The following is a 57,671-nucleotide window of genomic DNA, read 5'->3' as shown; positions in this document are numbered from 1 at the left end:
GAGTTGATACCACCAAACTGGTTCTTACACCACGTGCCGAACGAAGGCCACTCGTCGTTGATGAATATGCCTCGGTATTTCACTTTAGGTTCACCATCTGTATAGATGCCGCTTTTTGCAAAGAGCTGATCATGTTTCTGGATGGGTGCATCAGCCATCCAGTACCAGGGGGAGACTCCAATCTGTCTTGACAGTTCATAGATGCCATAGATGGTGCCACGCTTGTCAGACCCCAAAATGACGAGCTTGCCCTTGTCCGTAAAAATCAAATACTGCTCCCATTTGCCCTGCAGTTCTTTTGACTGCTGTTTGTACTTCTTGGCCAGTTTGCTTTTTCCTATGGTGCCCACTACAACAGGTGCATTTGCACTGCCGGTGACGGCTTTGAGGTCGTGACGCAGATTCTCTACAGCCATTCTTACCCCCTTCCAGTCGAGAGGGTCGTATGTGATGGTGTCTGATGTTCTTGTTAGCTCAATATCGGATTGTGAGCTCCGTTTAAAGGTTATAAAATCTGTGGCATATGCTATATTTGTGCATGCTGCCATTAAAAGTAAGATGATTATTTTTTTAGTCATATTGTTGTTGAATTATAATCTAAGTTGTCTGCGATATTCCTGAGGAGTGATTCCGGCTATCTTGCGGAAGAGACGGATGAAATAACTATGGTCGCTAAATCCAAGTTTGTAGGCAACCTCTTTCACCGAACAATCAGAGGTGAAGAGCAGCAATTGGGCGCGTTCCACCTTTTTACGGTCGATGTACTGAACAGGTGTTTGGGCAAATTCCTGCTTGAAAAGCCGGATGAAGTAGGCCTTGGTGACGGTTGCCACACTGGCCAGCTCTGTCACGTCTATCTTATCGGCAATATGTTCATGAATATGCTTCAGTACGCGTTTCATGCGCTCATCGGATGTCCAGATGCGGGGCTTCGCCGCCGGTGATGGACGTGGTGCCTCGCACACGCATCGAGCTGAGCTGTGCCATACGGTTCTCGCCCGATGTGATGTTCACACCGGCAGCCTGCCCCGTGAGGGCATTGAGCGGATTGGTGACCAAACCTTTGTTCATGTGGTTTTCGGTCACCACATCGACAGATCCCAGCGACGTGCCGTTGACGGTGAGGCTGTCTATGGGTATTTGCAGTTTAACCGGTCGCTTGCCGTGATGGCGGGTCTGTGCCACCAACGTGCTGGCGGGGAGACAGAGAAACAGCAGGGTCAGAAAAACAGGAGTGCGCATGACGGGCAGTTCTTTAATATGATTTTGTAATTGCAAAGGTAAGTGAAATATTAGATAGAAGCAAGTGTGGCGGCAAAAAAGTATCGATTTATAGTTTATCTTATAGTGCAATAATCACACGTTTTTATTTCTCAGAAGTCTTTAACGGAGTTGATGATCAGCAGCAATTCTAACTTGCAACCTACAAGAGAAGCGTTTGATAACATAAAAAAAGCGAGTAACGAAGTTGAAGGACTTCGTTATTCGCTTTCTCTTGAGGTTTTCTTCATTTACTTTCCTTGCAGATAGCGCTCGGCTTCCAGTGCGGCTTTGCAGCCTGATCCGGCGGCAACGACAGCCTGACGGTAGGTGGGATCGGCGCAGTCACCGGCGGCATAGACACCCTCGATGTTGGTGCGCGGCGTGTCGCCTTGTGTCTTGATATATCCTACCTCGTCCATGTCGAGCTTGCCACGGAAAATGTCGGTATTGGGCTTATGACCGATGGCGAGGAAGAAGCCGTCGATGGGCAGATCGTATTTCTTTTCGTCGGCCTCACCCTTGCGATAAACCACATGAGCTCCCTCCACACCATTGTCACCATAGAGTCCGAGTGTGTTGGTCTCGTAGAGAATCTCTATCTTTGGATTGTCCTCCACACGCTTTTTCATGATCTCGGAGGCGCGCAGGTAAGGCTTGCGCACGATCATATACACCTTGCTGCAGAGATTGGCCAGATAGGTGGCCTCCTCGCAGGCTGTGTCACCGCCGCCGACGACAGCGACGACCTTCTTGCGATAGAAGAAGCCGTCACAGGTGGCACAGGCAGAGACGCCCTGCCCACGATATTTCTCCTCATCGGGAAGACCGAGGTACTTGGCAGAAGCACCCGTAGCCACGATGATCGTGTCGGCCTCGATCTTCTCACCACGGTCGGTGGTAGCCACGTAAGGCTTTTGGCTGAAGTCCACATCGGTGATCACACCGTCGCGGATGTCAGCATCGAAGCGCGCTGCCTGCTTGCGGAAGTTCTCCATCATCTCGTTGGCATCGATGCCGTCGGGGAATCCGGGGAAGTTCTCGATGTCGGTGGTCTGTGTGAGCTGACCGCCCATCTGCAGACCCGTGTAGAGCGTCGGATTGAGATTGGCGCGTCCGGCGTAGATGGCGGCTGTGTAGCCAGCGGGTCCGCTGCCGATGATTAAGCACTTTGTCTTCATGTTGTTCTCCTTTTCTTTAAGGGTTGGGGATTATAACAGCGCCTCGATGTCCTTGGCGATGTTGTCAATCTTCTCAGTGGGCTCATAGCGCTTCACCACCTGTCCCTTTTTGTTGACCAGGAACTTGGTGAAGTTCCACTTGATGTCGGGGCTCTCCTTATAGTTAGGATCAGCCTCGGAGAGCATCTTGTCGAGGATGGGGTAGATAGGATGTGTCTCGTCCCAACCGGCGAAGCCCTTCTGTGTCTTGAGGAACTTATAGAGCGGGTCAGCGTCGTCGCCGTTGACCTTGATCTTCTTGAATTGTGGGAACTCGGTGCCGTAGGTGAGCTTGCAGAAAGAGTGGATGCTCTCGTCGGTGCCCGGTGCCTGCTGGCCAAACTGGTTGCAGGGGAAGTCGAGGATCTCGAAGCCCTGGGCATGGTATTTCTCATAGAGCTTCTCCAGTTCCTCATACTGAGGGGTGAAACCACACTTGGTGGCTGTGTTGACGATGAGCAGTACCTCGTTGGCATATTCGCGCAGGGACACTTCGTTACCCTTTCTGTCTTTCACACTGAATTCGTAAACGGTTCTCATTGTTTTCTATTCTTGGCTTTATCTTTGTTATGTTTTACAATCTTATGTTTTTGCATCCTCCCTTTCTGAGACAATGCAAGGCAAAAGTACAAAAAAGAATGGAGATAGCCCATCTTTTACCGGTTATTTTTGATTAATTAATAGCGGATTCCTCTTCACACTGTAGGGAAATCCCTCTCATAAATATCCGATTTCCCGTTGCCGTTTAATAGAAATGCGTTAACTTTGCGGCATCAATAACACAAAAATGAAAAGACAATGAAAAAGTTAATGTCTATAATCTCTATGCTGCTCCTCGCGCTGACCGCTACCACGCTGGTCTCCTGCGACGACGACAGCGATATCGCAGCCACACTCGAAGGGACGTGGAAAGGTAACATGGAAGTGAGCACTGAATACCAAGGTCAGTACTATCAGGCAGTATATTCTGAGATTTGCTTTGTGCAAGATCCTTATACTTATTCTTCGGGTACGGGCTATTGGATCGACTATTATCAGAACTCGCCGTGGCGCAACAATCAAGTAGCCAATCATATTCAGTGGACAGTGTCCAACGGTGTCATCAATGTGTACTTCGTAGAAGAGGGTACATCAGTACAGATTCGCGACTATCGACTGTATCGCGGTCGCTTTGAAGGCACTATCTATTATGGTAACCAGACCGTAGACTTTAGTCTTGTCCAGGTGTCTTCACCCAACTGGAATAGCTACACTGATTGGGGGTATGACTACTACGACGATTACTATGGTGGTTATGCCAAGAAGAATGTTGTCGGAACTCGGGCTCAGACTGATAGCACAGAAAAGCCGGTGAGACATTTCGGAAAGGTAGAGTAAGATTGATCAAGCAAGGTGGGTAAAACATTCAGAGATATGAAAGCGTTTAAGATAATGATGGCAGTGGCAGTGATAGCTGCCATGCCAATGCTCTTCACAAGTTGTGATGATGATCCGGATTACTGGTACGAAGATGAGTTTCGGGGCGATGACTATAACAACCAATCAGACGACGATAGTCAAGATCCCCTTTTGCTTATGGCGCAGACACTCAATGGAAAGTGGCGGGGTGACATGAGAGCTTATAAAGTCAATGAGCAGGGAGTGGCTGTTGACAGTATCGACTACTCGACCGACATTGAGTTTGTGCAATACAACAATACGGCTATCTCGGGTACGGGTACGCAGTATGATTACAAGCCACAGACGGACTACCTGGAGAAACAGCGTGACTTCACCTGGTACATTGATCCGAAGAAGGGCGACATCTATATCACCTATAAGAACGTGCACGAAGGTGGCTCTACGACAGACTATGTCATGCGCATTGCCTATAACGATTTGAATCTCAACGATCGTAGGTTCACCGGCTATCTGTGGTCTTCGGATGGTGATGAGGTCGATGACTTCTGGTTCGACCGCTATACCGGTAATGCCAAGGCAGCCACGCGTGGCTCCGACAAGGGCAAGACACACTGGAAGGTGGTGATGACTGCAAAGAAATGATCAGTCCACAATAAAGATGTTTTGAGTTCATCCGTTAAATAGGTACACGATAATCGTTTAGACTTTTAACACTCCATCTTCGATGGAATAACAAATATTGCCGAATATATAGAAGATGTTCTTGATATTCGTTGATATTCTTCATTCCGCATAGCGGAGCGTTAAAACTCCAAACAATGAAAGTGCCTATTTAATGGATGGTCTTGTTTTTATTTCAGTCCCCACAGAGCGTCATTGGGTTGGGCGGCTTCGATGACACGTTCGCGGTCGTCGGGCAGGTTGCAGAAAAAGTCGATGCCCGTGCGTTTCTCCAATTCGTCGATGCTGCAAGCATAAGCTTTCAGGCTGGTGCTGTGGTCGTTTTTGTGTTCAAACCACAGACCGAGAGCATTGTACTGTCCATTCTTGATGCGCAGGATGGCGGCGAAGAAATATTTCGGGATGACCAGACCTGTGTTGGAGCGGGAGCGGGTGTAGTTGTCGTTGTCGATCGTGCCACCCTTACATATATATAAGGTGTCGCGGAAGGCATCGCGGTTCCAACCTATGATACCATCAAAGCTGTTGCCATGGATCTTATTCTCCATATAGAGCCACACACCGGTGTTGAAGCCATTGAGCTGTGGTTGGATGTTGCCGAGCAGATAAGTCTGCCGGTTGGCCTCCTTGGAGTTGAGCCGGTCGGCAGACGGACAGATATGTCCACGGTCGTAGTGAGGGGTCATCTGCCTGTAGTCTGTTAATGTCGTGCGGTAAGCGGCAGGTATCGAGTCGTCTTCGGCAAAGGGATCCCTTCCGTGCCACCAGCCATTACGACTGCCGGTTCTAATGCTGTTCTTCGGGTCGAGACGATAGCATGTCCAGCGTTGCGCACGCAGTCCGTCGTCCCATTCTACGATATAGTTCACGCCGAATGCGTTGGTCCGGTGTATGATGATGCGGCTGCCGTCTTTTATGCGTGGCATCTCCATACGAGCATATTCTGGGAAGACTTGAGCGTTATTGGCATTGGTGTTGACCGTCTCCTCTTGTTCACCATTACCGTCTTCAGAGCATGAAACGATGACAGGGATAGTAAGGATAAGGACAAAGGTCACGATCCACGTCCAAATGGCGTAAGGCTTATTGCTGTTTCTGATCTTCATAATCATGTTTCCCAATTTCTTCTACTAAAAAAGCGCGATCAAACGTATATGCAACTACGTATGATCGCGCTTCTATTCTGTTGGCTTTGGTATTTACTTCTTCAGTTTGCCGTAGCGGCTCATGAAGCGGTCCACACGACCAGCCGAGTCGACGAGCTTGCTCTTGCCCGTGTAGAACGGATGCGAAGAGCTGGAGATTTCTACCTTTACCACTGGGTAAGTCTCGCCCTCAAACTCTACAGTGTCGTTGGTCTTGCATGTAGACTGTGTGAGGAACATATCGCCGTTGGACATGTCCTTGAACACGACGGGGCGATAGTTTTCTGGATGAATACCTTTTTTCATTTCTTTAATTATTCGTTTTGTTATAGAATTCTATGATCACGTTGCGGGTCTTTCACGACCCTTGGAGCGTAATTGCCTGCAAAGTTACTACTTTTCTTGCGCTCCACCAAATTTCTCGTTGATTTTGTTTCTGCTATCTTACATATCTTGCAATGAAAGGCCTCTGAATTCGAACTGATAGTGTGCGAACTGCCGATCGTAGAATTTCATGTCACTCGTCTTTAAATGTAAACCGTGGTTTATATAAACCGCCGTTTACATTTGCAAAGATGGCATATTATTCCAATAAAGCAAAACGAATGATGGAAAAATGTTGTAACATGGGAAAGAAAAGAACTGTAGAAAGTTTGCAGTTATCAACGAAAAGTCCTATCTTTGTAACAAAAAACATTACGCCATGATACACACGGGAGAACGATACATCAATCCACTGACCGACTTCGGTTTCAAGCGCATCTTTGGCACACCCTTCAACAAGGATTTGCTGATGAGTTTCCTCAATGCGCTGTTCAATGGCGACCCTGTCGTTTCCGACATCACCTATAAGAACAGCGAGAAGTTCGGCACGAACGAAGAGGCTCGTCGTGCTGTCTTTGACGTATACTGCACGACGGACACCGGTGCGCGCATTATCGTGGAGATGCAGAATGTATACCAGGACTTTTACAAGGACCGCTCCATCTATTATTCCACTTTCCCTATCGCCGAGCAGGCCCAACGGGGCAACTGGAACTATGAACTCCACGACGTGTACACCATCGGCATACTGAACTTCACGTTTCCCGAGGACAAGCACAGCGACAGCAGTATCTTCCGCGAGGTGAAGCTCATGGATACGGATTCGCACGAAATCTTCTACGACAAGCTGACCTATATCTATGTGGAGCTTGCCAATTTCCACAAGACCTTGGATGAATGCAATAGCCTCTTGGAGAAATGGATCTATTGCTTAAGGAATCTCCAAAATCTGATGAGCCGTCCGATGGCCTTGCAAGGTCGTGTCTTCGAAAAGCTTTTCAAGACTGCTGAGATTGCCAAGATGACTACAGAAGACCGCCGTGCCTACGAGCTGAGTGCCAATGCCTACCGTGACATCAAAAACGGCATGGATGCTGCCAAGCGCGAAGGAATGGAGAAAGGTATCGCAATCGGAACCGAGAAGGGTGCACAGGCAAAAGCATTGGAAGTGGCACGAAAGATGAAGGCAAGAGGACTGGAAGATGGGTTGATTTCTGAAATGACGGGACTGCCAATGGTAGAAATCAGAAAGCTATGATTGCTCTCGCTAATGACCTGCAAACGCTTGCCCAACCATGTCGGAATAGAAATCTTGTCGGTTGCAGACCTGTTTTCGTCGCTTTTTGAGTATGTTCTGTACCTATCTAATAATCAATATTAGTGTACATCAATATGGGTGTCCTAAATCCCAATATATTATGGAAAATAGCCAGGGGCAGGCTTCCGTTCTCAATAGAGCTCTGAGTCTCAGCCTACAGGTTAAAGCCTGCCCATGATTTTCTTCTCTTCTATTGTGGGTACTGTTACTCTTTGACAATATATTCAAAGTGGGTATCCCTATGACGAAAATAGGTAAGCATAGCGAAAAGGCTCAATCTGTCTTTCTTGTCTTATAAAGCATCACAATATCTGTCTTTTATGTCTTTTTGTCTTAGAAAGAGGCACAGCATCTGTATTTTTTTGTCTTTCTGTCTTAGAATGACCCAATATCTGTTCCTTTTGTCTTTTTTCCTCTTTCTGTCCTCAAAACACTTTTCCGAAGACGATGTTGATAAAGGTCTTTACGAGGATCTTTGCATCGAACCACCACGAGCGGTGCTCGAGATAGTAGAGGTCGAGATCCAGTCGCTTGAGCATCTTCTCCATCGTGTCGGTATAACCATTATATAAGGTGGCGTATGAAGTCACTCCCGGTCGTATCTGATAGAGGTATACATATCGTGGGTCGTGCTGGATGATCTGCTCGATATAGTATTTCCGTTCCGGGCGCGGGCCAATAAACGCCATATCGCCTTTGAAGACATTCCATAGCTGAGGGAGCTCGTCGAGGTGATGGCGACGTAATATCCTTCCGACTTTGGTAAGTCTTGGATCGTTTGGCTTCTCCAAAAGTTTTGGAATGCCCCCTTCTTCTGCATCCATCCGCATCGTGCGAAACTTGTATATTAGGAAAGGCTTGCCATGGAGACCTATTCTCTCCTGTCTATAGATGACTGGTAGTCCGTCTTCGCGCTTAATAGCGACAGCACAAAAAAACATGAGCGGGGAGAAGAGCACCAGGCAGATGACAGCTAATATGAAGTCTAAGGCTCGTTTCATTTTGTAATGTGCTGAGCCTCGCTTACGATTGTGCTTTTCTGATTGGATACCAGATTGGCAACGAGATTAAAGATAATATACATGGCAACGTCCGCGCAGAGTATCACAGAAGAGCATACGATATCTGCCAATGCTATGTTGGCTGTAATGATCAACAGCTGCAAGATAACAATCGTGACCAAAGCCTGATGCTGACTGAGTCCGCAAGCCATGAGCTTATGATGAATGTGATTTTTGTCAGGCTGGAATGGTGAGCGTCCGTGAATGATGCGGAAGAAAAACACTCTCACGACATCGAAGCAAGGTACTGTAAGCACCGACCAGGCCCATACGATTCTATGGGGATCGTAATCCATGCGCGGTGTGTCCATGCACAATTTCACGGAAAGGAAGCCAAGAATGAAACCGAGGCTCAGACTACCCGAGTCCCCCATGAATATTTTGTTTCGTTTCTCTGTACTTCCAAAAAGGTTATAATAGAGATAGGGAATAAGCACGCCTATTAGTGCTGCGATCATGATGCAGTAATAGTAGAGATCTTCCTTAAAGAAACAGAGGAAAAAACCTATTAAGGCGATAATGGTGAGGGAGGCGGACAATCCATCAATACCATCAATAAGGTTGATGGCATTGCAGGTGAATACTAAAACGAGAATTGTCAGCGGAGCACCTATCCAAAAAGGAATGGTGTAAATGCCGAACAGCCCATAAAGGTTGTTGATATAAAGATTGGCAGCCGGTATGATGCAAGTTGCAGCGATCTCGACGCTGAACTTCATCGTAGCGTTAAGTCCCACGAGGTCGTCAATGATCCCTGTGGCATAGATAATGAGGAGGCTTATAATGAAGTAGACGCTCCACAGGCTCACCTGTATCTCTCTCTGGCTTCCCGTACTGATAAGGAAGAGTACGGCAACAGAGGCAAGAAGGATACCAGGTACAAAGGAGATGCCACCAAGCCGAGGTATAGGCTGGTGGTGAATTTTCCTGCCATTGGGCTGGTCATAGACTTTATATTTGAGACAGAACTTAGTGATTGTAGGAATGACGGCAAATCCGCATCCCATGCTAATCAGTGCAGCTCCGAGATATAGTAGATAGTTCTGCATCTAATTTTCATTCATTATTTTACAGTTAACGCATAGTCCATCGTTATATTGTATCGAAAAGAAAAGAGAATAAAAAACAATTAAAAAAGTTAGCCAGATTTTATTCTGTCGTGAATGGAAAAAACATGAATTTTGGTTGTCAATCTAAAAAAAACTCAGTAAATTTGCAGAAAAGTAGATACGTATGAAATATCCTATAGGAATACAGAACTTCACCAAGGTTAGGCAAGAAAGGTATGTCTATGTGGACAAAACGGCTTTCATCTATAAGTTGGCTTCAGAGGGTAGCTATTATTTCCTCAGCCGTCCGCGCCGTTTTGGTAAATCACTGCTCATCTCCACCATGGATGCCTATTTCCGTGGACAGAAAGAACTGTTTCGGGGACTGGTACTCGAGGCCTTGGAGAAGGACTGGACGGTCTACCCCGTCGTTCATATCGACCTCAATACGGGTAAGTACGATTCCGAGGATGCGTTGTTTCATGTGCTCAACGACTATTTGTGCAAATTAGAGGATGTGTATGGCAAATACCCTTCCGAGGTGACACCGGAGCTTCGCTTCAAAGGTATCATCGAGCGTATCGCCAAGAAACACAACCAGCGTGTCGTCATCCTTGTAGATGAATACGACAAGCCGATGCTGCAGGCTATCGATAATCCGGAACTGCAGGAGCACTTCCGCAACACGCTGAAAGCATTCTACTCCGTGTTGAAGACCCAGGACCAGTATATCAAGTTCGCGTTCCTAACGGGGGTGACGAAGTTTGGAAAGGTCAGCGTCTTCAGTGACCTCAACAACCTTGTCGATATCTCCATGGATGCAAGATATCAAGGTATCTGTGGTATCACAGAGGATGAACTGATGACCTATTTCAAGTCATCTGTTCAAGATTTCGCTGATGCTTATGGCATTAGTTTTGATGAGGCTGCCGCCAAACTGAAGAAGCGGTATGACGGTTACCATTTCCGTCAGCGAGGCATTGACATCTACAATCCTTTCAGTCTGTTGAACACGTTTGCAACCGGTGAGCTTGGCAGCTACTGGTTTGAGACGGGTACCCCTTCGTTTCTTGTTCAGTTGCTCAAACGAGACAACTATTACCTTCCGAACCTCACGGAAGAAGAGGTGTCAGGCGACTTTCTCAACTCCGTCGACTCGGTCGACGTATCGCCCGTGCCGATCCTTTATCAGAGCGGGTACTTGACAATCAAGGGTTATGATCAACGTTTTCAGACCTATTCATTGGGATTTCCCAACGAAGAGGTATCAGAAGGATTTACGGAGTATTTGCTGCCGTACTACACGAACATGGAGAAGAATGCGTCACCAATGTTTGTCGGACAGTTCGTCCATGATATGGAGAAAGGCAATCCGGAAGCGTTCATGAAACGCATGGCGGTACTATTCGCTGATACCGATTATAAGATCGTGGGTGATGCGGAGCTCTATTTCCAGAATGCGTTCTATCTCATCACGAAACTCTTGGGCTTTTACACAGAGGTGGAGCATACAATCAGTGATGGACGCATAGACATGATTGCCAAGACCAAGGATTATATCTATATCTTCGAGTTCAAATACGACCAGAGTGCCGATGCCGCCCTCCGTCAGATTGACGAGAAGGGCTATGCCGCACCTTTTGCTTCCGATCCCCGCAAACTCTATAAGGTTGGCGTGAACTTCAATCGCGAGAAGCGGTGCATTGATGAGTGGAAAGTGAATTAAAATCTGTATTCAAGAAATTTGTAAAGGTATTTTAGCGCAATGAGAAACTGATTCGTTCTGATTCCATTTTCACGACATGCTCTGACATCTTCTTTCAAGAGTATTCGTCTGCTATTGATGTCTCGGGTGCTGACACCTCCTGTTCTCATCGTTACGAAATCGTATGGGAGGTAATGGTATGTTATACGATGCCTATAGAACATTCTGACCATCATTTCGAAATCTGCCCCAATTTTATAATCAGTCTTATACAGTCCCACCTTACTAAATACATCTCGCCTTACATAGAAGGAAGGATGGGCAGGCATGAAACCAAATCGAAGCCAGAAAGGACAGAAAAGTCTGGAAGAGTAATATCTAATGCTTTTTTTTAGGTTTGAGCCTTTTACAAAGTGAACATCTCCATAGATAGCATCGACCTTCTTCTCATTAAAGGCATCTGCAATCTTTTCAATCACATGATTGTCGGTGAAAAAGTCATCGGAATTTAATATGCCGACAATATTTCCAGTGGCCATCTCGATCCCTTTGTTCATGCCGTCATAGATGCCTTTGTCTTTCGCAGACACCCATTTCATTCTACCATGAAACATAGGTTCATATTCTTTGATTACGTCGATGGTCTTGTCTGTTGATCCTCCGTCTTTCACTATATACTCTATGTCTTGATATGTTTGTCGAAGCACCGAATCAATGGTCATTGCCAGCGTGTCGACACTGTTGAATGTCACGGTAATGATAGAAACCTTCATGGTTCTTAATAAAGTAATATTTTTAATAAATATTTATCGGCTTTCAAGTTTAAAGCCTCCTCTGAACGAAAAGATAGTACCCTGTGGTACGAAGAGCCCTTCTCTTTTGTCTATTATCCAGAAGTAGGACTTGTTTGCTGACTCAATGGAAGCATTATAGTCGTTTCCATTATATATTCCAGTTCCAATGCCAAAGGATGGATTTATGAAAATGTCAAAAAAACAGTTCTCGCTAATTTGTCGTATCGTATCCACCCTGGCATCTTGATATCTGAAGACGTGATCTTTGGGATATAATTTAGACTTGTTATCGGAACTTATAAATTGAATGGAGTCAAAGTCATTGAAGGCGCATAAACCATTTACTTGGTAGAATCTTATATTCTCCAAAGGGGTGAGGTTTACCTGTATATTGAATGTTTTATTAGGCAAACATTTAAGTATGATTTCCTGTAGGAGAATGTTACGCCCAGAACCGTCTTTCTTTTCTGTATTTGAACCTTGGACAAAATTTCTGACTATTATTTTTAAACTATCATAGTAGCCAGACTCGCCTGCTTTCATGATACTTCCATTTGCAAAGACTTCTTTGTTTAGTTCATACATAGTAGGTGTATAATTTCCACTTGTTTGACTGTCATAACCGTGGTACCCACCTGTAAATTTGTCGGTAAAATCAGGGAAATCACCATCGCTATTACTTTCGGAACAAATTCTCATGGCAACAATATAGTCAGTGTCATGCCCCGCAAGATAGTGATACGATGTATCGTTTGGAGATTGAGATGTATTTGGAAGTTCTCCGATTCTTTTTATCAAGAAGAGATTTTGAAAATCAAAGTTTTTGTTGATAGTATGTTCTTTGTTTCCAAATATTGCTCCAAAGTCTGTTGAGTCGTTGAAATGCTGGTTGATGGCAATCAAAGCGCAACTATTACCATTGGGTAGCTTTGTTTTTGATTCTTGGTATGTAACAAAGATTTTGTTGCTATTTGATTGCTGAATAATTTGTATGTCTTCTTTTGAACAAGCAGATAATAATATAAGGAAGAAAATTAAAGGAAAATCGTATTTTAGTAAATTATTTCTATTCTTTATCCACAAATGCTTTCTACAAGATCGAGGTATATAGGTCATAATATTCTTTGTATTGCTGTTCTGAATTATATTTATTAAGCACTTGACTTCTGCATTCTTCTATATATTGTATTTTAGAATGTTCACAGATTTCTTTGATTCTTTCATGCGCTTCTTTGATATTTCCTTGTCGCACAACATAGCCTGTCGTTGGACTTACGGCCTCTGCACAACCACCAGTATCATATACGACAATAGGCGTTCCACAGGCTAATGCCTCAATGTTGGTTGTAGGAAAGTTATCTACCCATGTAGGGTTGAAATATACATCGGATGACGAATATAAGGATCTGAGTTCTGCCTGAGATTCAGTTCTTTTAATGCCTATAATATTCTTTGGCAGATTGGATAGCTCTTTGTCATTGAGTCCCACGAGAACGATAACATAATTTTCATCCACTAAGTGGCTTAATCTGATGAAGTCGCCTAATCCTTTTTGGTACCAATTGGAAGCAACACCCAAAATTATTTTTTTGCTAGTTGGAATATAGTATTTCTTTAGGATCTCCTTTTTTTTCTTTTCCGGATAGTATATGGACGTGTCTATGCCATTGTATATTTGATGTATGTCACAATCTTGGAAAAAAGATTTTCGAAGATCTTTTTCCAACCATTTACTGACGGGTACGATGGTGAGTTTCTTAACGGATAAGAAGAGCCTCCGCTTGTCCTCAAAGTTCTTGTATGAACGATCGATTAACCAACTAGCAGGATATGCATGCTTTAGAGGACAGTCTTGACAATGGGTCATCCATTTCTTGCAATTGACAGACATGTAATGTGCACAATGACCGGTAAATGCCCAACAGTCGTGCAGGGTCCATACTACAGGGGTGTTGGAAGAAGAAAGATAGTTAAACAATAGAGGATAATTTAGATAGTACCCATGGATATTGTGCAGATGGATGATATCTGGCTGAATAGATGTTATGTATTTTACAAGTTGCTTCGTAACATGATGAGACAGCAATCCCTGATTGTCAAGCAACCGAGACCCAAGTCCATGAATATATTCATCTATAGGGTTTCCTATATGATAAAGTTGAGACTTGCTTTTGTTATACCATCTACCATACGCGATATAGCTTTGCCAGCCTGCTTTAATGACTGTCTGCCCAAGCATCTCAGCAATTTTGCCGTGAGAACCCCAGTTCGCAGTAATGTTTATTTGTAGCAATCGAGGCATGAGTCTAGTATCGTTTCTTATAGCTCAAGAAGTAGTTGATATGTTTGATGGGCCAAAACACCTCAAACTGGCGTCGGTTAATTACCCTTCCATTAAAACTATAATATCGCTTCCATTCTGATTGTGCGAAAACATGACTATATGTAGATAGTGCTAAATCAATGGACATCTCATTGGCTTCTGAAATTTTACCGTATGGAAAGGCAAAATACTCGCATGGTTTATCGATGTGCTGTTCAATAGCACTTTTACAATTTACGATTTCATACATTAACTTTTCCTTGTCTGTGCTGTTAATCATAAAGTGATCCATGGTGTGCGCACCTATCAAGAATCCTTTGTTACTAAGCTCTTTTAAATGTTGCCATCGCATGGGGCGTTTATTATGAGTCAGCACAATATTTTCGTTGAAGTCCATAATATATGCTTCGTCTCCGTCTACATAATTGGGATTGACAAAGAACATTGCATTTGTGCCGAACTCCTCAAGTACTGGCGCAAACACCTCATAACACTCCATAAATCCGTCATCGAAAGAGAATGCCACCAAAGGATCTTTTGGATTCTCGTGCCTTTCTATCATTTCAACAGCATCTTCAAACCTGATGAACTTCACCTCCTTGGAAAGTTCGGAAAGTAATGATCTGAATGTTTCCGGTTCTGCTTCGTTCTCAATACGATGGCCATTCAGTATATGAATACCAGATACGGGCTTTGAGTACATTCCAAGTAAATTAAGGATCTGAGCACGAAAAAATGATCTTACTTTAAAGTATGTGGTATCTGTGTTAGTTGGCATTGATCACCTCCTTAATTGTTTTTATTTGATAATGTGTATTCCATTTACTGTCTATTTCTTTATAGGCAGCTTGTTGAATAATGCTTTTGTTATTTTCTGACTTTTCTATCCATTTTAATATCACGCGAGCTAAATCTTTGATATCATTTTGCTTGAAGAAATCTCCTGTTACATTGGGTTGGATCGCTTCAAACTCTGGCATTTGATATGGAAAATTATCGTGAGTAACCACGGGACAACCAAATGTCAGTGCATGGATAGCTGTTAGACCAACATTGCCCGGAGAGACACAGACAGTAGCATTATAAAACAATTCTCCCAACTTATAGTCATCATAGCATGGACCATACATCCATATCTGCTCCTCTAACTTAAGTCTTTTTATATCATTCGTCAAAGAAGCCCCGTCTACATCTTTGCCTACGATAACCAGATTAACGATGTGTCCCTGTCTTTTAAGGATTTCCATGCTCTCAAATATTTGCTCTATTTTCTTTCTTTTTTGTATCCTTCCGCAATATATGATAGTAGGGTAGGCGTTTTCAAAGTGCGAATGATATATTTTGGAAGGGCGTAATTGCTTGCGTATAGACAATTCTTTATCAGAATCTAAAGAATTAGCAATGCAAGTTAATTTTCCCTTGTCAAGACCTTCTTTTTCCATTAGGTCAATTGCATACTCGTTGTAAAGCATCAGTTTGCTAAATAGAGAGTAGAAGGTCTTTTTTATGTATCTTTTAACGCCTCTTTCTCGTCCGTACCAACCATGCGTCCAAGCTATGGTTTGCTTTCTAAGCATCTTTGCAAACAGCAATAAGACCCACGTAGAAAGGCAGAATGGCTCCCCATCAAAGATATAGTATTTATATGGCTTAAATATTAATTTTACAGTGCCTCTTTGCCAATAAAAGTGATGCAGGAATATGTTGTGGACAGTCTTTTTAAATCCGACTAAAATATGATAGTCGAATATTTTGAGCTCTGTTTCGATGTGGTCACCAATATAGAAATCGCATCCGATCTCTTTGTCTATTTCTTCAAAGATAGCCCGACGATAGTGGGGTGCAATATTTGTAATGAGGCAGAGTTTATTCATTGACATAAATAGTTGCTTGTTTCTGTTGATCCGTTGTGTCTGTACATGCAATCAGGATAATCAGGAAAAGCAATCCGTTGGAAAGAAGTGTTGTGAAAAAAGAGACGTTTAAAAGATATGATACCGTGGGCAGAAAAAGAACGAGTAAATCTTCTAACTGATAATTATAAGAAATTGAATTTGATAATTCTAAAAAGAAGTAAAAGATAAAGCCTATGATAACTATGCCTGCTATACCCCATGCGGCATACCCATCAGTGAGAAGAAAGGTTGCATTTGCATTTTGAGTGTGATAAGAGACCGCAATCCCCAAGGGTACATCGTATGGATAGCTGTTGGTCAGAAGATTGACGATATTTATGTGGGAATAGTGTGTGAAAGGGTTGCCATTATTGAAAAAGATGAAGTATATTTGTGTTAACCATCCTGTGACACAAATGGTTCTTAATATCAAAATAGCTGCAATTGTAAAAACAACCTTGTTGTCTTGTAGAGACATTAGAGCTAAAGACATGAGGATGAGAAAACCTATAATAAAAGAATGCAGTCTGTTGCAAATCGTGTGTATATTTATTTTGATTAGGAAATAAAGAGCTGTTAGAGCGAATGGCATGAAGAAGGTAAGTTTTTGCATGTCAACCATAAACAGTATTATATATCCAATAAGTATACAGATAGAATACAGCCATTTCTTGTTTTTCAGATAGTGAACCAGCAAAAAAGGATAAAAAGCTCCGAAAAGCCATCCCCTTAAATAAGCAAAAATATTTCCTTCCCCAAGCTCCTCGGAGTTTTGTGCTCTCAGGTCATATAAGACGTCTTGTTGCGTGAAGATATTGACGAAATGCATTCTGCTAATATTTGCCGCAACATAGACGGCGGATAATGCAACAGTTAGAATTTCTATGTATTTGAAAGGAATTTTTGGAGTGATATTGATGTTCTTCAATAATTTTATTCTTCCGCCAATATTCATGTATAAAATAAATAGCGCGCAGACTACTAAAGATACTATTCCTTTCTGAATAAAAGACAAATCGGGTATTACATATATGGCATGGATGAAAGGAATATAAACAAACAAGTATAGAAAAAAGGTGATGTATGACGAGACATTCACGACACCATTGTAAAAAGACACAGGTGTGATGGATAGTATTATCCATATGGTCATTGTCTCTATGCTCATGGGCTGATAAACGATACCCATATATTCGAATTGCTCGAATATGAAGTCATGAAAGAGATAATCATAGACAAAGAGATAGATGACGGTAAGGATCATCTTGCTCCAAAATTTGTCTGCATCAAAGAGAAGGTGAAGGATTTTTTTCATGTCAGCATTAATCGTGCTACTAATCCTGCAATCGCAGTCGACCAGATGGGTATGTATTTAGCAATAAGTCTTTTTTTTACTTTTCCTATTAAGAAGAGTTGGATGAAGAGTAACATCTTTACCAGGAAGCAAGAAATAGAGAAAACAATTAGGACAGAGATGAGACTGAGTCTTAACTGGCAGCAGACATAGATGCTTCCCACGCCGAATATGAAATATAATATATCATATAGGAGCATGATGTCCTGCTTGCCGGAATATCTAAACAAAGGCAATAACGGCTGAGTGAGGATAGTAGGAAAAGACCATAATGCAAGACTCAGTGCCACGATGCCGGCATCTTGCCATTTACTGCCAAGAAACCATACAAGTATATGATCACCGCCGCATACAAGAAAGAGAAGGGGAAGTATAGAAATAAATCCTAATGTTTTTACCATTCTCCTGGTAGCTTGTTGTGTGAACGTCACGGAGCTTTCTTTGCATATTTCTTGATAGAAAACTCTGCCCATTGCAGATCCGACAAGACTCATCGGAATGAGCAATAGTTGTAGTACCATAGAGAAGCAGCCTATGTCCTTTTTCCCAAAGTAATATGCAAGAATTAAGGTCGGTAGATTAAAAGCTGCAAATGACAATATGGATGAGGGAGCATCGTAAAGCGCAAATTTTTTGTATTTAGCGACCAGCCCTCTGATCTTTGAAAAACGACATTCTTCATGGACAATGAAAGATGTGCCTTTAATACTAAAAAATAAGAAGACAGAAACATTCAGCAATGCCATTGTCGTTCCGAGTATCAGTCCGTTGAAGATGAGTATGCCTGATATTCCAAAAAATATGCGAAATAGCGCTTGAGAACTGCCTTGCACTATATTTGCTATTGAAAGAACGTTGTATTTCTCTTGCCTGTTACATAGATTATAGCCAATGGTGTAAAACACATATATAAACAGATATGCGACAAGTAGAGGCTTGTTGGGAAAAGATGTAAAGAAACTAAGATTCAGCTTGGTGCCAATATAGAAGACAATAGTAATACCCAGAGAGAATACGACGCCCAAGATGGTACAGATAATAGTCATCAAACCTGTTTCTTCCTTTTCGCATTTGACCAAAGTGTTGTCAAATCCTGCAAATTGGGCCAAACATATAATAGAAATCAAAGAAGAGAAGATCCCCCATTCGCCATATTGGACAGGAGTGTATAATCTTGAGAGGATAGGTGTGACAACAAGGGGAAGCAAATACATCACTATGTTGCTTGCCGAAATTTTCATAGTATTTCTGACAAGCGGCATGTTTAAAATGTTTTTGAGTCTACTCATTGAAAGAGAATCCTTTTGTTGAAGGTACGTAATACATAGTGATGCCTTTCCGCCCTAAATTGATCATTTTGTCTAAGCAAGGTTTGGTCTTGTATCTTTGAATGAGCAAATTAGAGATCTTCTTCTTTTGATACTCCTCGCTACTAAAATATTTAATGAGCCGTCTCTCTCTCGTTCTCCTTTCAATGTCACCTTCTATGCAACAGTAGCTTTGAACATTTCTATTGCTGTCATAGTAATGATAGGTCCATTTCTTATTGAAGAATTGTGCCCAGTAGGGATAGTCTTTGTAGAGAACCGCTTCTACGCAGTGGTCAAAAGTACCAATATAATGAGAGGATAAGCCTAACGTAAAATTCAATGCGTTAAGGCTTGTCATTCTGAACCATGGCGAATTCTCGTCCCAGCAATTCTTGCAATACTGATGATCTTTGGTGAGCCATTGAGCATACTTTCCCCACGCACATACAGAATGCTGCACATTGATGCTTCTGATCACTCCTGGATATTTTCGAAAGGCTTCGGCCAGTGCGCCAGCCTTCGTGGGCTCATTCTTTGGATCAAAGACATATTCTTTGTCATGTACATGAGTTTGGTCAGGAAAGGCTGGCATCATGATTGTGCCTTCAGAGGTGATCACATCGATGATTTTGCCTATCAGTTCTTTCGCTGTGCTCCTATAGTTATAGAACTCTTTCATAGATGCATGGATGCAGACGACAGATCCCTGCTTCATTCCCATGCCGATCATGATTTTTATGATGTCGTCCGCATCATATTTCTGATGGTAAATCAGTTTCCCTACATTTTTTTTGAGATTCTTTCTTAATAGAGATATATCTTTAATTCCTAATAATCTTTTAACAACCAGGCCGCATCTTGTGTAAATGCTGTATTCCATTTGCTTACTTATGTGACTTATGCAAAGACTTTGAAGATGTCTTTTCTCAAGATGATGACAGACAGAATAAATGCGGCCAGGATTGTCATGACAAGCGCGAAAATCATTCGCTTGGGGCCTGCAGGCTTGATGGGTACTTCTGCACCTTTTATAAGCGTAAAGACTGGTGTCTTTTCCTGAATTTTGGCGGCAGCTTGTTGCAGTTGGGTATTCATTGTCGTGTACTCATTGTATTTGAGTTGCATGTCATTCTCTAATTCTTCTTGTTGCAGTTGGTAGCTTTGTAATTGTATATCTTGATTGGCATCACCAAATTGCCCATATTTTCTTCGAGCTTGTTCATATTTTGCTTTAGCCTTCTCTGTAAGATTATAGTAATAAGCGTAATCGGCTTTTGCTTTGTCAGTTCTGTATTTGGTAATATATCCTTTGAGAATTGTCCTTAGAGAATCGGTTACCGTTTTGCAAACAAGGGGGTCTTGATCGCTTGTCGTAATCGTTATGACACCATTCTTTGAGTTTACACTAATTTTAATATTTGATCTTATCTCTTGTACGATTCTGTCTTGCCCTTTTGTCAGTCTGTATGGGTTGGGTGTGATTTCGCTTGCTATCTCGTCTTTCTTGGATCGACTCCACCAAGGCTTCTTCTGATATTTCGACAAGTAGGTGAAGTAGTCACATTTGGTTTTGTTATCAATCGTGATGATTTTTATATTGAAAAGATTAGTGATAAACTTATTATCCTCCATCAATTCTGGATAAAGTAAAGGGGTGATGGCATCTGTTGACTGTATGTTTGAAATGTCGATTCCCAGACTGGAAGCTATGGAGCTCATTGCGCCGCCGGAACCTTTTGGTGATTCTATTTCTGGCGCGAGTTTTGTTGAGGTCGTGTAGTATCTGGGTACGGAACAAATCAATAAATAAGAAAAGATTAAAATGAAGGGTAATATGCTTACAAACCAAACCCAATGATCAAACAACTTCTTGTTTATGTATCTCATGTCGATATTAGCAACACTGTTGTCAGAGGATGAGTGGTTATCAATAGCCGAAGTTCGAGCTTGTATATTTTCCATTTTTTTTATTTTCAATACTGTTTCAAATTGATTTTTGAGCAAAGCCCACGATTCTTTCATTAATTATTTATGATCCTTTCGTGTTCATTAATGGATATTCATGTGAAAGGAAAGTTCAAAAATAATGTTGTTGGGCGGAACCTTAGCGGTCTTTGACCCTTTGCAAGATGAGACGGTCTTCTAAACGATCTTGATGTAACATGATAATGTATATTGAATAATGGATGATGCGTTGGCGGTACTTCTTCTCCTCCCCTCATCATTGTGGTGAGGGGGACTGCCGCCGGAGGCGGAGCGAAGGAGAAGAGTCCGCATAAGACCTTGATGAGGTCGCAGAGTCGTCTACTTGGCTGGGCACGTGCCCGGTGTTTGATTGCGACTTTATTTCGACATGTTGGCGATGGTGGCGATCATGGCGGCGATGCTCGAAAGGCTGGATCCGAGACTCATGTATTCAGCAGCGGTCATCTTTCGGGTGAGCTTCGAGGGCACGACGATCTCACAGCCTGGCTCTACCTTGGCGCCACGGCTGACTTTACCGACCATGCCATTCATATATATAATGTATACACCACTCTTGCGGGCATTCTGCGCGAAGCCACCGGCAGCGTCGAGATAGTGGCGGACGCTTTCCCCACGCTCATAGCTGACTGTATTGGGATACATCACGGCACCGTTGATCTTCACCGTCGCTGTGTACGACGGTATGAGCAGACGGTCGCCGGCACGCAGCACGATGTTGGCATCGCTCTTCGGATCTTTCAGAGCTTTGTCCAGTTCGATGCCGACAGGATAGGTGTTGGGCACCTGGAACTTCTCGAGTTGCTTTTGCAGTGTCTCGTCTGAGTTTTGCAGCATGCTGTTGTTGTTGCTGTTGACGGCCAGTTGCATGAGTTGCTGGCGCAACTGCTCTTGTTGCATCTTGAAGGCAGCCTCCATACGTGTGCGCTCTGCCTCATTGGGCACGCGCATGATGCGGGCGCCCTTGATATAAGCGTCGGGAGCTACGCCGCCTGCCATCTTCACCAGGTCGGTCAACCGCATGTCGCGGTAGGCCATGGCATAGGTTCCGGGGAACATCACTTTGCCGTCGACCGTGACGTTCTGTTGTTCGCTGTAGGCGGGGCTGCGGCGCACATACACCTCATCGTAAGGTTGGAGCACAAAGCCCGGTTGTCCGTCGACGACGAATCCGTCCTTCAGCGCAAAGCTGTAGGTCTTGGCGATGATGCTGTCGGTGGTCAGCGCTTTGGGGTCAGAGACACGGCGGGCTACGTCGACCTTCACCGTTGAGGCCGTCTCTTTGAGTCCGCCGGCCTGCAGCACGAAGTCCTCAAGTGTCTCGTTGTCGGCATATTTATAGATGCCCGGGTAGTGGACCTCACCGTTGATGGTGATGGTGCGCTCGGTCATGGCTTCTTCTTTGGTGGGGATGAAGAGCACGTCGTTTTCTTTCAGTGGGATGTCGGCCACGCGTCCGCTCATGATGCCTTCGATGTCAGCGGCGATGACACGCAGCGTGCGGTCAGCGTTCATGCGGTGTATGACGGCACGGGCTGTGAAGGCTTGCTCAGTGAGGCCCTCAGCATGCTGGATAAGTGTGCGCACGCTGTTGATGCCGGCACCGAGCTGGTACATGCCAGGGCGGAAGACAGCTCCTTTGACTTCTACCGTGTTCTGGTAGCGGGGCAGGATCGAGTCCACGCTGACGCTGTCGCCGTCGGCCACGCGGAACGAGCTCATGTCAAACTCCTCAACATTGTACACGGCGTATTCGCGGCCCGTCTTGCGGTTGACGCGCACTGCTTTTTTATAGGCATCGCCCGTGAAACCGCCGGCATAGCGCAGCAGGGTCTCGATGCTCTCGTTGCGCTTCATCTCGTAGTACATCGGCCGTTTGACCTTTCCGGTGATGTTGACCAGACAGTCGTAGGGACCCACGATGATGACATCGCCGTCGTTGAGGCGCACGTTGCCTGTCATCTTGCCATTGAGGATATAATCATAGATGTCGCAGACGCTGATGAGGCGGTTGTGGCGATAGATCTTGATGTTGCGCAGAGTGCCGAGGTCGTTGGTGCCGCCCGCCATGTAGAGGGCGTTGAAGACACTGGCGAAGGCTGAGAGTGTATAGGTGCCCGGCGTGACGACCTCGCCCATGACGTTGACGGTGACGGTGCGCGTCTGTCCGAGTGATAGTTTGATGCGACTGCTCTGGTAGCGGGCTCCGAGCTGGGAACGGATGCGGGCAGTGGCCTGGGCCACAGAGAGTCCGCCAACATGGATGGGGCCGAAGTTCTCGATGACGATGTCACCGTCAGGGCTTACAGTGGCAGTGATACTTCGCTGTGAGGCACCATAGATGTCGATATTCACCGCGTCGCCCGGTCCGAGCCGGTAGCTTTGTGGCGTGGCGATGTTCATGATGGGTTCGAAGCTGAGATTCTTGTTGGAGAAGATGTCGCGTCCAAAGACCTTGTGCTTGTCTTTGCGCTGTTGGTCGAGCAACTGTTTGAGCAGTTTGGCCGTGTCGACGGGCATGATATTGCTGACCTCCTGCTGCATCTGCAAGAAGTCCTGGTCGTCTTCGTCGTATTGCTCTTGCCATTTTGGGGTACCCTGAATACGTCCTGTGGTGGCGGCATTGCGCTGCTTGTCGTATTTCTCGGTTTGCGTTTTTGTCTTCGACGATTTAGCTTTTCCGTTGTTTTGTCTTAGTCTGTTTTCCGCTGTTGCGGTTTCGGTAGTGTTTCCGAGTCCTTTGCCTTTGGTTTTTTGCTCATAGATGCGTCTCACCCTTCTGATTTGCGAGATGTCGACGCCGCTTTGCATCAGATGAGTGACGATTTGCGCCTGCGAAGATCCGCGGGTAGATTCGCGTTGTACATATTCCGCGACTTGAGAATCAGTCATAGACGATTGCGCGCAGACAGAGAGGGGAACAGCCAGTAGCAGGACCAGTCCCAATAGTATTTTTTTCATGTTATGTATTCTTTATGTCTATAAACTCTCTTTTTGCAAGATTATTGCTTGACAAAAAAGAAAGTTTTACCATGCTTAGGTATTTTCCGAATGCAAAGGTACAACAAAAAGTCTATAGCGACAATTATTTGGGAAGGAAACGAAATATAAGTTCTGACTCACTCCGAGACATTGCATGAGTTGTTTTCGCTAAATTGCTACTGATGTTTGCGAAAGCTATAAATATAGTTAATAACATTTGGCGGTATGGAAATAAGTTCTTATCTTTGCAACCAATATCATCTGGGGTTGACTGGATTTGACAGCAGGCTGAGATGGTACGTAAGCACGCAGAGCCTCGTTGGCTAGCTCTTTAATCTGAGTGAACAAAAATTTAATTGGCGAAAACAATTACGCTCTCGCTGCCTAATCGAAGTACAGTAGATTACTGGCTTAATCCCGTCATCAGATGATGGGACGAGACATCGCTCCAAGGATGTTGTTCCGAATCTGAGGATCAAGCGGTGCAGATAAATCGGAAATAGTCTTGCCGGGCCTCGACAGCAGGATGAAATTTTAGAGGCTAAGGCGCCGGTTGGTGGTCCAGGTCTTGCCGTCGCACGAAAACCAAAGGCTGGAATAAACGTGTAGAAAGCGTATGGTTTCCCTGTTTGGACGTGGGTTCGAATCCCACCAGCTCCACATCTCTTTGTGCGATAATGGCTTTGAGTCGGTACAGGCTTCTGCCGTTATCGTGTTTTCCTTTGCTTATAATGTAATTCTTTGTAAAAATGTGCTGATATTCTTGTCAACCAGTGCCTTGTTTGGTTGAAAAGTTGTATCTTTGCAGCCCCATATTTGCTTGAGGGTATCACTTAAGAGGGTAGAAAGATGAATATAGGACGGACTTTTAGGTATCTGTTGTTGGGAGCTGCACTTGTGCTTCCTCTCGCCGGCCGTGGTCAGAGTGTCTCTGATCAGGGCGACAGCCTGCGTCCGTCTGTTGCGCTTAAGACCAATCTCTTGTACGATGCTTTGCTGACTCCCAATTTTGAGATTGAGAAAGATCTTGGGCCACGTCTGAGTCTGGCGGCAGAGACCGCTTTCCCCTGGTATACCTGGCACAACAACCTCCGGTGCTACGAAGTCTTTGAGGCCGGGGGAGAGCTGCGCTGGTGGACAGGGCACTTTGCCAAGACACCTTATCGTCGTCTTACCGGCTATTTTGTGGGGGTGTACGGAGCCGGTGGCTACTACGATCTTGAATGGGACGGTACCGGTCATCGGGGCGGCTACTGGTCTGCTGGCTTTTCCTTGGGTTGCTCGCGGCGTATCGGGCGTCGCCTCAACTTGGAGTTCCAGGTCTCTTGCGGCTATGTCGGCGGATCCTATACAAGCTACGAGGCCGACGCGGACTATCATCCCTTGGAGAGACACCAAGGCTCGCTCGGATATGTAGGTCCCACCAAGGTCAAGCTCTCCCTCGTCTGGCTCATTGGCAGCAGAAAACGCCATAAGAAAATCGGTGGGCAAGGCAGTGGGGCAGAGACCACAAAAGAAAGGAGGGAGCTATGAGCCGTTGGATGATAGTGTCTCTTCTTATTGCCGTCGTGACGATGTTGGGTTCCTGCGGTGAGGACAGTTTCCTTGACCGCCGGGAGTTTGTGGATCCACGCGATGAGGTCACCGAGCTGATGCTCCATGTCGACTGGCACAAGTATGCCGAGGCCAAGCCCACCGGCATGTCGGTCTATGTCTATGCCGACGATGGGCAAGTGCGGCGGTATATCACCAACGACGTGGACTCCATCCGTCTGGATCTCCCGCTCGGTCATTATCGGTTGATGGTCTTCAATCTCTCCACTGACGAGTTCGGCTCGTTGAGCTTCTCCCACATGGATAATTTCGACTCGGCCCGTGTGACGCTGACACCCGACGCTCAGGTTCCGGCCCAGTCCTGGGATGGCGGCGCCACCTATCAGCGCGATCCTGAACTGCTCTATGTGGCCCGCGACACGGTCGACTACTCGTCAGCCTCTGCCGTCACCCGCGCTTCAGGCCTCGCCGACACGCTTCGCTATGCGGTGACGGTGGCACCGCGTCCGGTCGTCTCGCGGTTGATCATTCGTGTCAGGGTAGAGGACATCCGTGGGCTGAGGTCGGTAGTCGGCAACATCAGCGGCTTTTCTTCGGGATATTATATAGGAGGAAATAGCGGCACAGACTCCACTGGCACGCAGTTGCTCGACAACTGGAAGGTCACGGTCGACTCCGTCGGTGCCTCAAACGGATATGTCACGACCTCCATCACCACCTTTGGCCTGCCGCCCGCCGATTCACAGAAGGCTGCCGCCAATGTGTTGAAGCTAGCCTTCAAGATGGCCGACAACACCATTCGTGTCTATACGGCTAAAGTCGGCGATAAGTTCGAGGTTGTGACCGATGACGGAAAAGAGGATGACAGCACCAAAGTGAACTATCAGGTGACACTGTTGGGGAAGGTCTCAGACATCAAACTCCCGGACGTGAAGCCCGTCGATAGTGGTGGCTTCAGTGCCGAAGTCGACGACTGGGACAATGGCGGCGACTACGACATCACATTCTGAGTCTGTCGCACGGCTTGGCAGGTGTCTGGTCTTTAGCAGAATTGCGGCACTAAGGGGCAAGATCTTTTTTTATGTTAAATTTATACGGTTGTTATTGCTGTTTCAAAAAGATTACGTAACTTTGCAGCGTTTAAAGGGATAACCCGATAATCGATAGGATAAGAAGAAAGAAAGGAGATCTTTTCCATGAAAATGGAGATGTGTTTTCCTTAAGTTTGATCAATAGATATTAAGTAGAAAATTAGTTCTTACAACAATGAAAGACATGTTAAAGACAGTGGTTGCGGCCGCTGTGGTTGTGTCAATGGTAAGTTGCTCTTCAGAAGCAGATTTTGACAACACAAACACGACAGAATCCAACAAACAAGAGTCGGTGGAGACACCGATTAACTTCGGTTCGTACCTTGCACAGAGTAAGTCCAATCTTTCTCGTGCAGGAGAGACTACGCCTGCATCCTCTGTGATGACGAATACAGAGTTGCAGGCCAAGGGCTTTGGAGTTGTAGTGTTCTATACGGGTACATCACAGTATCAAGCTGGCCAGTCAAACTTGGAGCCGAATTTCCTGTATAATACGAAGGTTAGTACAAAGGACTGGACTTATTCGCCTGTTCGTTATTGGCCTAATGGTGGTCAGTCCGAGGGATCCACTCCTGTGGAGAGTACTCAATACTTGAGTTTCTTCGCTTACGCTCCGTATAAGGATCTTACGACTTCTACGACTAACGGCATTACTGGTCTGTCAAGTAATGACCATGCTGGTGATCCAACCGTTTCTTATGTTCTTGGTGCTACCGGTGCTGATGCTGACCTCCTCTGGGGTACAGCAGGTGATAATGGTACCACAACAAGCGGCGCAAAAGCTCAGGCTGGAACAACTTTCAACGGTGCTAAGGGGGCTGTCAACGCTAACCTCAGCAAGATGAAGGTAGGCGGTAAGGTTCAGTTCAACTTTAAGCACGCATTGGCTAAGTTTGGTGGCACAGGTGCAACAGGAACGAGCGATAAGACTTCTGGTCTGATGGTAGTGGCCGACATTGACAATGGTACTGCTACAACTGGTGGTAGTCTTGATGGCAACACAAAGATTACGGTCAAGAGTATTAAGATTGAGAGCGTGAAGGCTGGTACAGATGGAAAGGCAATGACTTCTGATTCCAGCATTCCTACAAGTGGTACGCTTAATCTCGCTACTGGTGTGTGGACTACTTCTGACTCCAACATGGGTAAGATCGACTACGAGATTAAGTCTCCTGCATATACTGCTACAAGTGGTGCTACTACACAGGATATGAACGCAGCTATCGCAGAGCCTGAGTCTGTTGCCAATGGTGAAGCGGGTTGGAAAGCCCTTCCTACAGGTGTTACTACCAGTGCTCAGAGCGTCTATACCGAGACTACTCCGCTGTTGATCATTCCTGACGGAAATGACCATATCTTCCGTGTGACCATCGACTATGTCGTCCGTACGAAGGATGCTTCTTTGCATAAAGGCTATACCGAGGTGGAGCAGAGCTTCTACAAGGACCTGACCCTGAAGAGCGTTTCTCTTAACGCTAAGTACAACCTGCTTATCCATCTGGGTCTGACCAGTGTGAAGTTCGACGCTACTGTATCTGATTGGACTAACACTGTAGCTGGATCAACACAGAGTGGTGCTGCACAGCCGGTTGATGGTGATCAGACGAAGGATCCAATGGTTATCTACATGCCTGCAAACGTTGCAGGTACAGCAAGTTCAAATTAAACAGCAAGCCCTATTAACGGGCTACTTTAAATTCACATAGTGGAATGAGAAGAAGGAACATCGTATTAGGCTGCATCCTGCTGCCACTGGCGTTGACCTCTTGTTCGCAAGAACCGGTTGCCGACGACGTGGGGGAGAAACTGTCTGTCGATTTCGCTACTTATCTTTCTCATTCCACGACAATGGAAGCTACAGCCGGTACTTCGCGATCGGCTGTAGCTTCTTTTTTTGTTTCCGGTGCGTCCACGCGTGCGGCTACACCTTATTATAATATAGAGACTGTCGGCGACCTGCGTCAGACAGGCTTCGGTGTGATGGCCTATGCGACCGGCTCACACGACTATGTGACCGACCAAACAACTTTCCTGCCCAACTTCATGTACAATCAGTTGGTCTCTTATGACGGCGGTACCAGTTCGTGGACCTATTCTCCCACGGTCTATTGGCCGGAGGACAAGGTGAGCTTCTTCGCCTATGCGCCTTACCGTGGTCAGGCCTCAGAGCGGTTTCTTGCCATGAACGACAGCACAGACTTTGCCAAAGGCAACAGTCATGCCGGCGCCCCTTCGCTGACCTACGCCGTGGCGGCCTCTCCGATGAACAGTGTCGACCTGCTGTGGGCTACCCAGACCAGTGGTCAGCCCTGGCTCAACCAGACCAAGCCGTCGGTGAGCTCGCGCCTGACGTTTTATTTCCGCCATGCCCTGTCCAAGATCAACCTCCAGGCTGAGTATGTCGCCGAGAAAGCATCTGATGAGGATGTCAGTGCTTCGGCCAACACGCTTGTGCTCATAGAGTCCATAGCGGTCGAGGGCGACGGCAGTCTGCCCGCTTCGGCCACGCTCTCGCTCTGCAATGCTTTGGCTTCCGTGCCTCTGTGGTCGCGGCCTTCCGGCAGTGTCAAGATCTCAGTCGACGATTCCTCGCTCGACAGCCGCTATGTGGCCGGTCAGGTCACCGATGCCGCGTCGTTTCTCAAGCTCAAGGAGGCTGGGGGAGGACTGCCGATGATCGTCGACGGCGCCACGGACAAGGCCGTGGACGTGCTGGCTCCTGTGCAGAGTCCGGCCGGCAACGCCACTACGGCCGCCCTGATGCTTATCCCCACCTCGGCGACTTCGGCGGCTGCCTCTAAGCTCCATGTCACGGTGACCTATACCATCGTCACCTACGACAAGGATCTGGCATACAACAATCCGCCTTATCTCGTCTTCACCCGCCATCAGCGCGTCAGCGGCACCTGCACGTTTGACAATGGTCTCGTGGCGGGGCGTGCTTACAACGTCAGACTGAAGATAGGGCTCCACGCACTGCGCTTCCAGGTCGATGCCGACAACTGGCAGGAGCCTGTCGCCTTCACTCCCGCTGTCAATCCATGGACAACGGGCGACGGCAGCGATAAGCACATGACGATAGACACCACGAAGTGAAGCCGTGGGGCAATACAGCAAACGAAATACTCGCAAGAGAATATGAACAGACATCTCCTACTTCTAATCAGCTTACCACTGGCATTGCAGACCTTGCTGTTGGCCGGATGCCACGACGACACCTTCCCGGAGAATGGCAGTCGGCCTGACGGTATTGCCTTCAGCGTGTCCACGGCCGAGATGAGGGCCACGGCTGCTGATGGCAAAACCACGCGCGCCAGCCGTGCTGTGGAGGGGCATGCTGTCTATGTCTCTAAGGTGTCGGCCAGTAACATCAGCCTTCATGGCAGTTCGGTCACGACCCGTGGTGAGATGGTCACCGATGATAATTTCTATTCCTCGTTCCACGTCATGGGCTACAGTTTTGCCACCGACAGCGATGCCCGGCCCCAGAAGTTTCTGGACACCGACGTGAAGAAAAGCGACAACTGGACGGCAACGCAGCTCTGGCCTGATGCCGGCAGCTACGATCATGCGCTGTTCTATGCCCTTGCACCGTATGACACCAAATATCTCACGGGACTGACAGCGAAGACTGACGGCTCTATGCCCTCGTTCACCTATACCGTGCCAGAGAATATTTCCGGCCAGAAAGACTTGATGGCTGCTTCGCAAACCACCGGGGGCAACCGTGTGGGTGGCTCTGCCGTGAGTCTGAAGTTCTATCACCTGTTGACGGCCGTGGATGTGGTTCTCGGCCAGATGCCCGACGGCGTGACTGTCAACTCGGTCTCCATCAGCGGCGTGGCCAATCAGGGCATCTTCTCCAACAGTGAATGGACGCCGGCCTCGTCCACGGGCACGTTCTCGGCGACAGGGCTGAGCATTGTCGCGGCCAACAACAAGAATGTATCCTTGCTTTCCGGCAAGGGCTCTTACCTGATGATGATACCCCAGACGGTGCCTGCCGGTGCCAAGCTCAGCGTGGGCATCAGTGTGCAGGAGGGCAGTACGTCGTCCAACTACACGCTCTCCACCAGCATCGCCGGCGATAAATGGCAGATGGGACATACCTTCACCTACACCATCAGCACCTCGGCCGTCGGCAAGGGATATATCCTCACCGTGTCGCCGTCTAACAGCGAGTTGGGCGGCACCGGCGGCACGACCGCCGTCGGCATGTACAGCTACAGCTATTACAAAGGCAGCGACAAGGACGAACGCAACAGCGTGGATCTCTATGCCGAGTTTCAGGAATGGAACGAGGCCAAGCAGACTTGGGGCTCATGGAGCGCGACGATGCCCTCATGGCTCAAGTGCGATCAGTTCGTTACATCCAATGGCTATCAAGTGTTTAAAGGAGACAGCAAGAATGGCACCAACCTCAATTTCACTGTTCAGTCACCTACGCCTGTGGAGGGCATTCATTCGACGAATATCGATGCCAGTGTGTTGCCTTACGACTATTCCGCCGGCAACACGACGAGCTGGTGGGATCTCTCACAGGGCACACGGCTCACGATGTCGTCCGGTGACTGGGACAAGAGCGTGACCACGGCCAACTGCTATATTGTCAGTCATCCGGGGCGTTATCTCTTCCCGCTGGTCTATGGCAATGCCATCATCAACCATGGGGCCAACCGCGCCGCATTCAACGGCATGAAAGATTATCAGGGCAACGAGATCACCAGCGAGCGCATCCCTGACTCACAGGTGGCGTATGCCAAAGTGCTGTGGAAAAATCCCGATACAGAATGGATAAAGATGTCGATGTCGGACAATGGCTTCACGCCGTCCAGCAAGCCCAGGCGCGTGGTGTTCGAGATTCCGAAAGGCTCCGGCGTGTCCGGCGGCAACGCTGTCATCGCGGCCTACGACTCCAACGGCGTGATTGTCTGGAGCTGGCATATCTGGCTCCTTGACACCAAGGATCTTTTCGGGCAGAATACCATGCAGGACATTACGGTGACCAATGCTGCCGGCTCACAGATCTCGCTTATGCCTGTCAACCTTGGATGGACACCGACCAACAACACCTATACTTATTATCCCCGTCACCGTGTCCGCGTGAAACTGACGCAGGCCACTAACGGAAATCCGGCCAACAAACTTACGGCCAGTGGCGGTCAGACAGCCTTGTTCACCATTGATCAGCATGCCCAGTACGATGAGGCCAGTACCCAAGGCTACTGCCCATACTATCAGTGGGGTAGGAAAGACCCATTGTTAGGGGCAACGAAAGAGCAAACGACCATCAAAACGTCGTGGGCATTCATGTCGTACTCTTTGAGTCATCCATGGGCTTTCCTCACCAATTGGATCAACAATATCCTTACATCGTGGAACAATGCCAGTGAGCCCAGTTGTATAAAGACCATCTATGACCCGTGTCCTGTGGGCTACCACGTGCCGCGGAGCTTTGCCTTTACTGGTTTTACGGCCGATGGTACGGCTTCATTGGCAACCAATGCCGCCAACATCTGGCACAGCGATAGACATGGTGTGGCCTTCTATACCGAACGGGACGGCGACAGCAAGGGGGCGACGATCTACTTTCCCGTCATCGACCGGCTTGACGAAACGGGGACCTCACAACAGGGTTCCATCTATTGGACCTCGTATCTGAATAAGACGGGGAGCACGTCGTACCCGCCGATATATATGTTTATTGGCAGCGATTTTAAGTTGGTAGATCCTTATTGTAATGCCAATGCGTCCTTTGGTGGATATGTGAGGCCGGAGAGAGAATGATGAATGTTGAATGATGAGTGATGAATGTTGAATGATGAGAAAAGAGATATATAAAATAGGTGTAGGCATCTTGTCCGTAATGATGTTTGCGGCCTGTGGCAGTGAAAGTGCTGATAACGGGGGCGGCGTATCGCCTGACCGATCGGTGCTGATGCGCTTTGGTGCTTTGTCTGACACCATGAAGATCCTTAATCATAGACCAACGAATGCTGGGACGAAGTCAAGGTTTGCCGAGACGCGCGCGGCCACACAATACTATGCGAACAAAAAAACGGGAATACCCGCGGGACAGGCTATGGGCGTCTTTGGCTATCAGTATCCCTATGGGCAGGACTGGGCCGTGACCGACACGGCCAACTTCATGTACAACCGGCGCATGGTCAGCGGCGGGCGCAATGCCTATGGCCATACCACTTTCTCCTATTCTCCTTTGGCTTACTGGCCTCAGGAAAACACTTACCGTCTGGCCTTCTTCGCTTACTATCCTTATGAGGCGACGCCCACCACTGCGGGCAGTTCGACGACGGCTTCAACGACGGGCATCGTGCCGACTGTGGCGCCGGGTACGGGCATGGGGACTTTTGCGTTTACCACCCAGGACAAGAGCAGTGAGCAGGTCGACTTCATGATGTCGGACTTGCGCACCAACCTCACTCACGCCACCAACTTATCAGGTTCGGCGTCCAGTGACACGGTATCACTGCCTATGCATCATCTCTTGTCTCAGGTGGCTTTTCATGTCGACACCTCGACGGTGCCGCTGGGCTATACCTCTTTCCATGTGAAGTCGATCACCATGCGCCATGTGGCAAAGCGAGGAACGATGCGTCCGACCTATTCCTCAGGTGCCACTTCCTTTGCGTGGACGTTGGAGCCAGCCACCGACAACGATTCCGTGACGGTCGATAATATTGAGGACGATGCCACGGAGGCAGTACCCTGCTGCTTACTGCTGTTGCCGCAGGACAACAGTGCGATCAGTCTGCGTGTTGAGGTGACGGCTGTTCCCGTGGGCGGCGAGCATGCCATCGTGGGCAATGCCACCATGCTCATGAGCGGCACGGGTGTGTCGGGCAACTGGCAGCGTGGGCAGGCTTATTATTATACGCTACGGCTGAAAGAGCTGACGAAGGAGAACCGGCTCTATATCTACATCACGCCCGGCGCGCCCGATGATCCCGACCAGAGCGAGGACTATACCGGCGGCTCGGCCATCGAGTGGGGTGGAACATGGAATGGTGGCGACATCGACGCTGCCAAGCCTGCCGTGCGGCCTGCTGTTCCGTCCCGTGTCAGTCCCGCTATCTGACAATAATCTTTTCACCGTTGACAATATACACGCCTTTGGGCAGTCGTGAGAGAGCTTCGGGGCTCTCACCGACACATTGTCCGCTGAGACTATACACGCGGCCGTCCCGTTTCGGGTTGGCCGTTTTTTTATTGTCCTCGCCATTGAGTTCTGTAATGCCCTTAATGTCTGTGGGCGTTCCGCCTTCTCCGATGCTTCCGTGCTCCTTGCCGTCGTAGGAGGTGAAGAAAGCCTTGGCGCCGGTTGTAGCGTTAGTGCTGGTGTAGTCGATATATGCGTGGTATGCCGACAGATGTGCGGATACGCTGCCGATGGTGTATAGTTTCCCGCCGCCGTCTTGTTTGCTGTTGCTGCCGACCACGACGAGCGAGCCCTTGTTGAGCAGTGTGGTGGCGAAGATGCCCATGGCGGTGTAGGCGCTGTTGCTTGGCGCCTTGAGATAATAGTCAGAGGGTTGGGCCACTTGGCCCATGTAGACGCTGTCGACGGTGAAGCCATCAGACAGTGTGCTGTCGGGATAGACAAAATAAGGCCGGCCGGCCACCACGAACTGGTAGTAGTGGCGGGTGAAGAGCACGCTGTCGTTGCGCACATCGTCGAAGGCGATGAGACGGGCGCGACGGCCAAAGGTGCGCTTAAACTGTCCTTCGTTCATGCTGAATGGCACGCAGAGGCTCGACCACCTGCCTTTGGTGTAGTTGTTGGGAACCTTCACTTTGACGAAAGTGCCTTTATAGGTGGCGGGAGTGGCATCACCCTCCTCAGGCAGTTGTACCACCTCTTGGGTGCTCTGATGCTCGTCTTCGGTATAGGAGAAACCGCAAAGACCAATCTTCGACACATTGGAGAAAAAGAAATAGGTCTTGCCCGCCTGCACGTCGAAGGTATAGCGCACGTAGGCCTTGGAGATAATCTGGTGAGCACCCTCTGCGGTGGAGAATACTGCCTCACGCTCACCCTTGGTGTGGCTCTGCCAGTTGTCGATGATGTACGCCTCGCGCTGTTTCGCCAGTGCGGAGCCGCTTTTGGCCTCGGGTCCCATGTCGCTGAAGTCCCATTTGATCGTCTGGCTTCCTACCTTCTCCCCGTTATAGTTGGCGCGGTAGATGCCTTTCGTGGCGGGACCGAGTGAGTTCAAGTCTTCGTCCTCAATGGCAATGGCATTTGACGTGTTGTTTTCTTCGGTGAAGTCCACGGCCTTTCCTGTCTCGTCGACGAGGTAGTAGGGCGTCCATTTCACCTTTACTGTATACGTGCCGTCTATATTGGGGTCGATGTCACGCGGGTTTCCTGAGTACTGGCAGCATCCGTTTTGCAGAATATAGACGTTGAGGCGGCCGTTGGAGGTAGGCTCAAACTTGAGATAAGCTCCCCGGCAGGGTACATCCCATGTGCTGGGTGCTGAAGGCATGTAGTTGCCTGTGTTGCGATATACATTTTCGTGTTTGGCGTTCATGCCGCCGCCTGTGTAGTCAGGGAATCCGGCGAAGATGCGGTCGTTGGCTCCCACGGAGTCCATCTTTGCCGTTTTCCATGAGTCGATGCCGTAGGTACCCTTCTGAGGATTGGCTAAATAGTAGTTGCTCCATCCGCCGTAGGTCATCGTGATATTGGTTTTCGGAGTGGTGGTGACCACCTTTCCCACATAGGGCGTTTCTCCCTCGTGTACGATGTAGACTGGCAGACCGGAGAGCCAGACGGCCATGATGGCATGCTTGACGGCTTTGGACGTGCCGTCGGCTTTTGTCTCTGGAGATTTCACAGAGGCCAGTACACCGATACCCGGATTTTTGACCAGATGATGATTATCAATGGCGGTCTTGTCCACATTGGCTGCGATAGTGATACGGCTGTTGGGGTTCACGACGATATATTCCGGTTTCTGCTCTTTCTGCTCATCGTTTTCCTGGTCATACTCCGTGGAGAACGTTACGTTTTTGTTAGCCAGGGTCATCAGATAGGGCAGATGTCCCGTATAACTGCCGATATATATCTTGGCTCTGGTGTAGCTCTTGGTGTCGTATCGGCTCATCAGCCATGCCGGTTGGTAGTTGATGCCATAGAGTTGCAGTCCGTCATTGGATGATCCGTTGCCTATGTTGAAAAGGTAATAGGTCTGTCCGGCGATGAGCGGATAGGTGAACGTGTGGCTTGCCACGCCGTCGGCCTTGGCAGTGTATTGGTCGTCCTCGTAGTCACCGTTGTCTTTGATCCATCGCAGAGTGACCACGTTGTCTTTCAGATAGTTGGCCTTGATGGTGACATAGCCGTTCACCTTGGGCTGTAGTTTGTAGAACGTACCTCCGGCGGGCGTGACAAGATCACTGCCCGCGAACTTCACCTCTTTGGCTTCGGAATAGAGAGTGCCGTCGCTGTTGGCTTTTACCGTGAAACTCTTTTCGCCTTCTTTGCCGAAGGTGATGACAAGTCCTGGTACACCGGCGATGCTTGTGCCGGCTTCCATCTTGCCGGTGGCGGTGAAGGTCAGCATACCGGCATCGGAGGGCGTGACGCTGACTTCACCGCTGGTGTTGTCGTAATTATAGGCATAGGCGTCTTCACCTTCCTTGATTTGATAGTTCCAGGTCGCTTCTTCCTTTTTCCATATTCTCAGATAATATGAAGCCGTCCCACTATTATAGACTTCGGCGTCATCAGTGGTTTCCGGTGTGGCCTTCACTGTGATGATGGCATAGCTCTGGTCATTGCCAATGTTCACTCTACCCGTTGACTCATCAATAGTAGCGTTGCTGCCATCGTGCAGTTCTATGGTATAGTTCAGCGTGAAATGTGAGGAGATGTTCTTGCCGTTGGCATCGGTAATCGTCAGCTCGGGCTCGTCAAAGGGCTTTCCAACATTGGCCACGCAGCTGTCCTGCGAGAATTTCAGCGTTGGCGTGATTTTGTCGAGGACAGTGAGGTGTATCGGGGCTGAGACTTCGCCATAGTGGGTGGTATCCCAGGGATGGAAGACAAAGATGATGTCGGTGTTGGAGACGGCCTTGCCGAAAGACAGCCGCCAGTTGCTCGCTGACTTATTATATTTTAGTGCCGTATAATCGTAGCATACCCATTCCACGCCATTTTTGTCTGTGACGGTGGAGTCTGGGTTGAAAGCGTTTCCATAAGTTGTCGCGCTGGGCTCGGCTGACTTGGGGACACGTACTAAATATTTTCCACCGACTTCGACACCCTCATAGTCGTTTCGTAGGGTTGGTTGATTGTCTTCACCGATATAGCCATTGATATACGTCGTGAAGGTGTTGGGTGAGACTATCAGTCGGGCATGCCGGGTGGCAGAAGAGTAGCTCAGGGTGGTTGAGCTGCCGCTGAATATTGTTGAATAATCATAGTTCCATGCCTTGTCCGGCGTGGCTTCGACATCAAAGACGACAGTGCCCTGGACTGTGCCATTGGTCTGCATGGTCCAGTCGTATGCTCTGTGTGAGCTTGTCCAGAAACTGCCGCAGATGTTGTTGGGATCGCTTTTCTTGGTGAGTGTTATTTTGAAACAACTTGTGACATCATTCCCTAAGTCGTCGCGTACGATGGCCGTGTCGAGATCCACCTTTGAGTCAGTCAGTCTGATGGAGTGAACCTCGTGGGGATAGCTGACGGTGGTGGGTATGATGCCGCTGGCCTTGATGATGGTCACGGGCACGTTTTGCTGATAGCCGGCATATTGTGTGGCGTTCTTTGGCGTGAAAGCGTAATGGAGGGCAAAGGTTCCCTCCTTGTCCAGTGAGGCGATTTTGTGCTTGTCACCGACATAGTGAAACAGCGTACCTTCGGGATTGTCTGTTCCGTTGGTGGCTTTTGCGGTGATGTTGAGCGTGTATTTGTCAGTGATGTCTGTGCCGCGGTCATCGGTAACAGTCGCTGTGGGCAGCGCGATCTCTGTTCCGCGATAAGCCTTGATGGTGTCCTGCGTGAGGGCTACGTGTGGTTCTATCTGCGGTATGTGTATGAGGTAGGCGCCGTAGACGGTGTTAAAGGTGCTGTCGGAGTAGGGTATGGCCCTTATCATCACGTAGGCGTCGCCGGGTTTGTCGCCGATGGTCACACGTCCGTAGAGTTTTGTCACCGTGCAGCCGGTGGCGGCGTCGGTGGTTTCGACGGTATTGTCGGTGAGGTCGGCGGCTTTGCCAAAATAGAAGTTTACGGAGAACTGCGAGGTGACGTTTGTCTTCATCTCGGGATCAGCGAAGAGCGCATAGGTGGGTGTCTGCTTGAAGCTCTTCTGGAGGATCGACTGCTCGAAATAGGAGCCGGAGAGTCGTACATAGGGTATGGCCTTGGCGCACTCCGTGTAGGACACGGTCATGCTGCCTGCCTTGTCGTCGAGATAGAGAGGCTCGCCCTTCACGGTGAGCTGCAGGGAGTGGTTGTATCCGGGCACGGCGATGTCGCCGTCGTCCATCGTCCATGTCACCTCCTCGGTGTTGCCGTTACTGGCCGTGAGCTTGCCACGGTTAGGGATGATGGAGTCGAGGAGAGTCGCGTTGAAGGAGCCGAGTTTGTCAAAAACGATTTTGTTGAACAGGTAGGCTTCCTGTGTTGTCGTCTTCTGCTGTCCGTTGATGGTGATGGTGCCTCCGGTGGTGATCTTTACGGCCTGGCGTGAGGCATCCCACGATGCTTTGTCGAGTATGATGGTGAAGCCGTCCACGGTCTTGGTCACTGTGGGCGCGCCCTTGAAGTCGGTGGCGGTGAAAAGGCCCGACAGCCCGATGGTCTTCGTCTGTCCGTAGGCGGCGAAGACTGGCAGGAAGGCTGTCAGAAGGCTGAGGATGACGCAGAGACTCACTTTGCGTGCCGTCCGTATATACTTATTTTCAATACCTATTGTGTTCATGTCGCTATCCCTCTGTATCAGAGATACGATACAAAGATACGTACTTTCTTCCATATATCCCGTTTTTTTTCTATAAAAATTGTTATTGCTGTTCGGTTAATGGATGATTGCTGTTTTGCCGTTTTGCGACAATAGCAAAGTCGGGGGGTGTGACAACGGAAAGAAATCCAACAAAAACACTTTCGCGTCAACTTGTATTATAGAAAAGGAAGAATCAAAAAACAGGGAGTTGAATGTCAGAAAAGGGCTTGGGAAATGAGAAACCAGTGGTTTCATTGGGTCATCTCAGTGGTTTTACCTCATCAATTCACCGCTTTGATGAGGTAAAACCACTGAGATGATAGGGAATTATAGAGCGAAAGCGGCGAGAAAAGGGTGGTTTTGTCGTGCGAAATCATGTAAACATTATTCAAGATGTTGCTAACCAGTAAGTAATGCATCGCTGATAAAAAGCGAGAAATCACGTCCAAGGCCATGCCTGCTCGCAAAAATCGCCTTCTCGTGCCCGATTTTTTGTCAGTTTATCTAACAATTGCGATTCTCCTTCATGATTTTTATGGTTTGTGAGCAGACTCCATCTGAAGCGATTCCCGCGACTGTGTTGATGTCGGCGGGTCTGTTGCCTTTGGGCCCTATGCTTGCGATAAGGCTTGAGGAGTCTCTTGAAAATAAATAAACACGGAGACGAGAGAGCGGCCTGTGTGCTCTTTCGTCTCCGTGCTTTGCTGATTGGAGGATACGGCGTTGTGTGCCTTCTATGTGTTAGTCTACTGTGAGATGAGTCTTACAGCCTGAGTCCCTTGAGGATGTCGGCCATCTTCTGCTTGGTCTCGATGTTGGTCGGTACGAGTGGCAGACGGAGCACGTTCTCGATCATGCCCATGTCGTTGAGCAGTGCTTTCACGCCGGCCGGGTTGCCGTCGACAAAGAGCAGGGAGTAAAGCTCGGTGAACTTATGATGGATCTTGCGGGCGGGCTCATACTCGCCGTTGAACTCCAGGCGAATCATGCGGGAGAACTCTTTGGGCAGTGCGTTGCCGATGACAGAGATCACGCCGGCCGCTCCGCTGGCAACCATCGAGAACGTCAGCGCATCGTCGCCACTGATGACGTCGAAGTTGTCGGGCTTGTTCTTGATGATCTCGTCGACCTGCTCCAGACTGCCGCTGGCTTCCTTCACAGCTACGATGTTGGGGCAGTCCTTAGCCAGGCGCACCGTCGTAGCGGCTTTCATGTTCACGCCCGTGCGACCGGGAACATTATAGAGTACGAGGGGCAGCGGACTCTCGGCGGCGATAGCCTTGAAATGCTGATAGAGCCCTTCCTGCGACGGTTTGTTGTAGTATGGACAGATGCTCAGGATGCCACTGATGCCGCTCCAGTCGGTTTGTTTCATCTCTTCGATGACGGCGGCGGTATTGTTGCCACCACAATATTTTAGGATAGGCACGCGTCCGTTGTTCACACGTTTCACCACCTCCGTGATCTTGTCCTTTTCCTCTTTCGTCAGACAAGGGGCTTCTGCCGTTGTCGCGAGAATGCACAGGAAGTCGGCACCATTGTCGAGCTGGTAAGCCACCAGCTTCTCGAGTGCGGGATAATCCACTTCTCCTTGAGAAGTGAAAGGAGTGATGAGGGCGATGCCCAGACCTTTGAAAATATTGTTTGCCATAACAAATTGTTGTTGTTTGTTGCTTAATGACGATATTGCTACAATCTTTTTGCAAAGTTACGCTTTTTTCTTCATATTGCAAAAGAAAAAGAGTATTCCTTTAAAGATCGTTTGCTAAATTCGTCGAGTTTCATCAAGCTAACAAGCTAATGTTATTATTAGTACGAGATTCGGGAAATAATGCCTTCTATGGATGATGAAGACAATAATTCCGGTGAAGAATGCCGTTCACCTTAATATTTTGTTGTAACTTTGCAGTATATTTGAGAGTATATACAATATTAAATAATAGAGTTCATCCCCATGTGGTTGTTTTTAGCTTTTATGTCCGCTGCCCTTTTGGGCTTCTACGACTCGTTTAAGAAGAAGTCGCTCAATGGCAATGCGGTAATCCCCGTGCTGTTTCTCAACACTGTTTTTTCTTCTCTTATCTTCCTGCCGTTCATCATCCTCTCGGCTACAACCTCCTGCCTTGACGGAAGTATCTTTCATGTGGCAACAGGTGGCTGGGAGATGCACAAATATATCGTTCTGAAGAGCTTTATAGTTCTCTCCAGTTGGATCTTCGGCTACTTCGGTATGAAGCACCTGCCACTGACGATTGTGGGCCCGATCAATGCTACACGGCCGGTGATGGTGCTCGTGGGTGCTATGCTTGTCTATGGAGAGCAACTCAATGTGTGGCAGTGGATAGGTGTGCTGTTAGCTGTGGCCTCTTTCCTGATGCTGAGCCGTTCGGGACGGCGTGAGGGTATCGACTTTAAGCATAACCGTTGGATATGGGCAATCGTGCTCGCTGCTGTTTTGGGTGCGGTCAGTGGACTCTATGACAAATATCTGATGGCATCACCGGCGGCCGGCGGCATTGGCATCGACCGCATGGCCGTGCAGTCTTGGTACAACATCTATCAGATGGGGTTGATGCTTGTCATGCTACTTTTGCTGTGGTGGCCTACCCATAAGAAAACTACACCTTTTCGCTGGCATTGGTCGATCATCGGCATCAGTGTTTTTCTCTGTGCTGCCGACTTTGTCTACTTCTATGCGCTGAGCCTGCCGGGTGCGATGATCTCCATCGTGTCGATGATTCGCCGTGGCAGTGTATTGGTGAGCTTTCTCTTTGGTGCCCTTGTCTTCCATGAGCATAATCTCAAGGCCAAGGCACTTGATCTGGCTCTGGTGCTGCTGGGCATGGTATTCCTATATATCGGCAGTAAATAGGACTCTGGATTAGCAAAAGATTTAGTATTCGATGTCCCACAGAAACAAACCGTGGGCAGGCATCGACTCTCCGGCATCGGAACGGGTGCCTGTAGCTACCACCTCACGGAACTGTTCCAGTGTCATGCGGTGACGGCCAACCTCGAAGAGCGTGCCCACCACAGCCCGCACCATGTTGCGGAGAAAGCGGTTGGCAGCAATCTCGAAATACCACGTTGTCGGTGACGTGCTTACCCATTGGGCTGTGGTGACCTGACAGAGCGTTGTCTTGTTGTCAGCGCCGGCCTTGCAGAAAGCTTTAAAGTCGTCCTGTGTGGTGAGCCACAGAGCGGCCTCGTTCATCATCTCGAAATCGAGTTTCCAGTGAGTCTCTACAGAGTAGTGTCGAAGGAAAGGATCGCGCTGGGTGTGGATGAAATAGCGGTAGGTGCGTCGTTTGGCCGAGAAGCGCGCGTGCATGTCCTCGCTGACGCGCTCGGCGCGCCCGCAGCTGATGTCGCGTGGCAGAATGCGGTTGAGACGGTAACAGAGTTGGTCAGTGTCGAGCTCTTTGTCGGTGTCGAAGTGACAAACCATTGTACGGGCGTGGACGCCGGCGTCTGTGCGTCCGGCTCCAGTCACTGCAATCGGTTGACTGAGCAACGTGCTCAGACATTGCTGCACTTTTTCCTGCACCGACATGCCGTTGGGTTGTATTTGCCAGCCATGGTAAGCTGTGCCGTCGAAACTCAGCCAAAGGAATATTCTCATATATATTGTTTGCTTAATCTAATCTGATTATTTGCTTAATCTAAATCTGACGATTTGCTTAATCTAATCTGACTATTTACTTAATCTGAATCTAATCAATGCCCGATCGTCAAAGGACACGTTGCCCTGCATGAGTCCTTTGGTAGCTTTGAATGTGTGGATGTTATAAGGGTCGATGGCTAACTGCTTACAGAGGGCGGCTTCACTGTCTTTTAGTGTTGGACGGAGAAAGGGATAACCGTCGCTCGCCAACACGATGTCGTGAGGCTCGTCCTGTCTCAACGTGATCACCTTGACACCCGGCATGAAGATGTCGAAGCCATCGATGACAGCATAGGTGCGGTTCTCGCCTTGCATGCTCGCGATGAGCTTCGGGAGAATGGCGTCACGTGCATAGTCGTGGACGATTCGCCCGTCCTTTACCATGCCGGGATGCTCTGTCAGCAGGGTGGGGAAGAGACGGCTGCGCTCCTCGGCTATCGTGGCTTCCGACGGCTTGTCGTTGGTGTAGAGGTGTCCGTCGACCATGCACTGGCAGTCGCCGATCATCCAAATTTCCTTTTGCAGAAGACTACAGACCACCGCACTGGCGCACAGCCGTTGCTCGGGCGAGCGGCGAGGCTGTGAGTCATCCAATGGATAAGCCTGGTGGATGACTTGTGTGACACGGGTGCAGAACTCGGTGACACTTAGCGAGGCAGGAGCCTGGCGCAGAAAGTCGCTAATGAGCGTCATGGCATAACGTCCATTGCGCATGGTCGGATGGTAATGTTTTGGCGTCTTACTCGTGCTGCCGTCGATGACAGCAATATAGTTGTCTGCCACGACGATGCCATCCTCACAGTCTGCCGGTGAGTGCTTGCCGGTGAGCGCTTGCTCAACGACGACGGCCTTTGAACTTGCCGTTGGGCGTGAAGTTAGGGTTGAACGATTTGCGTTTGTCGTCATTGCGTTGATCGCTGTTTCGTTTGTCGCCATTCCGTTTGTAGCTGCTCCGTCTTTCGTTGTTTCTTCTACCATCGTAAGGCTTGTCGTCGAATTTTCTTCTATCGTAAGGCTTGTCTTCGAATCTTCTTTCCCCATTGACTTTCGCACTATAGGGTTGTCTGTTGTCGTGATGTCTTTGGTTGCGGTCTCTTCTGCCGCTTGGCTGATGAGCGGCTTTCTCGGGTGTACTGCCGATGGCCTTGCTGTCGTAGTGAACATGTCCATGGAAGGGAGCACCGTTGTAGAGCTTCTTGATCAAGTCGGGGCGTCCGATGCGTCGCAATTCACGCTCTATGCCCTGCCGCTCTTCGGGTTTATACCAGAAGAAGAACTGTCGTTGAGCCAACTTTTCGCGTGGTGTCTTGGCAGAGAAGACCGGTTCGAGAGTATAGGGGTCGTAACCCGTATACCACGTCTCGGTGCTGACGGTCATCGGCGTGGGCGTAAAGTCCTGCACTTGCTCAAGGTGGAAGTCCAAATCTTTGGTGATGACAGCGAGCTCTGCCATGTCTTCTTCTTGACAGCCCGGATGGCTGCTAATAAAATAAGGTATGATCTGCTCTTTCAGACCCTCCTCTTTGTTGATACGGTCGAATATGCGCTTAAACTCATAGAACTGCTCAAACGACGGCTTGCGCATGAGTCGTAGTACTCGGTCGGACGTGTGCTCGGGGGCAACCTTCAAGCGTCCGCTGACATGGCTGGTGATGAGCTCTCGGGTATATTGCCTGGCGGCTTCGTTGGCCTTCTCATCCTTACTCTTATAGAGCAGGAGGTCGTAACGCACGCCACTGCCGATAAAACTCTTCTTCACACCGGGCAACGCGTCGACGGCATGGTAGATGTCAAGCAGGCGTGAGAGATCCGTGTTGAGATTGGGACAGATCTGAGGGTTGATGCACGAGGGCCGCTTGCAGTGCTCACAGGCTTTTTTGTTGCGCCCTCCCATGCCATACATGTTGGCCGACGGACCACCGAGATCCGAGATGTATCCTTTGAAGCCGTCCATGGCAATGACCTGACGGGCTTCGCGGAGGATGCTCGCCTTGGAGCGGCATGCGATGAACTTGCCCTGATGGGCCGAGATGGTGCAGAAGGCACAGCCGCCGAAACAGCCGCGATGTAGATTGATCGAGAACTTGATCATCTCGTAGGCTGGTATCGTCTTGCCTTTGTATTTGGGATGCGGCAACCGCGTGTAGGGCAGGTCGTAAGCCTCGTCCACCTCTTCCGTTGTCAGAGGAGGATAGGGAGGATTGACGACGGCGAACTTGCCGTCGACAGCCTGCAACAGTCGCTGGGCGTGCATCTTGTTGGACTCTTCTTCGATATGCCGGAAATTCTCAGCCTCAGCTTTCTTGCTTTGCAGACATTCCTCGTGAGAGTGGAGCACGATGTCGTCGTCGCTGATGCCTCCCGGGATGTCTTCCTGCTTGCAGAGATAGACCGTTTGTGGAATATCATGGATGTCCTTGATGTTGCGTCCCTCTTCGAGCTCATGGCAGAGCTGTATCGTATTTTTCTCCCCCATGCCATAGAGGATCATGTCCGCCCCGCTGTCGCAGAGTATGCACTTCATCAGCCGGTCCTGCCAATAGTCGTAGTGCGTGAGTCGTCGCATAGACGCTTCGATTCCGCCCAAGACTACGGGCACGTCGGGAAAGAGCTGCTTAAGAATCTTGGTATAAACGATGCTGGGGTAATCCGGTCGCATGTCATGGCGTGCATCAGGACTGTAAGCATCATCGTGCCGCATACGTCGGTTGGCCGTGTAGCGGTTGACCATGGAGTCCATGGCACCGGCCGACACAGCAAAGAAAAGACGTGGCCGTCCAAGTTTTTTAAAGTCTCGGTAGTCACCATGCCAGTCGGGCTGAGGCACTATTGCCACTTTATAGCCTTTAGCTTCAAGGAGTCGGCCGATGACAGCCGCGCCGAACGAAGGGTGGTCGACATAGGCATCACCGGAAAAGAGAATCACGTCGAGCTCATCCCACCCACGCAACTCGCATTCCTTGCGTGTCGTGGGTAGGAAGTCTGTCAGCTGATATTTTTGCGTCATATCGTAATTATGTGTCAGAACTATTGTTTAGTCGGTGACGTTTTGCGGATCGTTATCGTCTGCCGCTGGTTGGGCTGCCTTCCATTGCTTGTAGGCTTCGACAAGCTGCTGGAGGCCGAAGGCCTTCATGTTGTTGTTGTAGATGACATCCAGGCAGAGGTCAAGAAGGTTGTTGTCCTTCATGGTCTCAGACTCCAACATTGATCGCACGTTGAACTTCAACTTGTCCAAAACGGGCTCGTCTATGATGCCGTTGCTGTCAACGAGGTTGTCTAAGAGAGAGTATTTCTCGATGGTCTTAAAATGTTTCTCGCTGATCTCGATACTACGGGTACCGGAATGGTTTGCTTGTATTTTCATAATGTATTGTTTTGAAATTAACTTCTTTAGAGTAATGGTTATGTTGTTTACTTCAACAGGAAGTTCAGGATGCCGGTCATCAAGCGTCGCTGCATGTTCTTATCGGTGATGCATTCAAAGGGGAAGGCCATTGTGAAGCTACGGTAGTCGTTGCCTTTGTAGGCTACGGCAGCAGAGTAGCCATTGTTGTACTGCATGGCGCAGACGGCGCCATCTGCAGGCTGAAGAATATCAGCGTGTGTAGCCGCATAGTGGTCGGCATTGGGAATGCGATAGAAGTCGAAGTTCTGTTGCAGCCCGTTGACTCCCTGCAAGGTGTCGGTTCTGAGTGAGCCAGAGTAGTTGACCTTCAGCGTGGCGGACAGCCAGTCTGCCTCTTTGGTTCCTGTCATGTCTGCTCCTACATAGGCTCCGCTGACCAAGAGTTTACCACCACTTTTGGTGTAGGCTGTGAGTTGTTTTTGAATGTTGTCGGTAAAAGTCTTGTCGTAGACCAATGCGTCGGGAGAGTATTTCTCCAGTCCCAGTACCATATCGACGACATCGAAATCGTTGAGAGCTACTCGCCGGGTCTCCACAGCGTGGGAGGAACAGCTGACGACATTGTATTTCCCGGCACCTGCAATGGCCTCGACATGTGCTGTTGATGCATCGAGATTGTTGCCTGCGATGACTTTTCCTGCAAGGCTCTCGTCGGTATAGCCGAGTCCGTCAGAGCTTTCCCGTCCAATGCGGCTCTTGTTGAAACTCTGCTGATAGCCCAGCCATCCGATCGTCGGCCCATAGCTTACTCCTATGTCATCTCTCATGTCGAAGCCCTGTTGGCTGTTGTTGTCGATGACGGTAGGGGCTGAGAGTCGGTGGAAGCCATTGACGACGAGAATGCTTTTCTGAGATCCCGATTGCGCGGAAAGGGCAATTTCTTCAGAGGGGAAGCTCTCTCCGCCACGGTTGATGGCTGTGACCTTGAATCTGTAGAGCACGCCAGGCTTCACGTCGAGGTCGACAGATGTGGTCTTTACTTTCTGCCCATTGTCGTAACCGCCCTTTCCGATGGCTGTGTAGAGGACGAAATAGTCGGGATGTGCGGATGGCTCCTGCGGATCGTCTTGCACTACCCATGAGACGTGTGCCTGTTGACGGTTGTTGATGGTGACAGCAGGATCCTTGGGCGGCAGAGGCTCGATGATCGTGGGGCGTCCGTGCATTGTGTTGACATAGCGGGCGAGCGTCTTATAGACCGATCGGGCGAGGGTGAATTTGAAGTGTGGATCCTGAGCCAGCTTCATGTCGGGGAAGTTCTGGTGTGACAGCGTCTCAAGGATTGCCGAGGGCACTTCGGGCACGCGGGTCTCGGAATAGTTGCGGTCCCAAAGGTATCGTCTGGCCCAATTACCATATTTATAAGTAAGATCGCGCGTAAGGTTGTCGAGAAGGTCCTTGGCCAGCATCTTGGAAGCCTGCCGTGTGAGTCCGGAGGAAAGTTGACCATCGTTGTAGTTAGTGGTGCAGATGGCCAGGGAACCAACGAGGTCTTTGCCGTTGGGTGCATAGCCAGCGTCACTGTGAACGGCCAACGACAACTCGAAGGGCACGTGTTCGCCTTCAACAGTTGGTACATAGACAGAGCCTCCTGCCAGCCAGTTGAGCATACGCGAGCGGCTGTTGATGTCATCGGCGTAGTCGTCGGTACCTCCCCGGCTGCTATATATATTATAAGGAGCACCTGCCCATTGACAGAAATATCTGGAGCCCTCCAGAACGCGTGGCAATCCGCTGGTGACACCGCCACGTGAGATATTGCCCATACCACCACCGAAGCGCACGGCATCGGCGGTGACAACGCCTCGGCGCTTGCTCTGGTTGGTGAGCATGACACAGTTGTCGATACTTTTTCCCTCTCCAAAGTCGAAGGTGCCAAGATAGACCCATGTACCGCCGCCCATCTGCTGGTTGACGCGCACCTCCGTGGCCTGTCCTTTGTGAAAGACGACATAATGGGCATCGTCCACGCTCTTGTCGACCGTCTGATAGCTGACGTAGACAGCATAGTGCCCAGCCTTTTGGAAGCGCGGCTGCCATAGCGCGTAGGTGCCATCACCTTTTTTTGTGGTCTTCGCCATCCGGACAGTACCGTCCTTGAAGGGGTTTTGTCCGTCGACATAGTTGCCCAGTCGGTATGCGAAGCCCGACCGCGGACAGTTGTACCATTGTTTGCCACCATCCGATTCCGAGTATCCCGGGGCATTGATGCCATCGTTATCAACGATATACTCTTCTGTCTGCAAATCTCTTTCCCGTGGTGTGTATACGACAGCTCCCGCATTTTCCAACATCGGAATGAGATAGGGCAGGACGATCGTCTCGGTGAAGAGATCCTCGCAAGTGCCGAACAGCGGCGGACGCTGCCATTGCCATTGTCCTTTCTTTGTGTCATAATAGCGGCCATGCGAGGCCCACACTACCAGATGACGGTTATAAAGTCCATGGGTAATACGGAAGGGGCGCGATGCATTGCTGACCCAAGGCAGGCCGTCGTAATGGATCTTCCCCCAAAGCGAATTGCCGGACAGCGAGGTAAAGTCTGTGTCATAGTTCTCAAGCGGCAATCCCGAAACGACGATGCTGAGGTCGTAGTCGCGGTAAACCTTTGGAAGCAGATGTCGAACTTTCTTGTAGATTTTGCCAATTTGCTTATCGTTGAGCTCCTGCTGAACGAAGGAAGGGTCTGGTACGACGGTAACCTTCCGTTGCTTATCGTCGATGCGCAGCTCCTTGAGTCGAGGCTGACTGGAAAAGTCAGTCTGTTTTGCCTGATATGAGACGAAGTATGCATTCAAATCCTTCTTGGCCTTCTCCTGATAGACAGCATTTTGAGCAAAGGTCTGCGCACCGGGGAGAAGCAACAGAGCTAAAGCGAAATAACTTTTATATAGCATTACTACAAGAAAATGGTTGATGTATGAGAGCAGGGCGTCAGTTGTTTTCTTCTGGCAGTCCCGTTGTGAATTTCTCAGGGTGTTTGCCCTGAACATGGATGAAATAGCGTTTCACCCTCACCATGTCGGCATCGATGTCGCCTTGGGGAATGAAGCTGTCGGCACATCTGATAAGCTTCTTGCCATAGTCCAAAGAGTAGAGCAGGATAGGAATCTGGGCTTTCTGCGCAATGAAATAGAATCCTTTCTTCCAGTCGGCATTCAGCGAGCGTGTGCCTTCCGGCGTGATGCATAGCCGGAAAATAGGATTCTTCATCGCTGCGTCAGCAAGCGCATCAGTCATATGGGAGTGTTTGGCTCTGAAGACTGGTATGCCTCCGATGGAGCGAAAGATAGGTCCGAGCGGCCATCGAAACCATTCTTTCTTCATCAGAAAATTGATGCGAATGCCACGGGAGAACATATAAAGCACGCCCATGATGAAATCCCAATTACTGGTGTGCGGTGCCAGACAAATGATACATTTTTCGGGGAGCGGCTGCTGGTCCTTGATGGTCCATTTCATTCGTTTGACGAGAAGCCAATTGCAGAACTGTTGAATCATAATCGTGTGTTCAGAAACGTGCAACCGGCATTAGCCGAGGTTGCTGATCTGGTCGATGATGTCGGAAATCTGATGATTGAAGTCGTTGATGAGGTTGGTGTAGTACTGCCTTGGCTCCATTCCCGGTTCTGGATGGGAGACACGTTTTACAAAATCGTCACGCAGGACAATGATGGAAGACAGAAGTTGCTGGGCATCGGTGCCCTCTTTCTCTGCGCCATACAACGAAGCGGCTACTGCCTCGGCGAAGAGGTCGCTGCAGATGCAATTAATAGAATGTTTTAAATCCTTTTTCTTAGCCATAATAGTAATGATTAAGTGAGTGATACTTTATTTTTCTCCAAAGATAAGAAAAAAAGATGAAACGTCGCTCGTTGTGCAAAAAAAATGTTTCAAAAACAGGTTTTCTTTCTTTTTTCTTCTCATTTCTCGATGAAATAATGTACTTTTGCATGTAGTATACTGTTTTTAATTATTTAATCGAACTTTCTAAAATGAAAAAGAGTCTTTTGCAGAAAGCCCGTGCCCAGTATCAGCCAAAGTTGCCGAAGGGCCTCAAAGGTGCTGTCAGCGTAAAAGAGGGAGCTCCTACACAGAGTGTAGGTGACCAGGAAGAAATCAAGAAGCTTTTCCCGAATACTTACGGGATGCCGCTCATAGAGTTTGTACCCGGTGAGGAGTCTGCCAACCGTAAGATGAATGTCGGTGTGATCCTTTCCGGTGGTCAGGCACCTGGCGGTCACAATGTCATCTGCGGTATCTTCGATGCAGTGAAGAAGATGAACCCTGAGAACAAGGTCTATGGCTTCCTCATGGGTCCCGGCGGTCTTGTTGACCATAAGTATATCGAGCTCACTCCCGAGTTCGTTGACGATTACCGCAACACCGGTGGCTTCGACATGATCGGTTCCGGCCGTACCAAGCTGGAGAAGGTAGACCAGTTTGAGAAGGGTCTTGAGATTCTGCGCAAGCTCGACATCAAGGCTGTGGTCATCATCGGTGGTGACGACTCCAATACAAATGCTTGTGTGCTCGCTGAGTACTATGCTGCCAAGAACTATGGCATCCAGGTTATTGGCTGCCCGAAGACCATCGACGGCGACCTGAAGAACGATCAGATCGAGACCAGTTTTGGCTTCGATACCGCTACAAAGGTATACTCTGAGCTGATTGGCAACATCGAGCGTGACGCTAACTCTGCCCGTAAATACTGGCACTTTATCAAGCTGATGGGTCGTTCTGCATCTCATATCGCTTTGGAGTGTGCTCTGCAGACTCAGCCAAATATCTGCATCGTCTCTGAGGAAGTGGAGAAGAAGGATATGACGCTCAACGATATCGTGGAGCAGATTGCCACTGCTGTCGCTAAGCGCGCAGAGGACGGCAACAACTTCGGTGTGGTGCTCGTTCCCGAGGGCCTCATCGAGTTCATTCCTGCCATTGGCCGTCTGATCGATGAGCTCAACGACCTGCTCGCTGCTCACGGCGCAGACTATAAGGATTTGGAGAAGGACGCACAGCGCGAGTATATCCTCGCTCACCTGAGCAAGGAGAATGCAGAGACTTTCGCTACACTGCCTGAGGCTGTGGCACGTCAGCTCTCTCTCGACCGTGACCCGCATGGAAACGTTCAGGTGTCTCTGATCGAGACCGAGAAGTTGCTCTCTGACATGGTGGCTGCTAAGCTCGACGAGTGGAAGAAAGAGGGTAAGTATTGTGGTAAGTTTGCTGCCCAGCACCATTTCTTCGGCTACGAGGGCCGTTGCGCTGCTCCTTCCAACTTCGACGCTGACTATTGCTACGCTCTCGGCGTGAGCGCCGCTCACCTGATTGCCAATGGCAAGACCGGTTACATGGCTATCGTTCAGAACCTCTCCGCTTCTACCGATGAGTGGAAAGCCGGTGGTGTGCCAATCACTATGATGATGAACATGGAGCGCCGCAATGGTGAGATGAAGCCTGTGATCCGCAAAGCTCTCGTTGAGCTCGACGGTGCACCTTTCAAGAAGTTTGCAGAGAAGCGTGACGAGTGGGCCCGTGAGACCTGCTATGTCTATCCCGGTCCTATCCAGTACTGGGGTCCCTCTGAGGTCTGCGACCGTGAGACCCGTACGCTGGCTTTGGAGAACGAGGCTAAGGCAAACCGCTAATTGAACGTTGGGAATCGTTCGTCGATTCTCTATGATAAGGATGCTCACGAAAGATGTGAGACATTCCTCTTTTGACGAGGCATCCTCCTTATGTGGTAACATGGGTGGAGGATGCCTCTTCTTTATATATAATAGGAGACAAATCTAAGAGATGACAAACACACGACAAACCACCAGACGAAGAAAAACTTCTTCCCGCCGACGCACTTCATCGCGTTCGCGGTCGTCGCGTCGTGGCTCTGTAGGCATACGTCTTCCTTTTCTTCACATACATCTCAGCCGCGCGGCTATTTTCGGTGGGTTGGCCGGTATCGTGGTTTATGTGTGGGCCTTCTATTATTTCTTCGTAGGTCCAACCGGTTTCCGTTGGCGTGCGCTCTATGGCGACGACAAGTATCCCGAGGGTTATGAGGTACATGGCATAGACATCTCGCACTATCAGGGAACGATCAACTGGGACCGTCTACGCTCCAATGCGATGGTCGACGGTTGTCCTATTCGTTTCATCATCATCAAATCCACAGAGGGATCCTCGCGCATTGATCCCAACTTCGATGAGAACTTCTATCAAGCACGGGAATATGGCTTTATCAGAGGCGTTTATCACTTTTGGAGCAACAACTCCTCAGCCCGATCTCAAGCCAATTATTTCCTGAGCAAAGTGCATTTGTTGGACGGAGATTTGCCTCCGGTGCTCGACGTGGAGCATAAGCCGAAGAACGAGAGCGTGGAGGATTTCCAAACGGATATCCTTACGTGGCTTCATATCGTAGAGAATAAGTATGGTGTGAAGCCTATCATCTATACTTATTATAAATTCAAGGATGCCTATCTGAGTGCTCCGGTCTTTGACGACTACCCATATTGGATCGCGCACTATTATGTCGACAAAGTGGAGTATCAGGGCAAATGGAAGTTCTGGCAGCATACCGATGTGGGTAAGCTGCCAGGTATCAAAGGTCATGTGGACTTGAATATCTACAATGGTTCTTATTACGACCTCATGCGTCTGACGATAGGCAATCAGGAAAATGTCGTGGTGGCTGAGTGAAGATTCTGTCAGCCGATGTCTGCCATGACTTTCTGTGCTGTATCGTCTATCCCATAGTGCAGGAAGATGTCCCGATCATTATGGAACTTCTTCAAAAGGAAGGAAGCTGCACTTTCGTCTTTCTCCAACTTGCTCAGCCCGATGTATTTCCGTAGCATTTCCCGGGCTTGTTTCCGCTGACCTTGGAACCAGTAGCAGTAAGCAGCGTTGAGCGAGTCATCAGGAAGAGCTTCTTTACTTGAGCATAGACTTTTATAGAGTTTCTGTGCCTCTTCAGCCCGGTCTATCCACAATAGTCCCCACGCCAGCGTGCGCTGTACCTCAGTGTCCTCTGGATGCTCGTAATCCAACTTATAGAGCACAGAGACGGCCTCATCAGCCTTGCCACAGTATATGAGCGAGATGGCAAGCCCCAAGGCATAAGACATCTTTTGGGGATAGCGTTGTGTCAGAGTCTTGTATATTTCAGAGGCATTCTCAAAGCGTCCCGATTTAAATGCGGCTAAGGAATATTGTCGGAGCAGCGATTCATTGTCTGGGTCCATCTTGCTCAGCTCTTTCAGATAGTCTGCCGCTGAGACAAAGTCGGAATCGTGCATACACAAGGCAGCAGAGGCCAGCTTCAAACTCTTCGCTACTTCGTCGCCTTGACAGTCAGGCTCTTTTTCGTGGGAAGTAGCGAAACACTCAACTACCGACTGAAGAGAATCCCAAAGCTTCTTTTTCAGCAAAAAGCTGATCAGCGCAGGAAGCTGTTGGCGCATCTCCGTGCTGATCATGTCCTTGGTGAAGAACATGATAGGATGGGCGTAACCGAAAGCATTGAAGAAGGGATGACGCTGATCGCAGAGCTTGAAGAAGCGATAGAGGTCCTGGAGATACATCCGACGGATATAGGCTGAGTGCCGCCAAGCCTCTTCATTGTCGTCGGGCATGTTCAGGCTCACCTCACCACTCAACAACACTTTCCTCACCTCTGGCGGCAGGCGCTGATAAACGGAGGAGAGGGCGATGGAAAAGCTGTATTTATCAGAGTCACAGAAGGGACCTTCCTTAAACAGCTTGTCCAAGAATCCCGAATTGCGTAGCTCTTCCGGCAGCATGGTCAGGTCGGGATGAGTGGGCGTGTAGGGAATCAGCCAGTTATAGAGCTGGTTGAAAAAGGAGAAACGCTTCATCTGTGAGAATCCGCCGAAATAGATGTCCATGCCCTGTTTGCGCATGTCGTTCATCTTGTTGATGCTCTTTTCAAGACTTTCCATACGCTTGTCTGCCTCGTCGGGATGAAGAATCTCTTCCAAAGAACTCTCGTCGGACGACGTGGATCCCATGTTCATCATCTGCCAGTCCTGGTTTTTGATGATGTTGGGCATGATGTTTTTGCGCAGTTCGTCATTGTCTCTTTCGGCATAGTGACAATAAACCATTTGTATCTGCATATCGAGCAATGCACTTTTCACGCTATCATCAGACAGGACCTCTTTCACGGCTTGCCGAACAGAATCATAGAGTTGGTATCTCCCATTGGAGAGTGCAAACACCCACCCAACAAATGCGCGTTGCTTGACTCGCTCATCCTGGCTTTTTTGGAAGACATGGATGAGCGTCAGTATCTTTTCTGCATCCGCTACCAAGAGACAGGCAAGCGTCACTGCTGATACCATCAACTGCGCATCAGCGGAGTCGATAGCCGGCGAGAGCAACAGCTTCTCGAAACTCACGGCGTATTCGTGTCGCCACTGAGGAGAAGCGACAGTGAGGTTGAAGAAAGACCGCAGATTATTGGCATGGCGCTTGTGGATGTCAGTCAGATTGTCGTTGGATCTGTTGAGTGCAGACAGCGACGCCATAGCCATGTCGGTGACATAGCTCTCCAGTTGCTGACGCATATCGTCGACGGACGGTATCTGCCGTTGGGGATTGAGATATTTGAGATAAGGGTATTCAACTTTCAGATCCTCCAATATCAGATCGCGGATGATGCCATCCAACTGAGCTGCCAACAGCTTGTAGAACTGCTGGCGTTGTGGATCCTCGTAGCCTTGCAGATAGAAGTCCGACAAACGGTGGTAGTTGTCTGTTATGTCGTCCAGCCGCTCACGTATCCATGACGCGTCTTGTTGCCCTAACAGCTGATTGAGCAAGCGCAAGGTCTCACCGACATTACAATCACTCTCCAGTTTCAGTCCTAATATGATGAGCTGATCCCTGGATTTTATAGCAGCATCTTCTCGTGCTTTTCCATCCATAATCTAAAAATATTTAAGGTGTGAACCTTGCTCCTCGTGCGACGTCTCTCTGCCGTGGAGCGGTGGCATGATGATAGGTCATCTTAGGTAGGGCATTGACGGTGCGCATGTCCACTCCCATATATTTGCAGATGATCTTGCCGTAGTGCTTCACTCCGTGCTTGTTGATAGAGTCCACGGTAGCGTCGTAGACTTGCAGGAACTTCTTGATCTGTTGTTGTCGATCCTTGTTCTCCATGACTTTCTGTCGGAAGGCAATCACACCAAGATGCAGGTTCTTGTCACGGCTGTCCATCAGCACGGTGTTCTGAAAGAGACGTGCCTGAGAGGCTTGAGGCTCCGGGAGCAAAGCCGCGTCTATCTCATTGTTGAGAATCATCTTCAATCTGATGTTGACATCATTGATCTCTATGCGATAGACCGTTTCCTTGGGACGCGCGCTGTCTATGGCCAAGTCGGCCAGCATCTGTGTGGCGGAGTAGGGGGCAATGGCCACCATCTTGTCAGCGAGCTGCTTCAACTCTGTCACACGGGCAATGCGGTTGCTGATGAATTGCCATGAGGCACCGGTAGAGGTCACAAAGTTCAGTGCGATGCCCTGGCGGCGCAAGCGCTCGGCTTTGACGAGATCTGTGACAATGCCTTCTGCTCTCTTGCTGCGAAGTAGGGTGTCGCCATCGGTCTGACTGCCGAACCGCTTCAATCTTACGTCTACGCCTGCTTTCTGAAACAAGCTGTCTTCCGCTGCAATGAAAAGAGGGAGGCAGTCCATCGTCGGCACTGTGGCTATCTTGAGAGCCGCGGAGTCCTGGCGGGCAGCTTCAATCTGCTGTTCGCGGCTGAGTCGTTGCTGCTCTTTGTATGACTTTCCACAAGAGGCCAAAAAGGCGATGGAAAGCAAAGAAAACAGAAGGTATTGATATTTTCTCATGACTATGCAAAGGTACGAAATATTTTGTAAACACAAAAAAAAATGCTACTTTTGCAATCATAATCAGAAACGAATATGGCCAAAGATAAAACAATGTATGTCTGCAGCAACTGTGGGTACGAGTCGGTGAAGTGGCTGGGCAAGTGTCCGCAGTGTGGTGAATGGCAGTCGTTCAAGGAGATAAAGGTAGCCGGAGAGACTGGCTCGTCGGCAGCCCGCAATGCGGCGCTGAGTGTCAAACAGTCGAGACAGTCGCCGTTCAGCCGTCAGAGTGCTGCTCCCGTGTGTTTGCGTGACATACCCCTTCAGGACGAGCCTCGCATAGATATGCACGACGCCGAGCTCAACCGTGTCTTGGGCGGTGGACTCGTGCCGGGAAGCATCACGCTGTTGGGTGGTGAGCCGGGTATCGGAAAGTCTACGTTGACCTTGCAGACACTCCTGAAGATGCCGGAGAAAAAGATTCTCTATGTCAGTGGAGAGGAGAGTGCCCATCAGATCAAGATGAGGGCTGAGCGCCTGTCGCCCACTTTTCCAGAGTCTCTGCTGGTGCTTTGCGAGACCTCGTTGGAGAAGATCTTCAAGCATATTCAGGATGTAGCACCGGACATCGTCGTGATCGATTCCGTGCAGACCATTGCTACGGAAAGCGTGGACTCCTCGCCCGGCAGCATCTCTCAGGTGAGGGAGTGTGCCGCGGCTCTGCTGCGTTTTGCCAAGTCGAGCGGTGTGCCGGTGATTTTGATCGGACATATCAATAAGGAGGGAACGCTGGCCGGGCCAAAGATCCTGGAACATATCGTTGACACGGTGATCCAGTTTGAAGGTGACCAGCACTATCTCTACCGGATGCTGCGCAGCACGAAGAACCGTTTCGGCAGTACTTCTGAGATGGGCATCTATGAGATGCGTCAGGACGGACTGCGTCAGGTGTCCAATCCTTCTGAGTTGTTGATAGCCGAAGAGCATGATGGGCTGTCTGGCGTGGCGATTACTTCGGCCATAGAGGGTGTTCGGCCTTTCCTGGTAGAGACTCAGGCCTTGGTGTCCACAGCCGCATACGGCACGCCCCAGCGCTCGGCAACAGGTTTTGACCAGCGCCGTCTCAACATGCTCTTGGCGGTTTTGGAGAAGCGTGTCGGCTTCAAGCTGATGCAGAAAGACGTGTTCCTGAATATCGCCGGAGGTTTGCGGGTGACGGATATGGCCATGGATCTGAGTGTAATAGCTGCCGTACTCTCCAGCAATGTCGACACACCGATAGAGCAAGGATGGTGTATGTGTGGGGAAGTGGGACTCAGTGGCGAGGTGCGTCCGGTGGCACGACTGGAGCAGCGGATTGCCGAAGCTGAGAAACTGGGCTTCCAGCATATCATCGTGCCGGCCTATAATATGAAGAATATAGACACAAAGAAATATAAAATCGAACTACATCCCGTACGCAAAGTAGAGGGAGCGCTCAGAACGCTGTTCGGTTAATCAATAAAAAGACAAAATGAAAGATTCTGTGATTATTGTCAGTGGTGGCATGGACTCCATCACGATGCTTTATGAGTTCAAGGACCGCATCGCCCTTGGCATTTCCTTTGACTATGGCAGCAACCATAACGCACGTGAGATTCCCTTTGCGGAAATGCACTGCAAGCGGTTGGGGATTCCCCATATCACCATTCCCTTGGACTTCATGCCCAAGTATTTCAAGTCGAGTCTGCTTGAGGGGGCAGAGGCTATCCCGGAAGGTAACTACGACGAAGAGAATATGAAGTCGACAGTGGTGCCTTTCCGTAATGGCATCATGCTCAGCATTGCCGCGGGCATAGCAGAGAGTCACCAACTCAAATACGTGATGATGGCCAACCACAGCGGCGATCATACCATCTATCCCGACTGCCGTCCGGAGTTTGTTGAGGCTTTCTCTCATGCCACAAAGGCCGGTACGTTTGTGGGGGTGGAGATTCTGGCTCCTTACACCAATATCTCGAAGGCCGACATAGCCCGACATGGCAAGGCTCTGGGCATTGACTACAGCGAGACGTGGAGCTGTTATAAAGGTGGAGAAAAGCACTGTGGCAAGTGTGGTACCTGCCGTGAACGCAAGGAAGCGCTCAAAGAGGCTGGTATCGAAGACACCACAGAGTATGAAGAGTAGGTTATTTGACGTAACCTCACTACATGTTTTTTGGCCCAAGGGGGATTGTCCGTGGCGGGCAGATGCCGCTGCCTAACCAAAGACAGTAACACATCTATAGAAAAAGAAGGGTATATCCCTTATTCCCTTCAGGCATGACCTGAAG

The 57,671-nt window shown here is 48.8% G+C and carries 44 protein-coding genes, 1 other RNA gene and 1 pseudogene (1 of these 46 running past the window's edge); 16 read left to right on the top strand and 30 right to left on the bottom strand.

Annotated elements, in window-relative coordinates; all coding sequences use genetic code 11:
- The 5 genes and pseudogenes from NG346_RS10215 to NG346_RS10195 all read right to left on the bottom strand — a co-directional run.
- A protein-coding gene (locus tag NG346_RS10215; protein ID WP_262280283.1) for a glycosyl hydrolase 115 family protein crosses the window boundary here: on the bottom strand, window positions 1-416 show its beginning. Its footprint begins 1,891 nt before the window's first position; the window shows 416 of its 2,307 coding nt (coding positions 1-416); the start codon lies at window positions 414-416; its stop codon lies beyond the left edge, outside the window.
- A 174-nt stretch (window positions 417-590) separates the two neighbouring features.
- Entirely contained in the window at window positions 591-902 is a 312-nt protein-coding gene (locus NG346_RS10210) for a helix-turn-helix domain-containing protein (RefSeq protein WP_262280284.1), read from the bottom strand.
- Between the two features lie 22 nt (window positions 903-924).
- A pseudogene (locus tag NG346_RS10205) lies at window positions 925-1,242 on the bottom strand (SusC/RagA family TonB-linked outer membrane protein); the annotation flags it as partial.
- Window positions 1,243-1,511: 269 nt separating this feature from the next.
- Window positions 1,512-2,441: a thioredoxin-disulfide reductase gene (gene trxB, locus NG346_RS10200; protein WP_262280285.1), complete on the bottom strand. Its 930-nt coding sequence runs from the start codon at window positions 2,439-2,441 to the stop codon at window positions 1,512-1,514.
- A 30-nt stretch (window positions 2,442-2,471) separates the two neighbouring features.
- Window positions 2,472-3,020: a glutathione peroxidase gene (locus NG346_RS10195; protein ID WP_262280286.1), complete on the bottom strand. Its 549-nt coding sequence runs from the start codon at window positions 3,018-3,020 to the stop codon at window positions 2,472-2,474.
- Between the two features lie 258 nt (window positions 3,021-3,278).
- On the opposite strand from NG346_RS10195, the gene NG346_RS10190 reads away from it, so the two are divergent.
- Both NG346_RS10190 and NG346_RS10185 read left to right on the top strand, forming a co-directional pair.
- Window positions 3,279-3,857 carry a hypothetical protein gene (locus tag NG346_RS10190; RefSeq protein WP_262280287.1) on the top strand — a complete coding sequence of 193 codons (579 nt, stop codon included), beginning with the start codon at window positions 3,279-3,281 and terminating at the stop codon, window positions 3,855-3,857.
- A 36-nt stretch (window positions 3,858-3,893) separates the two neighbouring features.
- Window positions 3,894-4,523 (top strand): hypothetical protein, encoded by a 630-nt coding sequence (locus tag NG346_RS10185; protein ID WP_262280288.1) that lies wholly within the window; start codon window positions 3,894-3,896, stop codon window positions 4,521-4,523.
- 209 nt (window positions 4,524-4,732) lie between these two features.
- Here NG346_RS10185 and NG346_RS10180 read toward each other — a convergent pair whose 3' ends face one another.
- Window positions 4,733-5,668, bottom strand: coding sequence for a DNA/RNA non-specific endonuclease (locus NG346_RS10180; protein WP_262280289.1), 936 nt, complete (start codon window positions 5,666-5,668; stop codon window positions 4,733-4,735).
- Window positions 5,669-5,761: 93 nt separating this feature from the next.
- The gene (locus NG346_RS10175) at window positions 5,762-6,013 is read right to left on the bottom strand and encodes a type B 50S ribosomal protein L31 (protein WP_154532795.1); all 252 of its coding nucleotides are present in this window, start codon (window positions 6,011-6,013) and stop codon (window positions 5,762-5,764) included.
- Window positions 6,014-6,410: 397 nt separating this feature from the next.
- Between NG346_RS10175 and NG346_RS10170 the strand changes: the two genes are divergently transcribed.
- A complete protein-coding gene (locus tag NG346_RS10170; RefSeq protein ID WP_262280290.1) occupies window positions 6,411-7,289 on the top strand; it encodes an Rpn family recombination-promoting nuclease/putative transposase in 879 nt (292 codons plus the stop codon).
- Window positions 7,290-7,774: 485 nt separating this feature from the next.
- Here NG346_RS10170 and NG346_RS10165 read toward each other — a convergent pair whose 3' ends face one another.
- Both NG346_RS10165 and NG346_RS10160 read right to left on the bottom strand, forming a co-directional pair.
- Window positions 7,775-8,350: a sugar transferase gene (locus tag NG346_RS10165; RefSeq protein ID WP_262280291.1), complete on the bottom strand. Its 576-nt coding sequence runs from the start codon at window positions 8,348-8,350 to the stop codon at window positions 7,775-7,777.
- Complete coding sequence (locus NG346_RS10160; RefSeq protein ID WP_262280292.1) at window positions 8,347-9,459, bottom strand: glycosyltransferase family 4 protein; 1,113 nt, start codon at window positions 9,457-9,459, stop codon at window positions 8,347-8,349. Before NG346_RS10160 ends, NG346_RS10165 begins: the two co-directional genes overlap by 4 nt.
- A gap of 184 nt (window positions 9,460-9,643) precedes the next feature.
- On the opposite strand from NG346_RS10160, the gene NG346_RS10155 reads away from it, so the two are divergent.
- The gene (locus tag NG346_RS10155; protein WP_262280293.1) at window positions 9,644-11,185 is read left to right on the top strand and encodes an ATP-binding protein; all 1,542 of its coding nucleotides are present in this window, start codon (window positions 9,644-9,646) and stop codon (window positions 11,183-11,185) included.
- Here the strand turns inward: NG346_RS10155 and NG346_RS10150 are convergent.
- The 10 genes from NG346_RS10150 to NG346_RS10105 all read right to left on the bottom strand — a co-directional run bounded on the left by NG346_RS10150 (window position 11,182) and on the right by NG346_RS10105 (window position 23,784).
- Window positions 11,182-11,937 carry a glycosyltransferase family 2 protein gene (locus NG346_RS10150; protein ID WP_262280294.1) on the bottom strand — a complete coding sequence of 252 codons (756 nt, stop codon included), beginning with the start codon at window positions 11,935-11,937 and terminating at the stop codon, window positions 11,182-11,184. The genes NG346_RS10155 and NG346_RS10150 overlap by 4 nt on opposite strands.
- Before the next feature lie 33 nt (window positions 11,938-11,970).
- Window positions 11,971-13,074, bottom strand: coding sequence for a hypothetical protein (locus NG346_RS10145; protein WP_262280295.1), 1,104 nt, complete (start codon window positions 13,072-13,074; stop codon window positions 11,971-11,973).
- On the bottom strand, window positions 13,049-14,260 hold the full coding sequence (locus NG346_RS10140) for a glycosyltransferase (RefSeq protein ID WP_262280296.1): 1,212 nt from the start codon (window positions 14,258-14,260) through the stop codon (window positions 13,049-13,051). Before NG346_RS10140 ends, NG346_RS10145 begins: the two co-directional genes overlap by 26 nt.
- A gap of 4 nt (window positions 14,261-14,264) precedes the next feature.
- The gene (locus NG346_RS10135; protein ID WP_262280297.1) at window positions 14,265-15,059 is read right to left on the bottom strand and encodes a polysaccharide deacetylase family protein; all 795 of its coding nucleotides are present in this window, start codon (window positions 15,057-15,059) and stop codon (window positions 14,265-14,267) included.
- Complete coding sequence (locus NG346_RS10130; protein WP_396266810.1) at window positions 15,049-16,155, bottom strand: glycosyltransferase; 1,107 nt, start codon at window positions 16,153-16,155, stop codon at window positions 15,049-15,051. The genes NG346_RS10135 and NG346_RS10130 overlap by 11 nt, the downstream gene beginning before the upstream one ends.
- Complete coding sequence (locus tag NG346_RS10125; protein WP_262280299.1) at window positions 16,148-17,491, bottom strand: hypothetical protein; 1,344 nt, start codon at window positions 17,489-17,491, stop codon at window positions 16,148-16,150. Before NG346_RS10125 ends, NG346_RS10130 begins: the two co-directional genes overlap by 8 nt.
- Entirely contained in the window at window positions 17,488-18,819 is a 1,332-nt protein-coding gene (locus NG346_RS10120; RefSeq protein ID WP_262280300.1) for an oligosaccharide flippase family protein, read from the bottom strand. Before NG346_RS10120 ends, NG346_RS10125 begins: the two co-directional genes overlap by 4 nt.
- On the bottom strand, window positions 18,812-19,720 hold the full coding sequence (locus NG346_RS10115) for an AAC(3) family N-acetyltransferase (protein ID WP_262280301.1): 909 nt from the start codon (window positions 19,718-19,720) through the stop codon (window positions 18,812-18,814). The genes NG346_RS10120 and NG346_RS10115 overlap by 8 nt, the downstream gene beginning before the upstream one ends.
- Before the next feature lie 17 nt (window positions 19,721-19,737).
- A complete protein-coding gene (locus NG346_RS10110) occupies window positions 19,738-20,862 on the bottom strand; it encodes a GumC domain-containing protein (RefSeq protein WP_262280302.1) in 1,125 nt (374 codons plus the stop codon).
- A gap of 321 nt (window positions 20,863-21,183) precedes the next feature.
- The gene (locus tag NG346_RS10105; RefSeq protein WP_262288687.1) at window positions 21,184-23,784 is read right to left on the bottom strand and encodes an SLBB domain-containing protein; all 2,601 of its coding nucleotides are present in this window, start codon (window positions 23,782-23,784) and stop codon (window positions 21,184-21,186) included.
- A 284-nt stretch (window positions 23,785-24,068) separates the two neighbouring features.
- Between NG346_RS10105 and ssrA the strand changes: the two genes are divergently transcribed.
- From ssrA to NG346_RS10070, 7 genes are all read left to right on the top strand, one after another.
- Window positions 24,069-24,468, top strand: a transfer-messenger RNA (tmRNA) gene (gene ssrA / locus NG346_RS10100).
- A 186-nt stretch (window positions 24,469-24,654) separates the two neighbouring features.
- Window positions 24,655-25,338 carry a DUF3575 domain-containing protein gene (locus NG346_RS10095; RefSeq protein WP_262288686.1) on the top strand — a complete coding sequence of 228 codons (684 nt, stop codon included), beginning with the start codon at window positions 24,655-24,657 and terminating at the stop codon, window positions 25,336-25,338.
- A complete protein-coding gene (locus tag NG346_RS10090; protein WP_262288685.1) occupies window positions 25,335-26,369 on the top strand; it encodes a DUF5119 domain-containing protein in 1,035 nt (344 codons plus the stop codon). The genes NG346_RS10095 and NG346_RS10090 overlap by 4 nt, the downstream gene beginning before the upstream one ends.
- A 256-nt stretch (window positions 26,370-26,625) precedes the next feature.
- Complete coding sequence (locus tag NG346_RS10085) at window positions 26,626-28,116, top strand: fimbrillin family protein (protein ID WP_262288684.1); 1,491 nt, start codon at window positions 26,626-26,628, stop codon at window positions 28,114-28,116.
- A 44-nt stretch (window positions 28,117-28,160) separates the two neighbouring features.
- A complete protein-coding gene (locus NG346_RS10080) occupies window positions 28,161-29,546 on the top strand; it encodes a fimbrillin family protein (RefSeq protein ID WP_262288683.1) in 1,386 nt (461 codons plus the stop codon).
- Window positions 29,547-29,588: 42 nt separating this feature from the next.
- On the top strand, window positions 29,589-32,237 hold the full coding sequence (locus NG346_RS10075) for a fimbrillin family protein (protein WP_262288682.1): 2,649 nt from the start codon (window positions 29,589-29,591) through the stop codon (window positions 32,235-32,237).
- 34 nt (window positions 32,238-32,271) lie between these two features.
- Entirely contained in the window at window positions 32,272-33,546 is a 1,275-nt protein-coding gene (locus NG346_RS10070; RefSeq protein WP_262288681.1) for a fimbrillin family protein, read from the top strand.
- Here the strand turns inward: NG346_RS10070 and NG346_RS10065 are convergent.
- A complete protein-coding gene (locus NG346_RS10065; protein ID WP_262288680.1) occupies window positions 33,539-38,401 on the bottom strand; it encodes a hypothetical protein in 4,863 nt (1,620 codons plus the stop codon). The two genes, NG346_RS10070 and NG346_RS10065, sit on opposite strands and share 8 nt — an antisense overlap.
- 784 nt (window positions 38,402-39,185) lie before the next feature.
- Complete coding sequence (gene dapA, locus NG346_RS10060) at window positions 39,186-40,073, bottom strand: 4-hydroxy-tetrahydrodipicolinate synthase (protein WP_262280311.1); 888 nt, start codon at window positions 40,071-40,073, stop codon at window positions 39,186-39,188.
- 303 nt (window positions 40,074-40,376) lie between these two features.
- On the opposite strand from dapA, the gene NG346_RS10055 reads away from it, so the two are divergent.
- Complete coding sequence (locus NG346_RS10055) at window positions 40,377-41,294, top strand: DMT family transporter (protein WP_262288679.1); 918 nt, start codon at window positions 40,377-40,379, stop codon at window positions 41,292-41,294.
- 21 nt (window positions 41,295-41,315) lie between these two features.
- On the opposite strand, the gene truA is transcribed toward NG346_RS10055, so the two are convergent.
- From truA to NG346_RS10020, 7 genes are all read right to left on the bottom strand, one after another.
- Window positions 41,316-42,044, bottom strand: a complete 729-nt coding sequence (truA, locus tag NG346_RS10050) for a tRNA pseudouridine(38-40) synthase TruA (protein WP_262280313.1) — start codon at window positions 42,042-42,044, stop codon at window positions 41,316-41,318.
- 72 nt (window positions 42,045-42,116) lie between these two features.
- On the bottom strand, window positions 42,117-42,992 hold the full coding sequence (locus tag NG346_RS10045; RefSeq protein ID WP_262288678.1) for a hypothetical protein: 876 nt from the start codon (window positions 42,990-42,992) through the stop codon (window positions 42,117-42,119).
- Window positions 42,922-45,093: a YgiQ family radical SAM protein gene (locus NG346_RS10040; protein ID WP_262288677.1), complete on the bottom strand. Its 2,172-nt coding sequence runs from the start codon at window positions 45,091-45,093 to the stop codon at window positions 42,922-42,924. Before NG346_RS10040 ends, NG346_RS10045 begins: the two co-directional genes overlap by 71 nt.
- A 27-nt stretch (window positions 45,094-45,120) precedes the next feature.
- Window positions 45,121-45,453 carry a hypothetical protein gene (locus NG346_RS10035; RefSeq protein ID WP_262288676.1) on the bottom strand — a complete coding sequence of 111 codons (333 nt, stop codon included), beginning with the start codon at window positions 45,451-45,453 and terminating at the stop codon, window positions 45,121-45,123.
- Window positions 45,454-45,500: 47 nt separating this feature from the next.
- Window positions 45,501-48,392 carry a golvesin C-terminal-like domain-containing protein gene (locus NG346_RS10030; protein ID WP_262280317.1) on the bottom strand — a complete coding sequence of 964 codons (2,892 nt, stop codon included), beginning with the start codon at window positions 48,390-48,392 and terminating at the stop codon, window positions 45,501-45,503.
- A 37-nt stretch (window positions 48,393-48,429) separates the two neighbouring features.
- Window positions 48,430-48,996, bottom strand: coding sequence for a 1-acyl-sn-glycerol-3-phosphate acyltransferase (locus NG346_RS10025; RefSeq protein WP_262280318.1), 567 nt, complete (start codon window positions 48,994-48,996; stop codon window positions 48,430-48,432).
- A gap of 30 nt (window positions 48,997-49,026) precedes the next feature.
- The gene (locus NG346_RS10020) at window positions 49,027-49,299 is read right to left on the bottom strand and encodes a hypothetical protein (protein WP_262280319.1); all 273 of its coding nucleotides are present in this window, start codon (window positions 49,297-49,299) and stop codon (window positions 49,027-49,029) included.
- 191 nt (window positions 49,300-49,490) lie between these two features.
- Between NG346_RS10020 and NG346_RS10015 the strand changes: the two genes are divergently transcribed.
- Both NG346_RS10015 and NG346_RS10010 read left to right on the top strand, forming a co-directional pair.
- Window positions 49,491-51,146, top strand: coding sequence for a diphosphate--fructose-6-phosphate 1-phosphotransferase (locus tag NG346_RS10015; protein WP_154533332.1), 1,656 nt, complete (start codon window positions 49,491-49,493; stop codon window positions 51,144-51,146).
- A gap of 151 nt (window positions 51,147-51,297) precedes the next feature.
- Window positions 51,298-52,197: a glycoside hydrolase family 25 protein gene (locus tag NG346_RS10010; protein ID WP_154533331.1), complete on the top strand. Its 900-nt coding sequence runs from the start codon at window positions 51,298-51,300 to the stop codon at window positions 52,195-52,197.
- Window positions 52,198-52,205: 8 nt separating this feature from the next.
- Here the strand turns inward: NG346_RS10010 and NG346_RS10005 are convergent, their stop codons facing one another.
- Complete coding sequence (locus NG346_RS10005; RefSeq protein WP_262280320.1) at window positions 52,206-54,446, bottom strand: tetratricopeptide repeat protein; 2,241 nt, start codon at window positions 54,444-54,446, stop codon at window positions 52,206-52,208.
- Window positions 54,447-54,459: 13 nt separating this feature from the next.
- Entirely contained in the window at window positions 54,460-55,377 is a 918-nt protein-coding gene (locus NG346_RS10000; protein ID WP_262280321.1) for an ABC transporter substrate-binding protein, read from the bottom strand.
- Between the two features lie 75 nt (window positions 55,378-55,452).
- Here NG346_RS10000 and radA point away from each other — a divergent pair, with 75 nt between their 5' ends.
- Both radA and queC read left to right on the top strand, forming a co-directional pair.
- Entirely contained in the window at window positions 55,453-56,856 is a 1,404-nt protein-coding gene (radA, locus tag NG346_RS09995) for a DNA repair protein RadA (RefSeq protein ID WP_262280322.1), read from the top strand.
- A gap of 16 nt (window positions 56,857-56,872) precedes the next feature.
- Window positions 56,873-57,526 (top strand): 7-cyano-7-deazaguanine synthase QueC, encoded by a 654-nt coding sequence (queC, locus tag NG346_RS09990; RefSeq protein WP_262280323.1) that lies wholly within the window; start codon window positions 56,873-56,875, stop codon window positions 57,524-57,526.
- Window positions 57,527-57,671 lie beyond the last annotated feature (145 nt).

The sequence above is a fragment of the Hallella absiana genome (genome assembly GCF_025457485.1).
GTDB classification, from domain to species: domain Bacteria; phylum Bacteroidota; class Bacteroidia; order Bacteroidales; family Bacteroidaceae; genus Prevotella; species Prevotella absiana.
This window is presented reverse-complemented; position numbering and strand designations above follow the sequence as displayed.

Coding starts and splice junctions, on each gene's coding strand:
- NG346_RS10185 (WP_262280288.1), top strand. CDS start 3,894: ATGAAAGCGTTTAAGATAATGATGGCAGTGGCAGTGATAGCTGCCATG.
- NG346_RS10020 (WP_262280319.1), bottom strand. CDS start 49,299: ATGGCTAAGAAAAAGGATTTAAAACATTCTATTAATTGCATCTGCAGC.
- NG346_RS10190 (WP_262280287.1), top strand. CDS start 3,279: ATGAAAAAGTTAATGTCTATAATCTCTATGCTGCTCCTCGCGCTGACC.
- NG346_RS10160 (WP_262280292.1), bottom strand. CDS start 9,459: ATGCAGAACTATCTACTATATCTCGGAGCTGCACTGATTAGCATGGGA.
- NG346_RS10055 (WP_262288679.1), top strand. CDS start 40,377: ATGTGGTTGTTTTTAGCTTTTATGTCCGCTGCCCTTTTGGGCTTCTAC.
- NG346_RS10125 (WP_262280299.1), bottom strand. CDS start 17,491: ATGAAAAAAATCCTTCACCTTCTCTTTGATGCAGACAAATTTTGGAGC.
- NG346_RS10030 (WP_262280317.1), bottom strand. CDS start 48,392: ATGCTATATAAAAGTTATTTCGCTTTAGCTCTGTTGCTTCTCCCCGGT.
- NG346_RS10080 (WP_262288683.1), top strand. CDS start 28,161: ATGAGAAGAAGGAACATCGTATTAGGCTGCATCCTGCTGCCACTGGCG.
- NG346_RS10010 (WP_154533331.1), top strand. CDS start 51,298: ATGACAAACACACGACAAACCACCAGACGAAGAAAAACTTCTTCCCGC.
- NG346_RS10165 (WP_262280291.1), bottom strand. CDS start 8,350: ATGAAACGAGCCTTAGACTTCATATTAGCTGTCATCTGCCTGGTGCTC.
- NG346_RS10150 (WP_262280294.1), bottom strand. CDS start 11,937: ATGAAGGTTTCTATCATTACCGTGACATTCAACAGTGTCGACACGCTG.
- NG346_RS10155 (WP_262280293.1), top strand. CDS start 9,644: ATGAAATATCCTATAGGAATACAGAACTTCACCAAGGTTAGGCAAGAA.
- dapA (WP_262280311.1), bottom strand. CDS start 40,073: ATGGCAAACAATATTTTCAAAGGTCTGGGCATCGCCCTCATCACTCCT.
- NG346_RS10175 (WP_154532795.1), bottom strand. CDS start 6,013: ATGAAAAAAGGTATTCATCCAGAAAACTATCGCCCCGTCGTGTTCAAG.
- NG346_RS10130 (WP_396266810.1), bottom strand. CDS start 16,155: ATGAATAAACTCTGCCTCATTACAAATATTGCACCCCACTATCGTCGG.
- NG346_RS10195 (WP_262280286.1), bottom strand. CDS start 3,020: ATGAGAACCGTTTACGAATTCAGTGTGAAAGACAGAAAGGGTAACGAA.
- trxB (WP_262280285.1), bottom strand. CDS start 2,441: ATGAAGACAAAGTGCTTAATCATCGGCAGCGGACCCGCTGGCTACACA.
- NG346_RS10005 (WP_262280320.1), bottom strand. CDS start 54,446: ATGGATGGAAAAGCACGAGAAGATGCTGCTATAAAATCCAGGGATCAG.
- NG346_RS10140 (WP_262280296.1), bottom strand. CDS start 14,260: ATGCCTCGATTGCTACAAATAAACATTACTGCGAACTGGGGTTCTCAC.
- NG346_RS10180 (WP_262280289.1), bottom strand. CDS start 5,668: ATGAAGATCAGAAACAGCAATAAGCCTTACGCCATTTGGACGTGGATC.
- NG346_RS10115 (WP_262280301.1), bottom strand. CDS start 19,720: ATGGAATACAGCATTTACACAAGATGCGGCCTGGTTGTTAAAAGATTA.
- NG346_RS10015 (WP_154533332.1), top strand. CDS start 49,491: ATGAAAAAGAGTCTTTTGCAGAAAGCCCGTGCCCAGTATCAGCCAAAG.
- NG346_RS10170 (WP_262280290.1), top strand. CDS start 6,411: ATGATACACACGGGAGAACGATACATCAATCCACTGACCGACTTCGGT.
- NG346_RS10025 (WP_262280318.1), bottom strand. CDS start 48,996: ATGATTCAACAGTTCTGCAATTGGCTTCTCGTCAAACGAATGAAATGG.
- NG346_RS10135 (WP_262280297.1), bottom strand. CDS start 15,059: ATGCCAACTAACACAGATACCACATACTTTAAAGTAAGATCATTTTTT.
- NG346_RS10105 (WP_262288687.1), bottom strand. CDS start 23,784: ATGAAAAAAATACTATTGGGACTGGTCCTGCTACTGGCTGTTCCCCTC.
- queC (WP_262280323.1), top strand. CDS start 56,873: ATGAAAGATTCTGTGATTATTGTCAGTGGTGGCATGGACTCCATCACG.
- NG346_RS10145 (WP_262280295.1), bottom strand. CDS start 13,074: ATGACCTATATACCTCGATCTTGTAGAAAGCATTTGTGGATAAAGAAT.
- NG346_RS10000 (WP_262280321.1), bottom strand. CDS start 55,377: ATGAGAAAATATCAATACCTTCTGTTTTCTTTGCTTTCCATCGCCTTT.
- NG346_RS10210 (WP_262280284.1), bottom strand. CDS start 902: ATGAAACGCGTACTGAAGCATATTCATGAACATATTGCCGATAAGATA.
- NG346_RS10070 (WP_262288681.1), top strand. CDS start 32,272: ATGAGAAAAGAGATATATAAAATAGGTGTAGGCATCTTGTCCGTAATG.
- NG346_RS10045 (WP_262288678.1), bottom strand. CDS start 42,992: ATGACGACAAACGCAAATCGTTCAACCCTAACTTCACGCCCAACGGCA.
- NG346_RS10075 (WP_262288682.1), top strand. CDS start 29,589: ATGAACAGACATCTCCTACTTCTAATCAGCTTACCACTGGCATTGCAG.
- NG346_RS10065 (WP_262288680.1), bottom strand. CDS start 38,401: ATGAACACAATAGGTATTGAAAATAAGTATATACGGACGGCACGCAAA.
- NG346_RS10090 (WP_262288685.1), top strand. CDS start 25,335: ATGAGCCGTTGGATGATAGTGTCTCTTCTTATTGCCGTCGTGACGATG.
- NG346_RS10120 (WP_262280300.1), bottom strand. CDS start 18,819: ATGAGTAGACTCAAAAACATTTTAAACATGCCGCTTGTCAGAAATACT.
- radA (WP_262280322.1), top strand. CDS start 55,453: ATGGCCAAAGATAAAACAATGTATGTCTGCAGCAACTGTGGGTACGAG.
- NG346_RS10040 (WP_262288677.1), bottom strand. CDS start 45,093: ATGACGCAAAAATATCAGCTGACAGACTTCCTACCCACGACACGCAAG.
- NG346_RS10110 (WP_262280302.1), bottom strand. CDS start 20,862: ATGAAAGAATCGTGGGCTTTGCTCAAAAATCAATTTGAAACAGTATTG.
- truA (WP_262280313.1), bottom strand. CDS start 42,044: ATGAGAATATTCCTTTGGCTGAGTTTCGACGGCACAGCTTACCATGGC.
- NG346_RS10095 (WP_262288686.1), top strand. CDS start 24,655: ATGAATATAGGACGGACTTTTAGGTATCTGTTGTTGGGAGCTGCACTT.
- NG346_RS10085 (WP_262288684.1), top strand. CDS start 26,626: ATGAAAGACATGTTAAAGACAGTGGTTGCGGCCGCTGTGGTTGTGTCA.
- NG346_RS10035 (WP_262288676.1), bottom strand. CDS start 45,453: ATGAAAATACAAGCAAACCATTCCGGTACCCGTAGTATCGAGATCAGC.